This is a genomic window from Pantoea sp. PA1 (assembly GCF_056856975.1).
In genome coordinates, this window is the sequence record NZ_JBXGEE010000006.1 from 1 (window position 1) to 56,696 (window position 56,696).

The 56,696-nt window shown below is 57.5% G+C and carries 53 protein-coding genes (1 of these 53 running past the window's edge); 36 read left to right on the forward strand and 17 right to left on the reverse strand.

The window, feature by feature from the left end; genetic code table 11:
• Positions 1-381: 381 nt before the first annotated feature.
• The gene (mdtD, locus tag AC1V0D_RS18690; RefSeq protein WP_009088174.1) at positions 382-1,782 is read left to right on the forward strand and encodes a multidrug transporter subunit MdtD; all 1,401 of its coding nucleotides are present in this window, start codon (positions 382-384) and stop codon (positions 1,780-1,782) included.
• Here the strand turns inward: mdtD and rbsR are convergent.
• From rbsR to AC1V0D_RS18725, 7 genes are all read right to left on the reverse strand, one after another.
• The gene (gene rbsR / locus AC1V0D_RS18695; RefSeq protein WP_009088175.1) at positions 1,779-2,771 is read right to left on the reverse strand and encodes a ribose operon transcriptional repressor RbsR; all 993 of its coding nucleotides are present in this window, start codon (positions 2,769-2,771) and stop codon (positions 1,779-1,781) included. The two genes, mdtD and rbsR, sit on opposite strands and share 4 nt — an antisense overlap.
• A gap of 4 nt (positions 2,772-2,775) precedes the next feature.
• Positions 2,776-3,705, reverse strand: a complete 930-nt coding sequence (gene rbsK / locus AC1V0D_RS18700; protein ID WP_337025897.1) for a ribokinase — start codon at positions 3,703-3,705, stop codon at positions 2,776-2,778.
• A 62-nt stretch (positions 3,706-3,767) separates the two neighbouring features.
• Positions 3,768-4,643: a ribose ABC transporter substrate-binding protein RbsB gene (gene rbsB / locus AC1V0D_RS18705; protein ID WP_009088177.1), complete on the reverse strand. Its 876-nt coding sequence runs from the start codon at positions 4,641-4,643 to the stop codon at positions 3,768-3,770.
• 25 nt (positions 4,644-4,668) lie between these two features.
• Positions 4,669-5,640 carry a ribose ABC transporter permease gene (gene rbsC / locus AC1V0D_RS18710; RefSeq protein ID WP_009088178.1) on the reverse strand — a complete coding sequence of 324 codons (972 nt, stop codon included), beginning with the start codon at positions 5,638-5,640 and terminating at the stop codon, positions 4,669-4,671.
• Complete coding sequence (gene rbsA / locus AC1V0D_RS18715; protein WP_009088179.1) at positions 5,637-7,145, reverse strand: ribose ABC transporter ATP-binding protein RbsA; 1,509 nt, start codon at positions 7,143-7,145, stop codon at positions 5,637-5,639. The genes rbsC and rbsA overlap by 4 nt, the downstream gene beginning before the upstream one ends.
• 7 nt (positions 7,146-7,152) lie before the next feature.
• Positions 7,153-7,572, reverse strand: a complete 420-nt coding sequence (rbsD, locus tag AC1V0D_RS18720) for a D-ribose pyranase (RefSeq protein WP_482907871.1) — start codon at positions 7,570-7,572, stop codon at positions 7,153-7,155.
• Between the two features lie 293 nt (positions 7,573-7,865).
• Positions 7,866-8,273, reverse strand: coding sequence for a YgiW/YdeI family stress tolerance OB fold protein (locus AC1V0D_RS18725; RefSeq protein ID WP_009088181.1), 408 nt, complete (start codon positions 8,271-8,273; stop codon positions 7,866-7,868).
• A gap of 162 nt (positions 8,274-8,435) precedes the next feature.
• On the opposite strand from AC1V0D_RS18725, the gene qseB reads away from it, so the two are divergent.
• Both qseB and qseC read left to right on the forward strand, forming a co-directional pair.
• Positions 8,436-9,107, forward strand: a complete 672-nt coding sequence (gene qseB, locus AC1V0D_RS18730; RefSeq protein WP_009088182.1) for a quorum sensing response regulator transcription factor QseB — start codon at positions 8,436-8,438, stop codon at positions 9,105-9,107.
• Complete coding sequence (gene qseC, locus AC1V0D_RS18735) at positions 9,095-10,450, forward strand: quorum sensing histidine kinase QseC (RefSeq protein WP_482907872.1); 1,356 nt, start codon at positions 9,095-9,097, stop codon at positions 10,448-10,450. The genes qseB and qseC overlap by 13 nt, the downstream gene beginning before the upstream one ends.
• Before the next feature lie 15 nt (positions 10,451-10,465).
• Here the strand turns inward: qseC and kup are convergent, their stop codons facing one another.
• Entirely contained in the window at positions 10,466-12,334 is a 1,869-nt protein-coding gene (kup, locus tag AC1V0D_RS18740) for a low affinity potassium transporter Kup (protein ID WP_009088184.1), read from the reverse strand.
• Between the two features lie 290 nt (positions 12,335-12,624).
• On the opposite strand from kup, the gene ravA reads away from it, so the two are divergent.
• The 24 genes from ravA to AC1V0D_RS18860 all read left to right on the forward strand — a co-directional run bounded on the left by ravA (position 12,625) and on the right by AC1V0D_RS18860 (position 39,394).
• Positions 12,625-14,121 carry an ATPase RavA gene (gene ravA / locus AC1V0D_RS18745; RefSeq protein WP_046100974.1) on the forward strand — a complete coding sequence of 499 codons (1,497 nt, stop codon included), beginning with the start codon at positions 12,625-12,627 and terminating at the stop codon, positions 14,119-14,121.
• On the forward strand, positions 14,118-15,578 hold the full coding sequence (viaA, locus tag AC1V0D_RS18750; protein ID WP_009088186.1) for an ATPase RavA stimulator ViaA: 1,461 nt from the start codon (positions 14,118-14,120) through the stop codon (positions 15,576-15,578). The genes ravA and viaA overlap by 4 nt, the downstream gene beginning before the upstream one ends.
• A 217-nt stretch (positions 15,579-15,795) precedes the next feature.
• The gene (ovoA, locus tag AC1V0D_RS18755; protein WP_154929064.1) at positions 15,796-17,934 is read left to right on the forward strand and encodes a 5-histidylcysteine sulfoxide synthase; all 2,139 of its coding nucleotides are present in this window, start codon (positions 15,796-15,798) and stop codon (positions 17,932-17,934) included.
• Positions 17,935-18,037: 103 nt separating this feature from the next.
• Positions 18,038-18,499 carry a transcriptional regulator AsnC gene (gene asnC, locus AC1V0D_RS18760; RefSeq protein ID WP_009088190.1) on the forward strand — a complete coding sequence of 154 codons (462 nt, stop codon included), beginning with the start codon at positions 18,038-18,040 and terminating at the stop codon, positions 18,497-18,499.
• 155 nt (positions 18,500-18,654) lie between these two features.
• Complete coding sequence (gene mioC, locus AC1V0D_RS18765; RefSeq protein WP_154929063.1) at positions 18,655-19,095, forward strand: FMN-binding protein MioC; 441 nt, start codon at positions 18,655-18,657, stop codon at positions 19,093-19,095.
• Between the two features lie 433 nt (positions 19,096-19,528).
• The gene (gene mnmG / locus AC1V0D_RS18770) at positions 19,529-21,418 is read left to right on the forward strand and encodes a tRNA uridine-5-carboxymethylaminomethyl(34) synthesis enzyme MnmG (RefSeq protein ID WP_337025893.1); all 1,890 of its coding nucleotides are present in this window, start codon (positions 19,529-19,531) and stop codon (positions 21,416-21,418) included.
• 47 nt (positions 21,419-21,465) lie between these two features.
• Positions 21,466-22,083 (forward strand): 16S rRNA (guanine(527)-N(7))-methyltransferase RsmG, encoded by a 618-nt coding sequence (gene rsmG, locus AC1V0D_RS18775; protein WP_140924019.1) that lies wholly within the window; start codon positions 21,466-21,468, stop codon positions 22,081-22,083.
• 712 nt (positions 22,084-22,795) lie between these two features.
• Positions 22,796-23,176: a F0F1 ATP synthase subunit I gene (gene atpI, locus AC1V0D_RS18780; RefSeq protein WP_009088196.1), complete on the forward strand. Its 381-nt coding sequence runs from the start codon at positions 22,796-22,798 to the stop codon at positions 23,174-23,176.
• A gap of 8 nt (positions 23,177-23,184) precedes the next feature.
• Positions 23,185-24,003, forward strand: a complete 819-nt coding sequence (atpB, locus tag AC1V0D_RS18785) for a F0F1 ATP synthase subunit A (RefSeq protein WP_009088198.1) — start codon at positions 23,185-23,187, stop codon at positions 24,001-24,003.
• Between the two features lie 105 nt (positions 24,004-24,108).
• The gene (atpE, locus tag AC1V0D_RS18790) at positions 24,109-24,348 is read left to right on the forward strand and encodes a F0F1 ATP synthase subunit C (protein WP_003849523.1); all 240 of its coding nucleotides are present in this window, start codon (positions 24,109-24,111) and stop codon (positions 24,346-24,348) included.
• A gap of 105 nt (positions 24,349-24,453) precedes the next feature.
• A complete protein-coding gene (atpF, locus tag AC1V0D_RS18795) occupies positions 24,454-24,924 on the forward strand; it encodes a F0F1 ATP synthase subunit B (protein ID WP_009088200.1) in 471 nt (156 codons plus the stop codon).
• A 14-nt stretch (positions 24,925-24,938) separates the two neighbouring features.
• Positions 24,939-25,472: a F0F1 ATP synthase subunit delta gene (gene atpH, locus AC1V0D_RS18800; RefSeq protein ID WP_009088203.1), complete on the forward strand. Its 534-nt coding sequence runs from the start codon at positions 24,939-24,941 to the stop codon at positions 25,470-25,472.
• Between the two features lie 14 nt (positions 25,473-25,486).
• The gene (gene atpA / locus AC1V0D_RS18805) at positions 25,487-27,028 is read left to right on the forward strand and encodes a F0F1 ATP synthase subunit alpha (protein ID WP_009088205.1); all 1,542 of its coding nucleotides are present in this window, start codon (positions 25,487-25,489) and stop codon (positions 27,026-27,028) included.
• A gap of 52 nt (positions 27,029-27,080) precedes the next feature.
• On the forward strand, positions 27,081-27,947 hold the full coding sequence (atpG, locus tag AC1V0D_RS18810; RefSeq protein ID WP_003849534.1) for a F0F1 ATP synthase subunit gamma: 867 nt from the start codon (positions 27,081-27,083) through the stop codon (positions 27,945-27,947).
• Between the two features lie 30 nt (positions 27,948-27,977).
• Complete coding sequence (gene atpD / locus AC1V0D_RS18815; protein ID WP_009088209.1) at positions 27,978-29,375, forward strand: F0F1 ATP synthase subunit beta; 1,398 nt, start codon at positions 27,978-27,980, stop codon at positions 29,373-29,375.
• A gap of 24 nt (positions 29,376-29,399) precedes the next feature.
• A complete protein-coding gene (locus AC1V0D_RS18820; protein ID WP_008926374.1) occupies positions 29,400-29,819 on the forward strand; it encodes a F0F1 ATP synthase subunit epsilon in 420 nt (139 codons plus the stop codon).
• Positions 29,820-29,979: 160 nt separating this feature from the next.
• On the forward strand, positions 29,980-31,350 hold the full coding sequence (gene glmU, locus AC1V0D_RS18825; protein ID WP_336794705.1) for a bifunctional UDP-N-acetylglucosamine diphosphorylase/glucosamine-1-phosphate N-acetyltransferase GlmU: 1,371 nt from the start codon (positions 29,980-29,982) through the stop codon (positions 31,348-31,350).
• A gap of 153 nt (positions 31,351-31,503) precedes the next feature.
• Positions 31,504-33,333, forward strand: a complete 1,830-nt coding sequence (glmS, locus tag AC1V0D_RS18830; protein WP_009088215.1) for a glutamine--fructose-6-phosphate transaminase (isomerizing) — start codon at positions 31,504-31,506, stop codon at positions 33,331-33,333.
• 165 nt (positions 33,334-33,498) lie between these two features.
• The gene (gene pstS, locus AC1V0D_RS18835) at positions 33,499-34,542 is read left to right on the forward strand and encodes a phosphate ABC transporter substrate-binding protein PstS (RefSeq protein ID WP_140924012.1); all 1,044 of its coding nucleotides are present in this window, start codon (positions 33,499-33,501) and stop codon (positions 34,540-34,542) included.
• Positions 34,543-34,629: 87 nt separating this feature from the next.
• Positions 34,630-35,592: a phosphate ABC transporter permease PstC gene (gene pstC / locus AC1V0D_RS18840; RefSeq protein ID WP_009088219.1), complete on the forward strand. Its 963-nt coding sequence runs from the start codon at positions 34,630-34,632 to the stop codon at positions 35,590-35,592.
• Positions 35,589-36,479: a phosphate ABC transporter permease PstA gene (gene pstA / locus AC1V0D_RS18845; protein WP_009088221.1), complete on the forward strand. Its 891-nt coding sequence runs from the start codon at positions 35,589-35,591 to the stop codon at positions 36,477-36,479. Before pstC ends, pstA begins: the two co-directional genes overlap by 4 nt.
• A 44-nt stretch (positions 36,480-36,523) precedes the next feature.
• Entirely contained in the window at positions 36,524-37,297 is a 774-nt protein-coding gene (gene pstB / locus AC1V0D_RS18850; protein WP_009088223.1) for a phosphate ABC transporter ATP-binding protein PstB, read from the forward strand.
• 17 nt (positions 37,298-37,314) lie between these two features.
• Positions 37,315-38,049 (forward strand): phosphate signaling complex protein PhoU, encoded by a 735-nt coding sequence (gene phoU, locus AC1V0D_RS18855; RefSeq protein ID WP_009088225.1) that lies wholly within the window; start codon positions 37,315-37,317, stop codon positions 38,047-38,049.
• 106 nt (positions 38,050-38,155) lie between these two features.
• The gene (locus tag AC1V0D_RS18860) at positions 38,156-39,394 is read left to right on the forward strand and encodes an MFS transporter (protein WP_140924010.1); all 1,239 of its coding nucleotides are present in this window, start codon (positions 38,156-38,158) and stop codon (positions 39,392-39,394) included.
• A 77-nt stretch (positions 39,395-39,471) separates the two neighbouring features.
• On the opposite strand, the gene xylB is transcribed toward AC1V0D_RS18860, so the two are convergent.
• The gene (gene xylB, locus AC1V0D_RS18865) at positions 39,472-40,914 is read right to left on the reverse strand and encodes a xylulokinase (protein WP_140924008.1); all 1,443 of its coding nucleotides are present in this window, start codon (positions 40,912-40,914) and stop codon (positions 39,472-39,474) included.
• A 17-nt stretch (positions 40,915-40,931) separates the two neighbouring features.
• Positions 40,932-42,254 (reverse strand): xylose isomerase, encoded by a 1,323-nt coding sequence (gene xylA, locus AC1V0D_RS18870; protein ID WP_140924006.1) that lies wholly within the window; start codon positions 42,252-42,254, stop codon positions 40,932-40,934.
• A gap of 344 nt (positions 42,255-42,598) precedes the next feature.
• On the opposite strand from xylA, the gene xylF reads away from it, so the two are divergent.
• The 4 genes from xylF to xylR all read left to right on the forward strand — a co-directional run bounded on the left by xylF (position 42,599) and on the right by xylR (position 47,589).
• Complete coding sequence (gene xylF, locus AC1V0D_RS18875) at positions 42,599-43,591, forward strand: D-xylose ABC transporter substrate-binding protein (protein WP_009088231.1); 993 nt, start codon at positions 42,599-42,601, stop codon at positions 43,589-43,591.
• Positions 43,592-43,619: 28 nt separating this feature from the next.
• Positions 43,620-45,140, forward strand: a complete 1,521-nt coding sequence (locus AC1V0D_RS18880; RefSeq protein ID WP_046100894.1) for a xylose ABC transporter ATP-binding protein — start codon at positions 43,620-43,622, stop codon at positions 45,138-45,140.
• The gene (gene xylH / locus AC1V0D_RS18885) at positions 45,133-46,317 is read left to right on the forward strand and encodes a xylose ABC transporter permease XylH (RefSeq protein ID WP_009088234.1); all 1,185 of its coding nucleotides are present in this window, start codon (positions 45,133-45,135) and stop codon (positions 46,315-46,317) included. Before AC1V0D_RS18880 ends, xylH begins: the two co-directional genes overlap by 8 nt.
• A 93-nt stretch (positions 46,318-46,410) precedes the next feature.
• Entirely contained in the window at positions 46,411-47,589 is a 1,179-nt protein-coding gene (gene xylR, locus AC1V0D_RS18890) for a D-xylose utilization transcriptional activator XylR (protein ID WP_482907873.1), read from the forward strand.
• Positions 47,590-47,607: 18 nt separating this feature from the next.
• Here xylR and AC1V0D_RS18895 read toward each other — a convergent pair whose 3' ends face one another.
• From AC1V0D_RS18895 to AC1V0D_RS18915, 5 genes are all read right to left on the reverse strand, one after another.
• Positions 47,608-48,738: an ROK family protein gene (locus tag AC1V0D_RS18895; RefSeq protein ID WP_482907874.1), complete on the reverse strand. Its 1,131-nt coding sequence runs from the start codon at positions 48,736-48,738 to the stop codon at positions 47,608-47,610.
• A gap of 236 nt (positions 48,739-48,974) precedes the next feature.
• Complete coding sequence (gene dnaC, locus AC1V0D_RS18900) at positions 48,975-49,715, reverse strand: replicative helicase loader DnaC (RefSeq protein WP_009088239.1); 741 nt, start codon at positions 49,713-49,715, stop codon at positions 48,975-48,977.
• On the reverse strand, positions 49,715-50,251 hold the full coding sequence (gene dnaT, locus AC1V0D_RS18905) for a primosomal protein DnaT (protein ID WP_009088241.1): 537 nt from the start codon (positions 50,249-50,251) through the stop codon (positions 49,715-49,717). The genes dnaC and dnaT overlap by 1 nt, the downstream gene beginning before the upstream one ends.
• A 111-nt stretch (positions 50,252-50,362) precedes the next feature.
• Positions 50,363-51,043: a hypothetical protein gene (locus AC1V0D_RS18910; protein ID WP_046100897.1), complete on the reverse strand. Its 681-nt coding sequence runs from the start codon at positions 51,041-51,043 to the stop codon at positions 50,363-50,365.
• 75 nt (positions 51,044-51,118) lie between these two features.
• Positions 51,119-51,805, reverse strand: coding sequence for an autotransporter (locus tag AC1V0D_RS18915; RefSeq protein ID WP_009088245.1), 687 nt, complete (start codon positions 51,803-51,805; stop codon positions 51,119-51,121).
• A 152-nt stretch (positions 51,806-51,957) separates the two neighbouring features.
• On the opposite strand from AC1V0D_RS18915, the gene AC1V0D_RS18920 reads away from it, so the two are divergent.
• The 4 genes from AC1V0D_RS18920 to AC1V0D_RS18935 all read left to right on the forward strand — a co-directional run bounded on the left by AC1V0D_RS18920 (position 51,958) and on the right by AC1V0D_RS18935 (position 55,504).
• Positions 51,958-52,524, forward strand: coding sequence for a DNA-3-methyladenine glycosylase I (locus AC1V0D_RS18920; protein ID WP_482907875.1), 567 nt, complete (start codon positions 51,958-51,960; stop codon positions 52,522-52,524).
• A gap of 109 nt (positions 52,525-52,633) precedes the next feature.
• Positions 52,634-53,296, forward strand: a complete 663-nt coding sequence (locus AC1V0D_RS18925) for an OmpA family lipoprotein (RefSeq protein WP_482907876.1) — start codon at positions 52,634-52,636, stop codon at positions 53,294-53,296.
• Positions 53,297-53,432: 136 nt separating this feature from the next.
• Positions 53,433-54,413 carry a LacI family DNA-binding transcriptional regulator gene (locus tag AC1V0D_RS18930; protein WP_482907877.1) on the forward strand — a complete coding sequence of 327 codons (981 nt, stop codon included), beginning with the start codon at positions 53,433-53,435 and terminating at the stop codon, positions 54,411-54,413.
• Positions 54,414-54,478: 65 nt separating this feature from the next.
• The gene (locus tag AC1V0D_RS18935; RefSeq protein ID WP_482907878.1) at positions 54,479-55,504 is read left to right on the forward strand and encodes a LacI family DNA-binding transcriptional regulator; all 1,026 of its coding nucleotides are present in this window, start codon (positions 54,479-54,481) and stop codon (positions 55,502-55,504) included.
• Between the two features lie 110 nt (positions 55,505-55,614).
• On the opposite strand, the gene AC1V0D_RS18940 is transcribed toward AC1V0D_RS18935, so the two are convergent.
• Together AC1V0D_RS18940 and mchS3 are read right to left on the reverse strand one after the other, a co-directional pair.
• The gene (locus AC1V0D_RS18940) at positions 55,615-55,818 is read right to left on the reverse strand and encodes a hypothetical protein (RefSeq protein WP_111208014.1); all 204 of its coding nucleotides are present in this window, start codon (positions 55,816-55,818) and stop codon (positions 55,615-55,617) included.
• The gene (mchS3, locus tag AC1V0D_RS18945) at positions 55,815-56,231 is read right to left on the reverse strand and encodes an MchS3 family protein (protein ID WP_482907879.1); all 417 of its coding nucleotides are present in this window, start codon (positions 56,229-56,231) and stop codon (positions 55,815-55,817) included. Before mchS3 ends, AC1V0D_RS18940 begins: the two co-directional genes overlap by 4 nt.
• 398 nt (positions 56,232-56,629) lie before the next feature.
• On the opposite strand from mchS3, the gene AC1V0D_RS18950 reads away from it, so the two are divergent.
• On the forward strand, positions 56,630-56,696 hold the 5' end (the start) of the coding sequence (locus AC1V0D_RS18950; RefSeq protein WP_482907880.1) for a sugar phosphate isomerase/epimerase. It continues 683 nt past the right edge of the window; only the first 67 of its 750 coding nucleotides appear in the window; its start codon is at positions 56,630-56,632; the stop codon falls past the right edge of the window.

The following is a 56,696-nucleotide window of genomic DNA, read 5'->3' on the forward strand; positions in this document are numbered from 1 at the left end:
GTTAAAGAGCAGTGCGAACAGTGCGTTAGCGTCCTGTCGCGAGGTGGCGTATATTACGCTTTCCTCCTTCAGAGTCAACCTCTTTTTTCAGAAGTTTTTCTCCGGCGGCTCAGTCTCCTGAACCTCTCAACACCGCATTCCGTAAGCCGTTGTGCCGTGTCGATGGAGGCGCATTATAGGGAGTTTCCGCGGGCTGACAAGTGTTTCTTTGAATTAATTTGCTGAGCGCATCTTTTTTAAACGAACGGGTTAAAAACAGACGTTTCGCGCCTGAATAACGCACAAAAACCGCCATTAAACGTTGTAAAGAGACCTGCCGTGGCGGATTGCGGGTGCTATTATTTTGCTTCTTGTCGCAGGATAACCCCAGAAGGACACTCAATGATAAGATCCGCGCGCAGCATGGCCGGTTTGCCATGGATAGCTGCCATGGCCTTTTTCATGCAGTCACTCGACGCCACCATACTGAATACTGCACTGCCCGCCATCGCCTCCAGCCTCGATCGTTCTCCCCTGGCCATGCAATCCGCCGTTATCAGCTACACCCTGACTGTTGCTATGTTGATTCCGGTCAGCGGCTGGCTTGCCGATCGTTTCGGCACGCGTAAGGTGTTTATCGTTGCCGTGTCACTGTTTACCCTTGGCTCACTGGCCTGTGCGCTTTCGCCTACGCTGTCGGTGCTGGTTATGTCACGCATCGTGCAGGGCGTCGGCGGCGCCATGATGATGCCGGTTGCCCGGCTGGCGCTGTTGCGTGCCTATCCGCGCAGTGAGCTGCTGCCGGTGCTCAACTTTGTCACCATGCCGGGATTAGTGGGTCCGATACTGGGACCGATGCTGGGCGGCGTTCTGGTCACCTACGCCACCTGGCACTGGATTTTCCTGATCAACATCCCGATAGGCATTCTCGGTATTGTCTTTGCACGCAAATATATGCCGGACTTCACCACCCCCAAGCGCCGCTTCGACTTTGCAGGCTTCTTATTATTCGGGGCCGGACTGGTGATGATCTCAATCGGTATTGAGCTGTTTGGCGAGCGGATTGTCTCAGCCTGGCTGGCTGGCGGGATATTACTGGGCGGGATTGTGCTGTTGCTTCTCTATATAGTGCATGCCCGGCGTCACCCTTCACCGCTGATCAGCCTGCCGATGTTTAAAACCCGCACCTTCTCAGTCGGCATCGGTGGCAACATCGCGTCACGTCTCGGCACGGGCTGCGTGCCCTTTTTAATGCCACTGATGTTGCAGGTCGGTTTTGGCTATTCAGCGATTATCGCAGGCTGCATGATGGCTCCCACCGCGATTGGCTCTATCCTGGCGAAATCCACGGTGACCCAGCTGCTGCGCTGGCTGGGATACCGCCGCCTGCTGGTCGGCATTACCGCCATCATTGGCATTCTGATCGCCAGCTTCTCCCTGCAGTCGCCTGCTGAGAGCATTATTGTGCTGTTACTGCCGCTGTTTATTCTCGGCATGGCCATGTCGACACAGTTCACGGCCATGAACACGATCACGCTGGCCGATCTGGATGATGACAACGCCAGCGGCGGCAACAGCGTGCTGGCCGTGACCCAGCAGTTAGCGATCAGTTTTGGTGTGGCCGTCAGCGCCGCGGTACTGCGCTTCTATCAGGAGTTTGAAACCAGCACCATTTCACAGTTTCACGCCACGTTTCTGACCATGGGCGTGATAACCGTCTTCTCCGGGCTGACCTTTATGCTGCTGAAAAACGGGGATGGACGTAACCTGATCACCAATCGCGACAGGAAGAAAAAGGCTTAAGCCGACCCACGCACCACGAGTTCCGGCGTCAGCACCAGCGTCTGCTGGCTGGCGTCGGGATCGCTGAGACGATGGATCAAGGTGTCTATCGCCAGTTCGCCCAGGGCATCTTTTGGCTGATGAACGGTACTCAGTGGCGGAGAAAGATAGCGCGCCAGTTCGATATCGTCATAGCCCATGACCGCCATCTGCTGCGGAACCTGCAGTCCCGCCTGATAGAGCGCATGGTAAACGCCGACCGCCATGGCGTCGTTGCTGGTGAACACCGCATCCGGTGGCGTGTCCAGTGCCAGCAGCTCTACCATCCCGTTGTAACCGCCCTGAAATTCAAAGTCACCGCTCACCACGTAGCCTGGCAGGATCTCAAGGCCGCTTTTTGTCATGGCGTTGCGATACCCCTGCAGACGCATGCGGGCTGGAGTCTTATCCTGCGGGCCGGCGATACAGGCGATGCGGGTATAGCCGCTGTCGATAAGATGCTGAGTTGCCAGTTCGCCTCCCAGCAGGGCGTTATCCTGAATAATGTCACCACGCCCTTCAAATGGCGCCCAGTCCATCATGACGGCCGGGATAGAGGGATAGCGATTCAGAATGTCTGCGGAAGGGAGGTGACTTTCGGTGCACATAATCAGTAAGCCATCGACGCGCTTTTGCATCAGCGTCTCAAGGCTGCGGTTCATCCGCTCCTCATCCCCGGCGGTGTTACAGAGGATCAGGCTGTAGCCACGCTGATAGCAGCTCTCTTCGACGCCCCGCACCACCTCCGCATAAAACGGGTTACTACTGGTGGTCAGCAACATGCCTATCGTGTGGGTCTGGTTGATCTTCAGACTGCGCGCCAGTGCCGAGGGGGCGTAATTCAGATGACGTATCGCCTGCTCGACTTTTTCCCGCACGCCTTCACTGACAAAGCGATTGTTGTTGATGACGTGCGAGACGGTGGAGGTAGAGACGCCCGCCAGGCGAGCGACATCTTTCATGGTACTCAAGCGCTTAGCCCTGCTGCTGCAAAAATTCATCGATCTCCGCGCGCCATGGCACGGAGGGCTGTGCACCCGAGCGGGTCACGGCAATCGCGGCGGCGGCGTGGGCAAATCTTACGGCCTCACCGATCGGCTTCTGCTCCAGTCGTGCGGTAATAAACGCACCATTAAAGGTATCGCCCGCCGCGATAGTATCGATCGCCTTCACGCTGAAGCCTGCAATGCGCTGGCCCTCACCCTGTTCGCTCAGCCAGACGCCGCGGCGCCCCAGCGTAATCAACACCGTGCCGATGCCCTTTGCATGTAACACTGCCGCGGCGCGGGCAGCATCTTCATCGCTGTTGACGGCGATGCCGGTCAGGCTCTCCGCTTCGGTCTCATTCGGCGTAATAATGTCGACCAGCGCCAGCAGGTCGTCAGAGAGCGGGGTGGCCGGGGCCGGATTGAGAATCACCTGGGTCTGATGCTGTCGGGCAAACGTAGCCGCGGCCAGTACACTCTCCAGCGGTGACTCCAGCTGCATAAGAAGCGCATCGGCTGTAGCGATGACCGGCTGATGACGCGCCACACAGGCAGGCGTTAACGCCGCGTTGGCACCGGCGTAGATACCGATACTGTTTTCGCCGTCACCGTTAACGAAAATCATCGCCACGCCGGTGGACTCACCCGCAACTACTTCAACCGGGGTGGTATCAATATTGTCCTGCGCCAGTTGCTGACGAATCCGTTCACCCATGTCGTCAGCGCCCACACAGGCGATAAAGGCGATATCGGCGCCTGCGCGACCGGCGGCAACCGCCTGATTCGCACCTTTACCGCCAAACGCAATCTGATAATTCTGCCCGATCACCGTTTCACCGGGACGAGGAAAGTGCGCCAGATTAAGGATGTGGTCAGCGTTAATGCTGCCAAGAACGGCCAGTTTTGCGTTTTTGCTCATTAGGGGAGTCCGGAATAAGTGCGCCACCGGAAGGGTGGCGCGGTGCCCTGCTTTTCTTTGAGTTATTGAGTGACCAGCTTCAGGTCGACCGGATTGATCGCCTGCACTTTTTCACCCTTCAGCACTTTATCAGCGGTATCCACGCCGATCATGCCAATTTTGTCCGGCATCTGTGCCACGGTCGCGGACAGTTTGCCACTTTCTACCGCTTTCACGCCATCCGCCGTGCCGTCAAAACCGACCACGATCACACCGGTTTTACCGGCGGTCTGCAGCGCGCGCAGAGCACCCAGAGCCATTTCATCGTTCTGCGCGAAGACGGCCTGCACATCCGGGTGGGCCTGCAGCAGGTTCTGCATAACGTTCAGCCCTTTGGTGCGGTCAAAGTCAGCGGGCTGGCTGGCGAGGATCTGGAACTTATGCGCATCGGCAGCCTGTTTGAAACCTTCGCCACGTTCACGGGCCGCGGAGGTCCCGGCAATGCCCTGCAGCTCAATAATTTTCGCGTTTTCACCGACTTTCTTGGCGATGAAGTCACCGGCCATTTTACCGCCGAACCGGTTATCGGAGGCGACATGGCTGACAACTTTGCCCTGTGACGCGACGCGATCCAGTGTGATGACCGGGATGTTCGCCTGATTAGCCATCTTCACGGCATTGCCTACAGCATCCGAGTCGGTAGGGTTGATCAGCAGCAGTTTAGTGCCGCGCACCGTCAGATCCTGCACGTTTGCCAGCTCTTTCGCCGGATTGTTTTGTGAATCCAGCACCACCAGGTTGTAGCCCAGCTTATCGGCTTCTTTCTGCGCACCCTCTTTCAGCGAAACAAAGAAGGGGTTATTGAGGGTCGAAACCACCAGAGCGATGGTCTCTTTTGCCATGGCGCTGGTACTGAGAGTTGCGCCAAGGATGATGGCCAGTGCGGTTAACTTTTTCATCTTATTATCCTGTGTAAGGTCAGAGTTATTTACTGCTTTTATTATCCACCAGCACCGCCAGCAGGATGACTACCGCTTTAACGATCATCTGGTAGTAAGAAGAGACGCCCATCAGGTTCAGGCCGTTGTTCAGGAAGCCGAGGATCAGCGCACCGATCAGCGTGCCGAAAATACGCCCTTTACCGCCCGCCAGACTGGTGCCACCCAGCACCACCGCGGCAATCGCATCCAGCTCATAGCCGGTGCCCGCAGTAGGCTGTGCCGAAGAGAGACGGGCCACTTCAATCGTGCCCGCCAGCGCCGCCAGCATGCCACTCAGTGAATAGACGATGATTTTGACGCGATTTACATTGATGCCGGAGAGACGGGTAGCCGCTTCGTTACCGCCCAGCGCATAGATATAACGGCCCAGGCGGGTATGCTGCAGCATGTACCAGGCGGCGATAAAGACCAGCGCCATCAGCCAGACCGGTGCAGGCACACCCAGCGGGCGACCAATACCAAACCAGCCCAGCAAATCGGCATTGGCGCTGAATCCGGTGTTAATCGGGCTGCCGTCGGTATAGACCATGGTAACGCCGCGTAACAGCAGCATCATGACCAGCGTGGCAATAAACGCCTGTACCCTGCCGCGCGCCACGATGGTGCCGGTCAGGGCACCGATTGCCGCCCCCAGCGCCAGCGAGGCCGCCACCGCCACCAGGGCATTGACCTCCATACCCACCAGCGACGCGCCTACCGCACCGGTCAGTGCCAGCAGCGATCCCACAGAGAGGTCGATACCGGAAGTCAGGATCACCAGCGTCATCCCGACCGCCATAATGGCATTCACCGAGGTCTGCTGCAGGATGTTGAACAGGTTCGCGACGGTAAAGAAGTTCGGACTCTGACTGGCGACCACGGCGATCAGCACCATCAGCGCAATCAGCGACTTCTGCTCCAGTAACCAGCTTTTGCTAAACCAGCGGCGGCTGGCAGGTAACGTTTGGGTTGTCATACCACTAAATCCTCGCTGTGTTGCTTGCCTACGGCGGCGGCCATCAGACGTTCCTGAGTGGCGTCTTCCCGGGTAAATTCGCCGCTGATACGGCCTTCATGCATCACCAGAATCCGGTCGCTCATGCCCAGCACTTCCGGCATTTCCGAGGAAACGAGGATGATGCTCAGCCCTTCGGCCTTGAACTGGTTAATCAGTTGATAGATCTCTTTCTTCGCGCCGACATCCACACCGCGGGTCGGTTCGTCCAGAATCAGTACGTTGGGCCGGGTCATCAGTCCGCGGGCAATCGCCACTTTCTGCTGGTTACCCCCGGAAAGCAGGCCAATCGGCTGCTCCATTGAGGGCGTTTTCACATTGAACAGCCGGATAAAATCGCCGACCGCCAGCTGCTCTGCCGCGTGCTTCAGTGACCCGCTGCCGCGACTGAAATAACGTAACGCCGTCAGCGACATGTTCTCTTTTACCGACATGCCCAGCACTAGGCCGTCGCGCTTACGATCCTCGGAGATATAGACGATGCCGTTAGCCAGCCCATCCTGTGGCGAACGCGTTACCACTTCGCGGCCGCTGAGCCACAGTTTGCCTTCGTGGCGCGGCAGCGCGCCATAAAGCACCTTCATCAGTTCGGTACGGCCCGCGCCCATCAGGCCGGAGATACCCAGAATTTCGCCTTTGCGCAGGCTGAAGCTGACCTTATCCACGCCCGGTCCGCTGACGTTTTCCACTTTCAGCCGCACGTCGCCGGGCGCCTGATCCAGACGGGGATATTGATCTTCCAGTTTGCGCCCGACCATCATCTCGATCAGGCTCTCTTCGGTCAGCGCGCTGACCGGACGCTCCGCAATAAACTGCCCGTCGCGGAACACCGTGACGTCATCGCAGATCTCAAAGATCTCTTTCATGCGATGCGAGATGTAGACGATGCCGCAGCCCTGCGCTTTCAGCTCATTGATCACCCGGAACAGCGACAGCGTTTCGGTATCGGTCAGCGCGTCGGTCGGCTCATCCATGATGATCACCTGCGATTCAAAGCTCAGCACTTTGGCGATTTCGACCATTTGCTGATCGCCAATCGACAGCTCGCCCACCAGCTTGTGGCTGCTGAAGCGCAGATTGAGGCGTTTGAGCAGCGCGTCGGCTTCGGCATACATGCGTTGCCACTGAATACGGCCAAACCGGCTGACATATTCGCGACCAAGAAAAATGTTTTCCGCCACGGTTAACTGCGGGATCAGGTTCAGTTCCTGATGGATGATGCCAATGCCCGCTTCCTGCGACGCTTTCGGCCCACTGAAGCGGGTCTCTTTGCCGAGCCAGCGCAGCGTACCGGCATCATACTGGTAGATCCCGGTCAGGACTTTCATCATGGTGGACTTGCCTGCGCCGTTCTCTCCGACCAGCGCCATCACGCGACCTGCGCGGACATTCAGCGAGGCACCCTTAAGGGCTTTCACCCCCGGAAAGGATTTTTCAATGCCGTCGAGTTGCAGTAAAGGTTGCATAGCGGCCTCAGAAGGTCACACCGGCGCTGAGGATGACATTGGCAAACGGAGAGCACTCCCCGCTGCGAATGACCGCCTGGCTACGCTGCGTGTGTTGTTTGAACTGTTCATGCGAGAGGTAGCGGATGGTGATGACGTTCCCCTGCTGCTGCTGCAGGGCTTCGAGTGCGGCAATCAGCGCACGGTGAAGAGGGGGATTGTGCTGCTGAATCTCCTCCGCCATCAGGGCGCTTTCTACCTGCATCTCCAGGACAACCGCATTCACCACCTGCATAAAATCGGGCGTACCCGGCGTGAGCGCCAGATCAATACGCTGCGGACCGGCCGGAATCGGCAGGCCAGCATCCGCAATCGTCAGCGTATCCGTGTGTCCCAGGCGGGCAATCACATGAGAGAGTTCAGCGTTTAACAGGCGACCTTTTTTCATCTTTTCACTCCACAGCGAAACGTTTCGCTGACAGGAGTGTATGAAATGCCGCCATCAACTCAACCAGCAAAGAAGAAATCTGTGATCGCTATCGAAACGTTTCGCTTACGCGGGCGAGAATTTGAATTAGGGCAGGAGAGGGGCTGAAAAAAGGATCGTGAAGGCAGTCTCAGGCGGCTGGCAAACTTAACGCCGGAAAAAACGGGCAGCAAGGGTTCAGCACAAAACAGAGAGGAGATGGACAGAGGAGGAAAGCGTCCCGCGCCGGGAGAGGCGCGGGCCTGAAAAAAAGATTAAGGCAGTTTCTTAACCTGTTTGACGTCCATCTCAATGCTGTTGAAATCTTTATCCAGCTCACCCGTCAGCTCAACATTGTCTTTCGGTGAGATGGTCTGGCCGTTCCAGTGCTTGTGGTCGATTTCAACTTTCATCGTGCCGGTCTGGTCGCGGAACAGATAATCTTCATCGCCGATCTGTTTCTCCAGCTTGCCGCGCACGGTGATCCAGCTGTCATCTTTCATCTCTTCCGCCTGCTTCACCGTCACCACACTGGTCTGGTCGGCACGAAAACCGCCCTGGCCAGCGGCAGCCTTCGTCTGTGCGGCGGGCGCACTGGGATCAACAAATCCGCCCTGCTGTGCAGCAAAAACCGGCGCGGAAGCCAGCATAACGACGGTCAGAATAGCAGCGTGCTTTTTCATGGTGTACCCCTTTTTTAGTGGTCGGTCCGGGTGGAACAGGCTCAGTTGACCACAGAGTTCTTAACAGCTTCTTAAGCATTAAAAATAGACGATATTTGCCGGAATCAGCTGTACAAGCAGAAGGGGGCTTCGTATAAAACGCTATCGGAACAGGGAGACATCATGCGTATTTTACTGATTGAAGACGATCGCTTAATTGGTGACGGTATTAAGGCAGGGCTGAGCAGGCTGGGCTTCAGCGTTGACTGGTTTACCTCCGGTGAGGCGGGCTTTAACGCGCTGGACGCGGCCCCCTGGGATGCGGTGATTCTGGATCTCTCTCTGCCCGAACGCGACGGGCTCGATATTCTGCGACAGTGGCGGCAGCAGGGCAAAGATGTTCCGGTGTTAATCCTGACCGCGCGCGATGCACTCGACCAGCGGGTCGAAGGGCTGCAGCAGGGCGCCGATGACTATCTGTGTAAACCTTTTGCCCTGACCGAGGTGGCCGCGCGCCTGCAGGCGTTGATTCGCCGCCGGCACGGCCAGCTTCAGCCTGAACTTCGTCACGGCAATGTGGTGCTGATCCCCGGCGGTCACAGCGTGATGCGCGAGGGGGAAACCATTGCGCTGAAAAGCCGGGAGCTGGCGCTGCTGGAGCTGTTTATGCGAAACCCCGGCCGGGTGCTGACGCGCAGCCAGCTGGAGGAGAAGCTCTACAGCTGGGATGCCGATGTCTCCAGCAATGCGGTGGAGGTGCATATCCATCATCTGCGTAAAAAACTGGGCAGTCAGTTTATCCGCACGCTGCACGGCGTCGGCTATACCCTGGGAGCCGCCGAATGCGATCAATGAGCCTGTTTCTGCGGCTTGGCATCGGTTTTGTGCTGCTGGTCGCTCTCTGCTGGGTCAGCGCCAGCCTCAGTGCCTGGCATCAGACGCGTGAAACCCTGGATGAACTCTTCGATACCCAGCAGATGCTGCTGGCAAAGCGTCTGCTGACACTGGATTTTTCGACGCTGGAGAACACCACGCTGCCAAAAACCAAAGCGATCCTGCGCCACCATCGCGGCGAACAGGATGACGACGCCCTGGCGTTTGCCGTCTTCACGCATGACGGCAGGCAGGTGATGAACGATGGAGATAATGGTCGCTATCTGCCGTTCGACGCAGCATCTCAGGGATTCCATGAAGGTCAGCTCACGAATGATGATGACCGCTGGCGATTTGTCTGGCTCACCACTCCCGACAAGCAGTTTCGCGTGGTGGTCGGCCAGGAGCTGGAGTACCGGGATGACATGACGCAGGACGTAATGAAAGCGAGCGTGCTGCCCTGGTTGATCGCGCTGCCGTTTATGTTGCTGCTGCTGATGGGGCTGGTCTGGTCTGAACTGCGCCCGCTGAAGAGGCTGGCGAAGCAGCTGGCGCAGCGCGCGCCCGATGATGATACGCCGCTGCAGGCCGGGCGGGTGCCGAATGAGGTCCAGCCGCTGATGGTGGCGCTGAATGGCCTCTTCCGCCGCATCAGCGCCATGATGCAGCGCGAACGGCGCTTTACCGCCGACGCGGCGCACGAGCTGCGCAGTCCGCTGGCTGCACTGCAGGTGCAAAGCGAAGTCATTCAGCTGACGGCGGATGATGAGGTGATGCGCACCCATGCGCTGCAGCAGCTGGATGCGGGGATCCTGCGCGCCACGCGGCTGGTGGATCAGCTACTGACGCTCTCGCGGGTGGAAGCCGACGATGCGCGCAGTGCCTTCGGGCCGGTGGCGCTGAAGCGCACGGTTCAGGAGACGCTGGCCGCCCAGCTGCCGCTGGCGGATAAAGCGGGCGTGACGCTGCGGCTGCATGCCGACGCCGATCCGCAGATTCAGGGGCATGCGCTGCTGCTGTCACTGCTGGTGCGTAATCTGCTGGATAACGCCATTCGTTATACGCCAGCAGGCAGTGAAGTTGATGTGCGGTTACAGGCGAACAGCCTGGCGGTGGAGGATAACGGCGAGGGATTGAGTGAAGCCGACCGGCAACGTCTTGGTGAGCGTTTCTGGCGACCGCCCGGTCAGGAGAAGAGTGGCAGCGGACTGGGACTCTCGATTGTGCGTAATATTGCCCAGCTGCACGGGATGCAGGTGAGCTTCAGCCAGCGTCCCGGCAGCGGCCTGTGCGTCACGCTGCGCTGGTCCGCGCCCACCCCGTAAGGCGGGCGCGACCCGTCAAATCTCGACCTGGGTGCCCAGCTCGATAACCCGGTTTGGCGGGATCTCGAACTGGTCGGGTGCGCGCAGTGCGTTGCGCTGCAGCGCCAGGAAGAGTTTGCCGCGCAGGCGCAGATACCAGGGGCGTTTGCCGATGATCAGCGACTCGTGCGACATAAAGAACGACGTCTCCATCATGCGGCAGTTCAGCCCTTCCAGCCCGCAGCGATGGAAAATCTCCTCAACGTTAGGCGTTTCACGCCAGCCGTAACTGGCGACCACCCGCCAGAAGGTCGGTGAGAGCTGCTCAATCGTCACACGCCGCACGTTGTGAACGTAGGGCGCATCTTCCGTTCTCAGCGTCAGCAGCACCACGCGCTCATGCAATACCTTGTTGTGCTTGAGGTTATGCAGCATGGCAAACGGAATCACATTCAGCGCACGCGACATATAGACCGCGGTGCCCGGCACGCGAACCGGCGGCGATTTCTCCAGCGAGGCGATCATCGCCTCCAGGGAATTACCGTGCTCATGCATGCGACGCAGCAGGCGGAAACGCTCGCTTTTCCACGTCGTCATAATGATAAACATCACCAGACCGAGGCAGAGTGGCAGCCAGCCACCGGAGAAGATTTTCACCAGGTTGGCGGTAAACAGCGGCACGTCGATAAAGAGCAGCAGCACCAGGATGAGGCCGACGGCCAGCTTTTGCCAGTGCCAGTTTTTAATGGCCACGGTGCAGACGAGGATCGAGGTCAGGACCATGGTGCCGGTCACGGCGATACCGTAGGCCGCCGCCAGGTTACTCGAATGCTCAAAGCTGATAATCACAATCAGCACGGCGAAATAGAGCACCCAGTTGATGGCCGGAATATAGATCTGACCCGACTCGCGCTCAGAGGTGTGGATGATACGCATCCCAGGCAGATAGCCCAGTCGCACCGCCTGACGCGTCAGCGAGAAGACGCCAGAGATAACCGCCTGTGAGGCGATAACGGTGGCCAGCGTCGCCAGAATCAGCATCGGGATCAGCGCCCAGTCCGGGGCCAGCAGGAAGAAGGGGTTTTTAATCGCTTTCGGATCGCTGAGCAGCAGCGCGCCCTGACCAAAATAGTTCAGCACCAGCGACGGCAGCACCACCGAGAACCAGGCCAGCCGGATCGGCACTTTGCCGAAGTGGCCCATATCCGCATAGAGTGCCTCCACGCCGGTAATCGCCAGCACGACGGCGCCCAGCGCGAAGAACGAGACCGACTTGTAGTGCAGGAAGAACTCAATGGCATAGGCAGGATTGAGTGCGTGCAGCACTTCCGGGTTTTTCATGATGCCGCAGGCCCCCAGAACCGCCAGCACCAGGAACCAGATCAGCATCACGGGCGCGAACAGTTTGCCCACCATACCGGTGCCATGTTTCTGAATCACAAACAGCAGCGTCAGCACCGCAATCGACATCGGCACAATAAAAGGATCCAGTGACGGCGCGGCAATCTCCAGGCCCTCAATCGCGGACATCACCGAAATGGCCGGAGTGATCACCACCTCCCCATAGAAGAAGCTGCCGCCAATCAGTCCCATGATCACCAGCACCGCCGTGGCGCGCGCACCGGTGTGGCGGCCCGCCAGCGACATCAGGGTCAGAATACCGCCCTCTCCGGCGTTGTCGGCGCGCATCACATAACTGATATATTTGAGTGAGACCACCAGCACCAGCAGCCAGAAAATCAGCGACAGAAAGCCAAACACTGCTTCCCGTTCAACGCCGAAACCAAACTGTCCGGAGAGACATTCACGCAGGGTATAGAGCGGACTGGTGCCGATATCCCCGTAAACAACACCAATCGCGGCCAGCGTTAATCCGGGAAGGGACTGCTTATTATCTGAGCTCATAGAGTTATCTTTTGTTGGAGTCTGAGAGGCGCAAACACCCCTCGCTCAGGCCATCAAAAAGCGCACAGTATGCACGTATTGGTGAAAATTCCTATACCCGCTTCGCCTTGCTCGCCGGATAACGGGAGCGCTTCAGGCGGTAAAATGTCAGTGGATACCGCGTGATAGCAGGCAAACCTTCTGATACAAAAAAGCTGACAGCTATCAACGCTTTCACGCATGATGATCTATAGAGTAAGGCGCTTGCTTAAGCGCGGCGGCCCGTCGATCGTAAGGACATTGAAGTGATTATGGCTCAACCCCATCTTTTGGCAGAAAGAATTTCTCGCCTGAGCAATGCGTTAGAAAAAGGATTGTATGAGCGGCATCATGCCATTCGCCTTTGCCTGCTGGCGGCGCTGAGCGGTGAAAGCGTGTTCCTGCTGGGCCCGCCCGGCATCGCCAAGAGCCTGATAGCACGCCGCCTCAAATACGCCTTTCAGCACGCCCGCGCCTTTGAATATCTGATGACCCGTTTCTCGACGCCGGAAGAGGTGTTTGGCCCGCTCTCCATTCAGGCGCTGAAGGATGAAGGGCGCTATCAGCGCCTCACTAAAGGGTATCTGCCCGACGCAGAGATTGTTTTTCTGGATGAGATCTGGAAAGCCGGCCCGGCGATTCTGAATACCCTGCTGACCGCCATCAACGAACGCCGCTTCCGCAATGGTGACAGCGAAGAGACCATCCCGATGCGTCTGCTGGTCACCGCCTCCAATGAACTCCCGGAAGCGGACAGCGGTCTCGAGGCGCTCTATGACCGGATGCTGATCCGCCTGTGGCTGGATAACGTGCATGAGAAGCAGAACTTCCGCAGCATGCTGACTCACCAGCAGGATGAACACGCCAATCCGGTGGCGGAATCTCTGCGCATCAGTGATGAGGAGTATGCGCAGTGGCAGCTCAGCATCAGCCAAGTGGGGCTGCCGGATGCCGTTTTCGAGCTGATCTATCAGCTGCGTCAGCAGCTGGAGAGCCAGCCTGCCGCCCCCTACATTTCCGATCGTCGCTGGAAAAAAGCCATTCACCTGTTACAGGCCAGCGCCTTTTACAGCGGACGCAGCGCGATTGCGCCGATAGACCTGATCCTGCTGAAAGATTGCCTCTGGCACGACGTGGCGTCCATGCAGCTGCTGGAACGCGAAATCGACCAGCTGATGACACAACACGCCTGGCAGCAGCAGCCGATGCTGCTGAAACTGCATCAGATCAAAGCCCGTCGTCTGGCGCTGCAGCAACAGCAGAGCGTGGCGCAGGCCATCACGCTGGAGAAGCACAGCGGCATGTTCAGCCGCAAGCCGCACTACGATATGCCCGAAAGCCTCACCGATGAGCAGCTGACGCTGATGCTGCAAAAGCCGCTGATGCTGCACGATATGCAGGTTACCCATCTGGTGATCGCGCGTGATGCGCTGAACCAGTGGCTGCAGAAAGGGGGCGAGGTGCGCGGCAAGCTCAACGGCATCGGCTTTGCTCAGAGCCTGGATCTTCAGGTGGATGCGCAGCACTGCCTGGCGATCCGCGATGTCAGCCTGCAGGCATCGCGGCTGACCCTGCCCGGCGTCAGCAACAGCGAGCCGCTGCCCGGTGAGATTACCGAGGCGCTGGATGCACTGGAGAGTGAACTGCGCACCCAGCGGCATCTCTTCAGTCAGCATCAGCGCTGCCTGTTTATCAGCGACGACTGGCTGGCGCGGGTCGAAACCAGCCTGCAGGATGTGGCAGAGCAGCTGAAACAGGCGCGTAAATGATCTCCGTGGAGACGCTCAGCACCCTGCTCTCGGTGGGGGAGACCGAACTGATTGAAGAGCTGATCGTCGCCCTGCTGGCCTCCCCACAGCTTGCGCTGTTTTTTGAAAAGTTTCCCGGGCTGAAAAAAGCGCTGCTACGCGATGTGCCGCGCTGGCGGGCCGAGATCAACGCGGAACTCAAAGCCACCCCGGTTCCGGCCACGCTGGCAGAGGAGTTTCAGCTCTTTCAGCGGGTTCAGCTCCTCAGCGATCGTGAATTCATCCACCAGCTGGATGCGACGCTTCAGGCGCTGCAAAGCCTGCCTTCGCCCTTCCTGGATGAAGCGAACCGGCTGTTGCAGCACACCGATATCCACCATCTCAGCAGCGCCCAGCACCAGCTTTTTCTGCAGCGCTGGCGGCTGAGTCTGACCTTACAGACTCTTACACTGAATCAGCAGCTGCTGGAGCAGCAGCGCGAACGCCTGCTGGCGGAACTGCAGCAGCGCATGGCGCTGAGCGGTCAGCTGGCCCCAATCCTGGGCGACGATGATGAAGCGGCGGCAGGCCGGTTATGGGACATGAGCAAAGCGTCACTGCAGCCCGGCGACTATCAGCTGATGCTGCAATATGGTGATTTTCTCGCGCAGCAACCGGAGCTGCTGAAGCTGGCACAGCAGCTGGGCCGCAGTCGGGAGGCTAAATCGGTGCCGTCACAGGATGCCCCGATGGAGGCCTTTCACCATCTGGTGCAGGAGCCCGCGTCCGTGCCGGAAGAGGTGAGCGGCATTCATCAGAGCGATGACGTACTGCGTCTGCTGCCGCCGGAGTTAGCCGCGCTGAGCATCAGCGAACTGGAGCTGGAGTTTTACCGGCGCCTGGTTGAGAAACGGCTGCTGACCTATCGTCTGCAGGGCGAGGCCTGGCACGAAAAAGTGACGATGCGGCCGGCCAGCCATCAGCAGCATGAGGAGCAGCCCCGCGGGCCGTTCATCGTCTGCGTGGATACCTCCGGCTCCATGGGGGGCTTCAACGAGCGCTGCGCAAAAGCGTTTTGTCTGGCGCTGCTGAAAGTCGCGCTGGCTGACCGGCGTCGCTGCTACATCATGCTGTTTGCCCATGAAGTCATCGGCTACGAGCTGACCGGGGAAGATGGGCTGGAACAGGCGATTCGCTTTCTCAGCCAGCGCTTTCGTGGCGGCACCGATCTGGCCGCCTGCCTCTCCTCGGTGGTGAACCGGATGGAGGGCGCACTGTGGCAGGAAGCGGATGCGGTCATCGTCTCCGATTTCATCGCCCAGCGTCTGCCGGAAGAGGTGATCGGGGCGATAAAACAGCGCCAGCGACACAATCAGCAACGTTTTCACGCTGTGGCCATGTCGGCCCACGGGAAACCCGGTATTCTGCGCATCTTCGACCATATCTGGCGTTTCGATACCGGCATGAAAAGCCGCCTTCTGCGTCACTGGCGCCGTTAAGAGCCTGTCCCGACAGGCGTAATTGTTGCAGGCAGTCTGGACACGGACAGCGCGGAACAACCGGAGCGTACACGGAGTACGTGAGGATTGTGAGCACTGCCCAGGTTCAGAGTGGCAAATAAAATAGCCTGACGGGCAGGCTCTAAGTCATCTGGCAGAAAAGCTTCTTTGCTATAGTGAATTACCGTTTCACTTACTCAGCAATCTGGAGCTTCCTGTGACGCTTGCTCAACCCCACCGCGATCTGCCTGCACCTACGCGGACGTTATTGCTCTCCGGCCAGAATAGCGAACAAAAACGTGCCGATTTGCTGGCCTATTTCCATCAGACCTGGGACCAGTATGAGAGTCTGTTTACCTGTCTGGCGGATCCGCAGGCCTGGTTCACCAAAGCCATTCCGCTGCGCCACCCCCTGATTTTCTATTTCGGTCACACGGCGACCTTCTACATTAATAAGCTGATGGCCGGACGTCTCATCGACGCGCGTCTGAACGATCGCATCGAAGCGATGATGGCGATTGGGGTGGATGAAATGAGCTGGGACGATCTCAACGACAGTCACTACGACTGGCCCACCGTCGATGAAGTGCGTGAATACCGGGGACGCGTGAAAGCCCTGGTCAGCGATCTCATCCAGACCATGCCGCTGACTCTGCCGATCGACTGGGAAAGTCCGGCCTGGGTGATCCTGATGGGCATCGAGCATGAGCGCATCCATCTGGAAACCTCCAGCGTGCTGATCCGCCAGCTTCCGATTGAGTGGGTTAAGCCGCAGTCCGCATGGCCCATCTGTCCGCTGGCGCGCCACCAGCGTCAGGCTGTTCCGGCCAACGCCCTGCTGCCGATGCCCGGCGGCACGGTCACGCTGGGTAAAACTGACGACACCTACGGCTGGGATAATGAGTATGGCCGCCAGCAGATTACGCTGCAGCCGTTCCAGGCGAGCAAAATGCTGGTCAGCAACGCAGAATTTCTGGCCTTCGTCGAGGCGGGGGGATATCAGGATCGTCGCTGGTGGGATGATGAAGGCTGGGGCTGGTGTCAGTTTGCCAAAGCAGAGATGCCCACCTTCTGGGTTGGCACACCTGCGATGCCCGATCAGCTGAAACTGCGTCTGATGTGTGAAGAGGTGGCGATGCCCTGGGACTGGCCTGCCGAGGTCAATCAGCTGGAAGCCGCCGCCTTCTGCCGCTGGAAAGCAGAGCAGACGGGGCTGGCGATACAGCTTCCCTGCGAAGCGGAGTGGACTCAGCTGCGCGAACAGGTTGCCGGCGACCAGCCGCACTGGGAGCAGGCACCGGGCAACATTAACCTGGCTTACTGGGCCTCCTCGTCACCGGTCGATCTGTTCGCCCAGGGCGACTTCTTCGATATCGTCGGCAACGTCTGGCAGTGGACCACCACGCCAATTAACGGCTTCGAAGGCTTCCGGGTCCATCCGCTTTACGACGATTTCTCGACGCCGACGTTTGATGGCAAACACTCGCTGATCAAAGGGGGCAGCTGGATATCCACCGGCAACGAAGCCCTGAAATCGGCACGCTATGCGTTTCGCCGCCACTTCTTCCAGCATGCCGGTTTCCGCTATGTGGTGTCCGGGCACAGGGAGAGCATGGCGCTGAATCCGTATGAGTCTGACGCCATGGTGTCGCAGTATCTCGACTTCCAGTATGGCCCGCGCTATTTCGGCGTGGAAAACTATGCCGAAAGCCTGGTGAAGCTGGCGCTGAATTACACCCGAGCCCGGGGCGACGCCCTGGATATCGGCTGCGCGACCGGACGCGCCAGTTTTGAACTGGCCCGCCACTTTGAACGCGTCACCGGCATGGACTACTCGGCGCGCTTCATCGATGTGGCGCTGCAGCTGACCAGCGGTGAAGATTTCCGCTATCTCCTGCCTCAGGAGGGCGATCTGGTCGAGTATCGTCAGGTTCGCCTGAAAGATTTCGATCTGGAGAGCGATCTGGCGCAGCGAATCCGCTTTGTGCAGGGGGACGCCTGCAACCTGAAGCCGCAACCGGCCGGTTACGATCTGGTGCTTGCCTCCAATCTGATCGATCGTCTGCGTCAGCCCGCGCGCTTCCTGCAGGATGTGACGCCGATGCTGCGTCCGGGCGGCATTCTGCTGCTCTCATCGCCTTACACCTGGCTGGAAGATTTCACGCCGAAAGAGAACTGGCTGGGCGGCGTGCGGGAAAACGGAGAGGCCCTGACGACCCTGCAGGCGCTGCAACGGCTGCTGGCTGCCGACTTCGAGCTGATCGATGAACCGCAGGATGTGCCGTTCGTGATCCGCGAAACGGCCCGCAAGTTCCAGCATACGCTGGCGCAGGTCACCGTCTGGCGCAAACGCTAAGCAACCCGGCAGCGGCGCCCGTCGCTGCCGGGAGTTGCCTGAACCACTATTTTGCTGCACATTCACCCTTGTTCACTTAAGCAGACCCACAACGAGGATGGCCATGGCCGAACATCTGCAGCTCGACAATCTGGATCGCGGCATTCTGAATGCCCTGCTTGAGAATGCGCGCACCGCTTACGCCGAGCTGGCAAAGCAGTTTAATGTCAGTCCCGGCACCATTCATGTGCGCGTGGAGAAGATGAAGCAGGCGGGTATTATCCTCGGCACGCGGGTGGATATCGATCCGCGCCAGCTGGGGTTTGATGTCTGCTGCTTTATCGGCATTATCCTGAAGAGCGCGCGTGACTATCCGGCGGCGCTGAGCAAACTGGATGCGCTGGATGAGGTGGTTGAAGCCTGGTACACCACCGGTCACTACAGCATCTTTATTAAGGTGATGTGCCGGTCAATCGATGCCCTGCAGCAGGTGCTGATCAACAAGATCCAGACCATTGATGAAATTCAGTCAACCGAAACCCTGATCTCGCTGCAAAACCCGATCATGCGTACCATCAAGCCCTGATCGTTCCTTCCCCTGTGCATAATCTTATCCCTGACGAATGTGGCGGCTGGCAACGGCTGCGTTCGCCTTTCCCGATCCATTAACCCTGTTGTCCACAGGTGGATCACCGCTTGATCACAGCGTACAATGCTCGCCTTACTGTCCGGGAGAGCAAGATGGCCGATATTACCTTAATCAGTGGCAGTACTCTGGGAAGCGCCGAGTATGTGGCTGAACATCTGGAAGAAAAATTACAGGAAGCAGGCTTCTCCACGCAGCTGCTGCATGGCCCGGAGCTGGATGAGGTACCGCAGACCGGTATCTGGCTGGTGGTCTGCTCAACGCATGGTGCCGGCGATATTCCTGACAATCTGCTGCCACTCGCTGAAGCCATCCGCGACAGCCAGCCCGATCTTTCTCAGCTTCGCTTTGGCGCTGTCGGACTCGGCAACCATGAGTACGATCTCTTTTGCGGCGCGATCCGCCAGATTGATGCGCTGCTGACCGCACAGGGGGCGCAGCGGATAGGCGATCGTCTGGAGATTGACGTGCTGGAGCATGAGATCCCTGAAGATCCGGCAGAGGCCTGGCTGGAAACGTGGAAAAACGCGATCTGAATCGTGGACGGGGATCGCGAAATAGTGACGATCCCCAGTGGAAGATGCTGATTTTATCCTTTTCCGCTCGTTTATTTTGTGGATAACTACCCTCTTTTACTGCGTATAACCGGTAGTTATCCAAAGAACAACCGATGCATGTTTTTTGAGCTGTGTATAACCTAAAGTTTTGATCCCAGCTTATACGGATCAGGATCACCGATCACTCACAGCTAGTGATCCTGCCCATCCTGTTGTTTTTGCAATGCTTCTGGCACATATCCACAGGAGGCCGGGATCCTAATAAGAGATCTAACAGAAAGATCATATACAGATCTAAGATCCTTTCTTTTAAAACCGGACGATCCCGCGGCTTTCACCCCAGACGGAATTTGAGTAGAATCCACGCCCCAGGACGACGATCCTGCACGTTCATCAACCGAGGTACCACTTCATGTTTTATCAGGATCCTTTTGACGTCATCGTAATTGGTGGTGGTCATGCGGGCACCGAAGCCGCAATGGCGGCAGCCCGAATGGGTCAGCAAACCCTGTTACTCACCCATAACATTGATACGCTTGGACAAATGTCCTGCAACCCGGCGATCGGTGGCATTGGCAAAGGACATTTGGTGAAGGAAGTGGATGCCCTGGGGGGTCTGATGGCCCATGCGATCGACCAGGCCGGTATCCAGTTTAGGATACTAAACGCCAGCAAAGGGCCGGCGGTGCGGGCTACCCGTGCTCAGGCCGATCGCGTGCTCTATCGCCAGGCGGTGCGCACTGCCCTGGAGAACCAGCCTAACCTGATGGTCTTCCAGCAGGCGGTCGACGATCTCATCGTTGAAAACGATCGTGTGGTGGGTGCCGTGACTCAGATGGGACTGAAGTTCCGCGCGAAAACCGTGGTACTGACCGTCGGAACCTTCCTGGACGGCAAAATTCATATCGGTCTGGACAACTACAGTGGCGGTCGCGCAGGTGATCCCCCGTCCATTCCGCTGGCAAAACGACTTCGCGCGCTGCCGCTGCGGGTAAACCGCCTCAAAACCGGCACGCCGCCGCGCATTGACGCTCGCACCATCGATTTTTCAGTGCTGAGCCCGCAGCATGGGGATAACCCGATGCCGGTCTTCTCGTTTATGGGCAGTGCCGCTCAGCATCCGCAGCAGGTGCCGTGCTGGATCACTCATACCAATGAGAAAACCCACAACGTGATCCGCGAAAACCTGGATCGCAGCCCGATGTACGCCGGGATCATCGAAGGGATCGGCCCGCGCTACTGTCCGTCGATCGAAGACAAAGTCATGCGCTTTGCCGATCGTAACTCGCATCAGATCTTCCTGGAGCCGGAAGGGCTGACCAGTAATGAGATCTACCCGAACGGTATCTCTACCAGCCTGCCGTTTGACGTGCAGATGCAGATCGTCCGCTCAATGAAGGGGATGGAGAATGCGAAGATCGTGCGTCCGGGTTATGCCATTGAGTATGACTTCTTCGATCCGCGCGATCTCAAACCGACGCTGGAGAGTAAGTTTATCGACGGCCTCTTCTTTGCCGGACAGATCAACGGCACAACCGGTTATGAAGAAGCCGCTGCGCAGGGGATGCTGGCCGGTCTGAACGCCGCCCGTCAGTCTGCTGACAAAGAGGGCTGGGCACCGCGTCGCGATCAGGCTTATCTGGGCGTGCTGGTTGATGACCTCTGTACGCTCGGCACCAAAGAGCCGTACCGCATGTTTACCTCCCGTGCCGAATACCGTCTGATGCTGCGCGAAGACAATGCCGATCTGCGTCTGACCGAAACCGGCCGTGAACTGGGTCTGGTCGATGATGCACGCTGGGCGCGCTTCAATCAGAAGCTGGAAGCGATTGAGCAGGAGCGTCAGCGTCTGCGCGATATCTGGGTTCATCCAAAATCCGAACACGTTTCCGACGTCAATACGGTGCTCAGCGCGCCGCTGACCAAAGAAGCGAGTGGTGAAGATCTGCTGCGTCGTCCAGAGATGACCTATCTGAAGCTGATGGCGCTGGAGGCCTTCGGCCCGGCACTGGCTGATGAGCAGGCCGCTGAGCAGGTTGAGATTCAGGTGAAGTATGAAGGCTACATCGCGCGTCAGCAGGAAGAGATCGATCGTCAGTTGCGTAATGAGAACACGCTGCTGCCGGTTGAGCTCGACTATCGCCAGGTGAATGGACTCTCCAATGAGGTGATTGCCAAGCTGAACGATCACAAGCCGACGTCGATCGGGCAGGCGACGCGCATTTCCGGTATTACCCCGGCGGCCATCTCGATTCTGCTTATTTACCTGAAAAAACAGGGTCTGCTGCGCAAAAGCGCCTGATCTTAAACGGGGCGAGGAGACTCGCCCCCGCTGAATGGACTTATGCTGTGATTAACACACTCACGTCGCTGCTCAATGCAGCCGGTATTTCCCTCTCCGATCAACAAAAACAGCAGCTGGTTGCCTATGTCGGCCTGCTGGATAAGTGGAACAAAGCCTACAACCTGACCTCCGTCCGCGATCCGCAGCAGATGCTGGTACGTCATATCCTCGACAGTATCGTGGTGGCGCCGCATCTTCAGGGCACACGCTTTATTGATGTTGGCACCGGACCGGGTCTGCCAGGCATTCCGCTGGCTATCGTCATGCCGGATGCGCACTTTACGCTGCTCGACAGTCTGGGCAAGCGGGTCCGGTTCCTGCGTCAGGTTCAGCATGAGTTAGGACTTACTAACATCACGCCGGTCCAGAGCCGGGTAGAGACCTTCCCGGCGGAACCGCCGTTCGACGGGGTGATCAGCCGTGCTTTTGCCTCCCTGACCGATATGGTGACCTGGTGTCATCATCTGCCGGGAAGGGAAGGGCGCTTCTTTGCGCTGAAAGGGGTGCGACCAGACGATGAAATTGCCGCTTTACCGGCGGGCTTTGGGGTAGATTCCGTCATCAGACTGCAGGTGCCTCAGCTGGACGGTGACCGCCACCTGGTCATTCTGCGTCACCAGTAGCCTTATTGTCAGCAGGGTCTTAGCGCGTTTCCGCCTCAGGCCCTCTCAGGCGGCTGATTAAAAAAAACGCAGACGAGATCGGTGTGATAAAAGTTTTTGATTAAACGCGCGCGGTAAGAAGGTTAAAAAGGCCGATGGAAATTATCCGAAAAGCTCTGTTACATTTAACCTTTAATTCACATTTGGTTATCAGAAATATCACTTGTATAGCCGGGTAGCGGAATAAAAATAGTCACGTCAGAAAATATATCGCGGTAATAACCTGCCGTGCGTAATATCAGTTTCACGATTCTCAGGCACAGTTCGATGTCAATAGCCTGTTTTCCGGGAAATTACGCTTTCCGCTACAGCGATCTAATTTTAAGTGGCTGATTCACATAGGCTTAACCGATGCAGGCCGGGCGCTGAAATAGCACCCCGATAAAACTCATTCTGGCGCAGGTGCTTATTATGTGATCTAAAGCACGCTTTAAAAGCAAGACGCCAGTGAATTTTCAGTCCGATTCAGATGAATTCCGGCAGGGTAATCTTTGAAAAAATAGCCCTCCGGAAAGAAATTTAAATAATTGTTCACCTTTTCGCTACTTACCGATTGAAATCGCAGGTGCGGCCCGTATAATTTGCACGGCTTTTGCTGCTTGACTCAACTGCGCAAAGGCAGTCTTATACGACACGCGACATACCCCTGATGGGGCAGGAGAGTATCAGCGTCATGTCAGTGTCTCTTTACAGTGTGAAATTCGCCCGAACGGTGCTGATGATTCAGCTGGTGACGATAGTTATCATCGGCGCACTCTTTGCTGTTAAAGATGTCACGTGGGGTGTCTCTGCTCTTGCTGGCGGAGCGGCAGCCTGGCTGCCAAACGTATTGTTTTTGTTTTTAGCCTGGCGCCTGCAGGGGCAATCCCCCGCTTCGGGGCGAGTCGCGTGGAGCTTCGCTTTAGGTGAAATAGCCAAAGTGTTTGCGACCATCATTTTGCTCATTGTGGCGTTGGGTCTATTCGGCGCGGTCTTCTGGCCGGTCGGAATAACCTGGTTATCGGTGCTGGTGGTACACATGCTGGCACCGGCGGTAATTAACAACAAAGGGTAAGAGGCATCATGGCTGCAGGAGAAATCTCTACTCCGCAAGAGTACATTGGTCACCACCTGACTCATCTTCAGTTGGACCTGCGTACCTTCGAGTTAGTGAATCCGCACGACGCTCCCGCGACGTTCTGGGTATTAAATATCGATTCCATGTTTTTCTCTCTGGTGCTGGGAGTTATCTTCCTGGTGTTGTTCCGTAGCGTGGCGAAGTCTGTCACCAGCGGTGTGCCAGGGAAAATGCAGGCGGCTATCGAACTGGTTGTCGGCTTCGTTGATAGTAACGTGCGCGACATGTATCACGGTAAGAGTAAACTTATCGCCCCGCTGGCTCTGACAATCTTTGTCTGGGTCTTCCTGATGAACTTCATGGATCTGCTGCCAATCGACCTGCTGCCTTATATCGGCGAGCACGTATTGGGGTTACCGGCGCTGCGCGTCGTACCGTCTGCAGACGTGAACATCACGCTCTCTATGGCGTTGGGCGTATTTATTTTGATTCTGTTCTACAGCGTCAAAATGAAAGGCATTGGCGGCTTCACGAAAGAGCTGACGCTGCAGCCTTTTAACCACCCGATCTTCATCCCGATCAACCTGATTCTGGAAGGTGTAAGCCTGCTGTCTAAGCCTGTTTCACTGGGTTTACGACTGTTCGGTAACATGTATGCGGGTGAACTGATCTTTATCCTTATTGCCGGTCTGTTGCCGTGGTGGTCACAGTGGGTGCTGAATGTGCCGTGGGCCATTTTCCACATCCTGATCATTTCGCTACAGGCTTTCATTTTCATGGTCCTCACGATCGTCTATCTGTCGATGGCATCTGAAGAGCATTGATTTTTTTCTCAACACTACTTTCCCTCCTGATTCCGGGTGGCAGCGCACGCCGCTGAAGCCCGGAAGATGAAGGGAGCATTTAACTGAAACAAACTGGAGACTGTCATGGAAAACCTGAATATGGATCTGCTGTACATGGCTGCCGCTGTGATGATGGGCCTGGCGGCAATCGGTGCTGCGATCGGTATCGGCATCCTCGGAGGAAAATTCCTGGAAGGCGCTGCTCGTCAGCCTGACCTGATTCCTCTGCTGCGTACGCAGTTCTTTGTTGTAATGGGTCTGGTGGATGCAATCCCGATGATCGCTGTTGGTCTGGGTCTGTACGTGATGTTTGCTGTCGCCTAAAGCCCTGTGTTCACTCAGCGCACAATGTGCAGGGGTGAACGGATTCTGCCGCTTATCGCTGATAACGGCAGAAAAGTTAAATACTCAATCTAGAGGCATTGTGCTGTGAACATTAATGCAACAATCCTCGGCCAGGCTATCGCGTTCATCCTGTTTGTCGCGTTCTGCATGAAGTACGTATGGCCGCCGATTATGGCTGCCATCGAAAAGCGCCAGAAAGAAATTGCTGAAGGCCTTGCTTCTGCTGAACGTGCGAAGAAAGATTTGGATCTCGCGCAGGCTAATGCGACCGACCAGCTGAAAAAAGCCAAAGAAGACGCTCAGGTCATTATCGAGCAGGCGAACAAGCGTCGCACGCAGATTCTGGACGAAGCCAAAACCGAAGCTGAAAACGAACGTAATCGTATCGTGGCACAAGCGCAGGCGGAAATTGACGCCGAACGTAAACGTGCACGTGAAGAACTGCGTAAGCAAGTCGCGTTGCTGGCTATGGCTGGCGCCGAGAAGATCATCGAACGCTCCGTGGATGAAGCTGCTAACAGCGACATCGTTGATAAACTGGTCGCTGAACTGTAAGGAGGGAGGGGCTGATGTCTGATCTGATTACTGTAGCTCGCCCCTACGCCAAAGCAGCTTTTGACTTTGCTGTTGAGCATCAAAGTATTGAACGCTGGCAACAGATGCTGGCGTTCGCCGCAGAAGTGGCTCGCAATGAACAGATGGCTGATCTTCTCTCTGGTGCGTTAGCACCGGAAGCGCTGGCAGCGTCGTTTAACGCAGTCTGTGGTGATCAACTGGATGAACCCGCGCAGAACCTGATTAAGGTGATGGCGGAAAACGGACGTTTGACAGCGCTTCCGGCTGTACTGGCCCAATACATCGAACTGCGTGACGCTCATGAAGCCACCGCTGAAGTTGATGTTATCTCCGCCAGTACGCTGAGTGACGACCAGCTGAATAAAATCAGCGCCGCGATGGAAAAACGTCTGTCACGCAAAGTTAAGCTGAATTGCAAAATTGATAAGTCTGTGATGGCAGGCGTGATCATCCGTGCGGGTGATCTGGTTATTGATGGCAGCGTACGCGGCCGTCTTGACCGTCTGGCTGACGTCTTGCAGTCTTAAGGGGACTGGAGCATATGCAACTGAATTCCACCGAAATCAGCGAACTGATCAAGCAGCGCATTGCTCAGTTCAATGTCGTGAGCGAAGCTCACAACGAAGGTACGATTGTTTCTGTAAGTGACGGTATCATCCGCGTACACGGCCTGGCCGATGTCATGCAGGGTGAGATGATTGCCCTGCCGGGTAACCGTTACGCTATCGCCCTGAACCTCGAGCGTGACTCGGTTGGTGCAGTGGTGATGGGTCCTTACGCTGACCTCGCCGAAGGCATGAAGGTTAAGTGTACTGGCCGTATTCTTGAAGTACCGGTAGGCCGTGGCCTGCTGGGCCGCGTCGTGAACACCCTGGGTGCTCCTATCGACGGTAAAGGCGCAATCGACAACGACGGTTTCTCACCGGTTGAAGTGATTGCTCCTGGCGTTATCGACCGTCAGTCAGTCGACCAGCCGGTTCAGACCGGTTATAAGTCGGTCGATGCGATGATTCCAATCGGCCGTGGCCAGCGTGAGCTGATCATCGGTGACCGTCAGACCGGTAAAACCGCGATGGCGATCGATGCGATCATCAACCAGCGCGACTCAGGCATCAAGTGTGTCTACGTTGCGATTGGTCAGAAAGCCTCAACCATCTCTAACGTGGTTCGTAAGCTGGAAGAGCATGGCGCACTGCAGAACACCATCGTTGTTGTGGCGTCTGCGTCTGAATCTGCTGCACTGCAGTATCTCTCTCCGTACGCAGGTTGTGCGATGGGCGAATACTTCCGTGACCGCGGTGAAGATGCGCTGATCGTTTATGATGACCTCTCCAAGCAGGCTATCGCATACCGTCAGATCTCTCTGCTGCTGCGTCGTCCACCGGGTCGTGAAGCATTCCCTGGCGACGTGTTCTATCTCCACTCTCGTCTGCTGGAACGTGCATCACGCGTAAGCGCTGAATATGTTGAGCGTTTCACTAATGGCGCGGTGACAGGTAAAACCGGTTCACTGACTGCACTGCCGATCATCGAAACTCAGGCGGGCGACGTTTCTGCGTTCGTTCCGACCAACGTAATCTCGATTACTGACGGTCAGATCTTCCTGGAATCGAACCTGTTCAACTCCGGTATTCGTCCGGCGGTTAACCCAGGTATTTCGGTATCCCGTGTTGGTGGTGCTGCACAGACCAAGATCATCAAGAAACTGTCCGGTGGTATCCGTACCGCGCTGGCACAGTATCGTGAACTGGCGGCGTTCTCGCAGTTCGCTTCTGATCTGGATGATGCAACCCGTAAACAGCTGAGCCACGGTCAGAAAGTGACCGAGCTGCTGAAGCAGAAACAGTATGCGCCGATGTCTGTCGCGCAGCAGGGTCTGGTTCTGTTCGCTGCCGAGCGTGGCTACCTGAACGACGTTGAACTGGCAAAAATTGGTAGCTTTGAAGCTGCACTGCTGGCCTTCGCCGATCGCGACCACGCTGAGCTGATGGCTGAAATCAACCAGTCGGGCAACTTTAACAACGATATCGAAGCGAAGCTGAAAGGCCTGATCGATACGTTTAAAGCAACCCAGTCCTGGTAATGTCTGGCGGCTTGTCTGAAAAGGCAGGCCGCAAGGCTTTGAGGAGAAGCTAATGGCCGGCGCAAAAGAGATACGAAGCAAGATTGGAAGCGTGAAAAACACGCAGAAAATCACCAAAGCGATGGAAATGGTCGCCGCCTCCAAGATGCGTAAAACGCAGGAACGCATGGCGGCCAGCCGTCCGTATGCAGACACCATGCGCAAAGTGATTGGTCACCTTGCGTTGGGTAATCTGGAATACAAGCACCCTTACCTGGAACAGCGCGACGTCAAGCGCGTCGGCTACCTGGTCGTTTCAACAGACCGCGGGCTTTGTGGTGGTTTGAACATTAACCTGTTCAAAAAATTACTGGCGGATATGAAGTCCTGGTCCGATAAAGGCGTGCAGAGCGATCTGTCGATTATCGGTTCAAAAGGGGCGTCATTCTTCAGTGCTGTGGGTGGCAACATCGTGGCGCAAGTCAGCGGCATGGGCGATAAACCTGCCCTGTCTGACCTGATTGGCCCGGTAAAAGTGATGTTGCAGGCTTATGATGAAGGCCGCATCGACAAGCTGATGATCGTCAGTAACAAGTTCAATAACACCATGTCTCAGACTCCGACCATCACCCAACTGCTGCCGTTAGCGCCAGCGGAAGGTGAAGAAGAGATGAAGGCGAAGACCTGGGATTACCTGTACGAACCCGATCCGAAAGCGCTGCTGGATACCCTGCTGCGTCGTTATGTCGAATCGCAGGTTTATCAGGGTGTGGTGGAAAATCTGGCCAGTGAGCAGGCCGCACGTATGGTGGCGATGAAAGCCGCAACCGATAACGGCGGAAATCTGATCAAAGAGCTGCAGTTGGTGTACAACAAAGCTCGTCAGGCCAGCATCACCCAGGAACTTACCGAGATCGTCTCGGGGGCCTCCGCGGTTTAACCAGGTTTGGAATTAGGTAGAGGATTCAAGATGGCAACTGGAAAGATTGTCCAGATTATCGGCGCCGTTGTTGACGTCGAATTCCCTCAGGACGCGGTACCGCAAGTGTACAGCGCCCTCGAGGTGATGAATGGTGATGCACGTCTGGTGCTGGAAGTTCAGCAGCAGCTGGGCGGCGGCGTTGTGCGTACCATCGCAATGGGTACGTCTGACGGCCTGAAGCGTGGTCTGAACGTCAACGACCTGCAGAAACCGATTCAGGTTCCAGTCGGTAAAGCGACCCTGGGCCGTATCATGAACGTTCTCGGCGAGCCAATCGATATGAAAGGCGAGCTGAAAGAAGAAGATGGCAGCGCAGTAGAGATCGCCTCTATTCACCGCGCGGCACCTTCTTATGAAGATCAGTCTAACTCGCAGGAACTGCTGGAAACCGGCATCAAGGTTATCGACCTGATGTGTCCGTTTGCGAAAGGCGGTAAAGTCGGTCTGTTCGGTGGTGCGGGTGTGGGTAAAACCGTCAACATGATGGAACTGATCCGTAACATCGCGGCTGAGCACTCAGGTTACTCTGTGTTTGCCGGTGTGGGTGAGCGTACTCGTGAGGGTAACGACTTCTACCACGAAATGACCGACTCTAACGTTATCGATAAAGTTGCGCTGGTCTATGGCCAGATGAACGAGCCGCCGGGTAACCGTCTGCGCGTCGCACTGACCGGTCTGACCATGGCGGAAAAATTCCGTGATGAAGGCCGCGACGTTCTGCTGTTCATCGATAACATCTACCGTTATACCCTGGCCGGTACAGAAGTTTCTGCACTGCTGGGTCGTATGCCATCTGCGGTAGGTTACCAGCCAACGCTGGCAGAAGAGATGGGTGTGTTGCAGGAGCGTATTACCTCCACCAAGACCGGTTCAATCACCTCCGTACAGGCCGTTTACGTTCCTGCGGATGACCTGACTGACCCGTCACCAGCGACCACCTTCGCGCACCTGGACTCAACCGTTACGCTGAGCCGTCAGATTGCCTCTCTGGGTATCTACCCGGCCGTTGACCCGCTGGATTCTACCAGCCGTCAGCTGGATCCGCTGGTTGTGGGTCAGGAGCACTATGATGTTGCACGTGGCGTTCAGTCACTGCTGCAGCGTTATCAGGAGCTGAAAGACATCATCGCCATCCTCGGTATGGATGAGCTGTCTGAAGAAGATAAACTGCTGGTGGCACGTGCGCGTAAGATTCAGCGCTTCCTGTCTCAGCCGTTCTTCGTTGCGGAAGTATTCACCGGTTCACCGGGTAAATACGTTTCCCTGAAAGACACTATCCGTGGCTTTAAAGGCATCATGGAAGGTGAGTTTGACCACCTGCCAGAGCAGGCCTTCTACATGGTTGGTGCCATCGAAGAAGCCGTGGAAAAAGCGAAGAAACTGTAATAACGGTTTCCCGGGAGGAAGATTATGGCTATGACTTATCACCTGGATGTGGTCAGCGCAGAGGAGCAGTTGTTCTCTGGTCTGGTACAGAAAATTCAGGTGTCAGGTAGCGAAGGTGAACTGGGGATTTTCCCTGGCCATGCGCCGCTGCTGACTGCCATTAAGCCTGGAATGATCCGTATCGTGAAACAGCACGGCGAAGAGGAGTATATCTACCTCTCTGGCGGCGTGCTGGAAGTGCAACCGGGCAGCAGCACCGTTCTGGCCGATACCGCGATTCGCGGTACCGATCTGGATGAAGCGCGTGCTCTGGAAGCAAAACGCAAAGCAGAAGAGCACATGAACAGCAGCCACGGCGACGTGGACTATGCTCAGGCCTCTGCCGAGCTGGCGAAAGCCATTGCTAAACTGCGCGTGATCGAACTGACCAAAAAAGCGATGTAATCCAGCTTTATGCGTCACGAAATGCCAGCCCGAGGGCTGGCATTTTTTTTGTCTGCTGTGGCAAATCGGCCTCTTCGCCTAATTTCGGCCTGAGAAAAATGTAGTAATCTCCCCCCTAAACCGTTTTACTTTCACCCGTAAAAATTCACCCAGGATAGTTATGTCTAACAGTGCGATGAGTGTGGTGATCCTTGCTGCTGGCAAGGGCACCCGTATGTATTCCGATCTGCCGAAAGTTCTGCATACGCTGGCAGGCAAACCGATGGTTCAGCATGTCATTGACGCCGCCAAAGGGCTGGGCGCACAGCACATCCATCTGGTTTATGGTCACGGCGGCGACCGCCTGAAAGCAACCCTCACTGATAGTGCACTCAACTGGGTGTTGCAGGCTGAACAGCTTGGCACCGGCCACGCGATGCAGCAGGCCGCGCCTGCGTTTGCCGATGATGAAGAGATCATGATGCTGTATGGTGACGTGCCGCTGATCTCTCTGGAGACCCTGAAGCGGCTGCGCGAAGCCAGACCGCAGGGCGGTATCGGGTTACTCACCGTAGTGCTGGACGACCCCACCGGATACGGGCGCATTGTGCGTGAGAACGGCACCATCACCGGCATCATCGAACAGAAAGATGCCAGCCCTTCACAGCTTGCCATTACCGAAATCAACACCGGTATTCTTATCGCCAACGGCGGCGATTTAAAACGCTGGCTGGCGCAGCTCACCAACAATAATGCGCAGGGCGAATATTACATCACCGACATTATTGCGCTGGCGCATCAGGAAGGGCGGACGATCAATGCCGTTCATCCGGCGCGTATCAGTGAAACCGACGGAGTGAACAACCGGCTGCAGCTGGCGACCTTAGAACGCACTTATCAGGCGGAACAGGCGGAAAAACTGCTGCTGGCGGGCGTGATGCTCCGCGATCCGGCCCGTTTTGACCTGCGCGGAACGCTGACGCATGGGCGGGATGTGGAGATCGACACCAACGTCATTATTGAAGGTCAGGTGACGCTGGGCGCACGCGTGAAAATCGGTGCGGGCTGCATCATCAGAAACAGCGTAATCGGCGACGATTGCGAAATCAGCCCCTATAGCGTGATCGAGGATGCCACCCTCGCGACCGCCGTCACCGTCGGGCCGTTTGCCCGTCTGCGTCCCGGCAGCGATCTGGCGCACGCCGCCCACGTGGGTAACTTCGTCGAAATGAAAAAAGCGCGTCTGGGCAAAGGATCGAAAGCGGGTCACCTCTCCTATCTCGGCGATGCGGAGATCGGCGACAACGTGAATATCGGTGCAGGCACCATCACCTGTAACTATGACGGCGCGAACAAATTCAAAACCGTGATTGGCGATGACGTCTTTGTGGGCTCAGATACCCAGCTGGTGGCCCCGGTCAGCGTGGCGGCAGGCGCTACCATTGCGGCAGGCACCACCATCATGAAGGATGTGACCGAAGCCGGTCTGGTCTACAACCGCAAAGAGCAGAATCACAAAGCGGACTGGCAGCGTCCGGTGAAGAAAAAATAAATTTTTAACGGCCCGCTTTATGCGGGCCGGTACAGTGCAGTGCCAAAACTATAATCCCCACTCTCTACAAGGCTCGGGGAACCGGCAAAGCCGGATATCAGGTCGCATGACAACGAAAGTGGCGAAAAGCCATGTAGTCAGGAAAACATCATTATGTGTGGAATTGTTGGTGCAGTAGCACAGCGCGATATCGCAGAGATTCTGCTGGAAGGTCTGCGTCGTCTTGAATATCGCGGATATGATTCGGCCGGTCTGGCCGTGGTCGATCGTCAGGGGCACGTTACGCGCCTGCGGCGTTTAGGGAAGGTGCAGAAACTGGCGGAAGCTGCTGAACAGCAGCCGCTGATTGGGGGCACCGGCATCGCGCACACGCGCTGGGCAACCCATGGCGAGCCGTCGGAAGCGAATGCGCATCCGCACGTCTCAGAACATATCATCATCGTGCACAACGGCATTATCGAAAACCATGAGCCGCTGCGCGCGGAGCTGATCGAACGCGGCTACGTTTTTGTTTCTGAAACCGACACGGAAGTGGTGGCGCATCTGGTTCACTGGGAGCAGAAGCAGGGTGGATCGCTGCGTGACGTGGTGCTGCGCGTGATCCCGCAGCTGCGCGGTGCCTATGGCATGGTCATCATGGACAGCCGCGATCCTTCACGGCTGGTGGCGGCCCGTTCCGGCAGCCCGCTGGTCATCGGTCGCGGCGTGGGTGAAAACTTTATCGCCTCCGATCAGCTGGCGCTGCTGCCGGTTACCCGTCGCTTCATCTATCTGGAAGAGGGCGATATCGCCGAGATCAGCCGCCGCGACGTGACGGTAATCGATCGGGAAGGCAACAGCGTGACGCGCGCCGAGATTGAGTCGAACCTGCAATATGATGCCGGTGACAAAGGCATTTACCGTCACTACATGCAGAAAGAGATCTATGAACAGCCGATGGCGCTGAAAAGTACCCTGAGCGGTCGCTTCAGCCAGGGGCAGGTGGATCTCAGCGAGCTGGGTGCGGGTGCCGAGGCGCTGCTGAGCCAGGTCGAGCATATCCAGATTATCGCCTGCGGTACCTCCTATAACTCTGGCATGGTGTCACGCTACTGGTTTGAGTCGCTGGCCAACATCCCCTGTGATGTTGAGATCGCCTCGGAGTTCCGCTACCGCAAGTCAGCGGTGCGCAAAAACAGCCTGCTGATCACCCTGTCGCAGTCGGGCGAGACCGCCGACACCCTGGCGGCGCTGCGCCTCTCGAAAGAGCTGGGCTACCTGGGATCGCTGGCGGTCTGCAACGTGGCCGGTTCGTCACTGGTGCGCGAGTCGGACCTGGCGCTGATGACCAAAGCGGGCACTGAAATCGGCGTCGCGTCGACCAAGGCGTTCACCACGCAGCTCGCCGTCCTGTTGATGCTGGTGGCGAAACTGGGCCGTCTGAAAGGGATGTCCGCCGACACCGAGCATGAGATCGTGCACGCGCTGCAGGCGCTGCCCAGCCGGATTGAGCAGATGCTGGCGCAGGATAAGCTGATTGAGAATCTGGCCGAAGGCTTCTCTGACAAGCATCACGCGCTGTTCCTGGGACGTGGCGATCAGTATCCGATCGCTATGGAAGGGGCGCTGAAGCTCAAAGAGATCTCCTACATCCATGCGGAAGCTTACGCCGCTGGCGAACTGAAGCATGGCCCGCTGGCGCTGATTGATGCCGATATGCCGGTCATCGTTGTGGCACCCAACAACGAACTGCTGGAGAAGCTCAAATCCAACATCGAAGAAGTGCGCGCCCGTGGCGGCCTGCTCTATGTCTTTGCCGACCAGGATGCCGGCTTCAGCGACAGTGACGGGATGAAGATTATCCCGCTGCCGCATGTCGAAGAGGTGATTGCGCCGATCTTCTACACCGTGCCGTTGCAGTTACTCTCCTATCACGTCGCCCTGATCAAAGGCACCGACGTCGACCAGCCCCGTAACCTGGCCAAATCGGTTACCGTGGAATAATCAGGTGGGCCCCAGAGTGGGCCCACTTCATTTTTGCGCACTGTCATATAACTGTCATATTTCGTACATTTCACTGTCATCAAACTGTCCTATTTTCCCTCCTGCAGCAATCACTGACTCTTACTAAAACGGCCCCGAGCCTGACTTTTCTCCCCTGGAGGGAACATGACACTGATGCGTAGCACCGTAGCCCGAATTCTTGCCACCACCTTCGCCGTCAGCGCGGTATCTGCTTTTGCGGCCACCGATCTCACGGGCGCTGGCGGGACATTCCCGGCACCGGTTTATGCCAAGTGGGCAGCAGAATATCAGCAAGCCACCGGTAGCAAAATTAACTACCAGGGCATCGGTTCATCCGGTGGTGTCAAACAGATCATCGCCAAAACCGTGGATTTCGGTGCGTCCGATGCGCCTATGAAAGAGGAAGATCTGCAGAAAAATGGCCTGTTCCAGTTCCCGACCGTCATCGGTGGCGTGGTACTGGCGGTTAACCTGCCAGGCATCAAGTCAGGCCAGCTGACGCTGGATGGCAAAACCGTCGGTGATATCTACCTTGGCACCATCAAAAAATGGAACGACCCGGCGATTGCCAGACTTAACCCGGGCGTAAAACTGCCAGAGACCAACATCAACGTGGTACGCCGCGCGGATGGTTCAGGCACCTCGTTCGTCTTCACCAGCTATCTGGCGAAGGTGAACCCGGAGTGGAACAGCAAAATCGGTAAAGGGAACACCGTTAACTGGCCGGTCGGTCTGGGCGGGAAAGGCAACGACGGTGTCGCCGCCTTTGTTCAGCGTCTGCCGGGTTCAATCGGCTACGTGGAATATGCCTACGCCAAACAGAATAACCTGACCTACACCAAACTGATGGATGCCGATGGCAAAGCGGTCGCGCCAAGCGAAACCAGCTTCAGCAATGCTGCGAAAGGCGCTGACTGGAGCAAATCATTTGCCCAGGACCTGACCTTCCAGAAGGGCGCAGATGCCTGGCCTATCTCCTCCACCACCTTCATTCTGATCTACAAAGATCAGGCGAATGCGGCCAAAGGCGCTGAAGTGCTGAAGTTCTTCGACTGGGCTTACAAAAGCGGCGGCAAAACCGCTACCGCGCTGGATTATGCTGCGCTGCCTGCGAGCGTAACCGAACAGATCCGTGCCGCCTGGAAAGCCAATATCAAAGACAGTTCTGGTAAAGCGCTTTATCAGTAATTGACCGACCCTGACCGGACTACCGTCCGGTCAGACCCAACGGGCGGCGTCATGCCGCCCCGATAACCTCTGAAGACTGAGACTTCTATGGCTGCAACGAAGCCGGCTTTCAAAGCCCCAGGCAAACAGGGTGACAAAATTTTCGGTGCACTGGTCCGGCTGGCTGCGCTGATTGTCCTGTTACTGATGGGCGGCATTATCGTCTCCCTGATCATCTCCTCGTGGCCCAGCATCCAGAAGTTTGGTTTCGCCTTTTTGTGGACCAAAACCTGGGATGCGCCCAATGAAGAATTTGGTGCTCTGGTGCCGATCTACGGCACGCTGGTGACCTCCCTTATCGCGCTGATTATCGCCGTGCCGGTCAGTTTTGGTATCGCGCTGTTCCTGACTGAACTCGCACCCGGCTGGCTGCGTCGTCCGCTGGGCACCGCTATTGAGCTGCTGGCGGCGATTCCGAGCATCGTTTATGGCATGTGGGGCCTGTTTGTTTTCGCCCCGCTGTTTGCCGAATATTTTCAGACGCCGGTCAACGACGTCATGTCAGGCATTCCGATTGTCGGCGCGCTCTTCTCCGGCCCCGCTTTCGGTATCGGTATTCTCGCGGCGGGGGTGATTCTGGCCATCATGATCATCCCTTACATCGCCTCCGTGATGCGCGACGTCTTTGAGCAGACGCCGGTCATGATGAAAGAGTCCGCCTACGGCATCGGCTGCACCACCTGGGAAGTGATCTGGCGCATCGTCCTGCCGTTTACCAAAAATGGCGTGATTGGCGGCATCATGCTGGGACTGGGTCGTGCACTGGGTGAGACCATGGCGGTCACCTTTATTATCGGCAACACCTACCAGCTCGACAGTCCGTCGCTGTTTATGCCGGGTAACAGCATTACCTCGGCGCTGGCCAACGAGTTTGCGGAGGCGGAGTCGGGTGTGCATGTTGCCGCGCTGATGGAGCTGGGGCTGATCCTGTTTGTGATTACCTTTATCGTTCTGGCGATTTCCAAGCTGATGATTATGCGTCTGGCGAAAAGTGAAGGAGCGCGCTCATGACCACGATTGAAATTCAGGCGCGTGCCGAACTGGACGCTTCACGCCGTAAAATGCAGTCCTGGCGCAGCACCAAAAATAAGATCGCGCTGACGCTGTCGCTGCTGACCATGGCGTTTGGCCTGTTCTGGCTGGTGTGGATCCTCTTTACCACGGTTTCCCGCGGCGTGGATGGCCTCTCCTGGTCCCTGTTTACCGAATCGACCCCGCCACCGAACACCGCGGGCGGCGGGCTGGCGAATGCCCTGGCCGGGAGTGGATTACTGATTTTCTGGTCAACCTTCTTTGGCACGCCGCTGGGGATTCTGGCCGGTATCTATCTGGCGGAATATGGGCGCAAGTCGGCCCTGTCAGAGGTGATCCGCTTCATTAACGACATTCTGCTGTCGGCACCGTCGATTGTGGTCGGCCTGTTCGTCTACACCCTTGTGGTGTCGCAGATGCAGCACTTCTCCGGCTGGGCCGGGGTGATAGCGCTGGCGCTGCTGCAGGTGCCGATTGTGATCCGTACCACCGAAAACATGCTGCGTCTGGTGCCAGACAGCATGCGTGAAGCGGCTTACGCCCTGGGCACGCCGAAGTGGAAGATGATCTCGGCCATCACCCTGAAGGCGTCCGTCTCCGGCATCATCACTGGCGTGCTGCTGGCCATCGCCCGCATCGCCGGGGAAACGGCACCGCTGCTGTTTACCGCGCTCTCGAATCAGTTCTGGAGCACGGACATGATGCAGCCGCTGGCCAACCTGCCGGTCACCATCTTTAAGTTCGCCATGAGCCCGTTCGCCGAATGGCAGAGCCTGGCCTGGGCGGGCGTGCTGATTATTACCCTGTGCGTGCTGCTGCTGAACATTGTCGCGCGGGTGATTTTCGCCAAAGGCAAACACGGTTAACTTCCGGCGCGGCCCGCTGCGGCGCCGTATAAGAGAGATGAATGATGAGTATCGCGACGGCATCAGCCGATAAAATTCAGGTCCGTAATCTGAACTTCTATTACGGTAAGTTTCATGCGCTGAAGAACATCAACCTGGATATCGCTAAGAATCAGGTGACGGCATTTATCGGGCCATCGGGCTGCGGTAAATCGACCCTGCTGCGTACCTTTAACAAAATGTACTCCCTCTATCCTGAGCAGCGGGCCGAAGGGGACATTCTGCTGGATGGCGAAAATATTCTGACGGCCCAGCAGGATATTGCGCTGCTGCGCGCCCGCGTCGGCATGGTCTTTCAGAAGCCGACCCCGTTCCCGATGTCGATCTATGACAACATCGCCTTTGGCGTGCGCCTGTTTGAAAAGCTGTCACGTGCCGATATGGATGAGCGCGTGCAGTGGGCGCTGACCAAAGCGGCACTGTGGAATGAAACCAAAGACAAGCTGCATCAGAGCGGTTACAGTCTCTCCGGCGGTCAGCAGCAGCGTCTCTGCATTGCGCGCGGCATCGCGATTCGCCCGGAAGTGTTACTGCTCGATGAGCCCTGCTCGGCGCTGGACCCGATCTCGACGGGGCGTATCGAGGAGCTGATCACCGAGCTGAAACAGGACTACACCGTGGTGATCGTGACGCACAACATGCAGCAGGCGGCACGTTGCTCTGACCATACGGCCTTTATGTATCTGGGCGAGCTGATTGAGTTCAGCGACACCGACACGCTGTTTACCAAACCGGCGCAGAAGCAGACTGAAGACTACATTACCGGCCGCTACGGCTGATCTGACAGGAGATCGACATGGATAATCTGAATCTGAACAAACACATCTCCGGTCAGTTCAATGCCGAGCTGGAGCATATCCGCACTCAGGTGATGATCATGGGCGGGATGGTCGAGCAGCAGCTGACCGACGCGATTACCGCGATGCACAACCTGGACGGCGAGCTGGCGCAGCGGGTGATCGACGGTGACCAGAAGGTCAACATGATGGAGGTGGAGATTGATGAAGCCTGCGTGCGCATCATCGCCAAACGTCAGCCAACCGCAATCGATCTGCGGCTGGTGATGGCGATCATCAAAACCATCTCTGAGCTGGAGCGCATTGGTGACGTGGCAGAGAAGATCAGCCGCACGGCGCTGGAGAAGTTTGGTCAGCAGCATCTGCCGCTGCTGGTCAGCCTGGAGTCGCTGGGCCGCCACACCGTACAGATGCTGCATGATGTGCTGGACGCCTTTGCCCGCATGGATCTCAATGAGGCGATCACTATCTACCGTGAAGATAAAAAGGTGGATAAAGAGTATGAGGGCATTGTGCGTCAGCTGATGACCTACATGATGGAAGATCCCCGCACCATTCCCAGCGTGCTGACGGCGCTGTTCTGCGCCCGTGCGATTGAGCGCATCGGCGATCGCTGCCAGAACATCTGCGAAATCATCTTCTATTTCGTCAAAGGTCAGGATTTCCGCCACGTTGGCGGTGACCGACTCGACGAACTGCTGTCGGGTGACGACGGCAGCAACCGCCCTTCCTGATCCCGCTTACCCTGTGCCTGCCCGGCGCAGGGATAAGCCTTTTCAATTGGTCACACCCTGAACACTCTTTATAATTGCGGCACTTTTCTCTCTGAGGTGCGCAAAGATGTCCCCTTCTCCCCAATCTAAGCCAGGCGTCACGCCCGGCAAAGCGATGCTGGCTGCGGTCAGTGGTTATGCCATGGATGGATTCGACCTGCTGATACTCGGCTTTATGCTGCCGGCTATCTCCGTTTCGCTGGCGCTCAACCCCTCACAGGCGGGATCGCTGGTGACCTGGACGCTGATTGGCGCGGTAATCGGTGGCATCGTGTTTGGTCATCTCAGCGACCGTTTTGGCCGCATCCGTATGCTCACCGTCACGATTCTGGTCTTTTCTGTCTTCACCGGTCTGTGCGCGGTGGCGCAGGGCTACTGGGATCTGCTCGCCTGGCGCACGCTGGCGGGCGTCGGACTGGGCGGCGAGTTTGGTATCGGCATGGCGCTGATTGCCGAAGCCTGGCCGGTGGAGAAGCGCAATCGCGCGTCAGCGTGGGTCGGCATTGGCTGGCAGCTCGGCGTGCTGATGGCGGCCTTTATCACGCCGCCGCTGCTGACGCTTATCGGCTGGCGCGGCATGTTCCTGGTCGGGCTGCTGCCGGCGCTGGTCTCGTTTACTATCCGCCGCGGCATGGGCGAGCCGGAAGCGTATCAGCGTCAGGTCAAGCAGGTGCCATCGCTCTCTTTCCCGGCGCGCCTGAAGCTGCTGGTGCGCGATCGCACCACCGCCAAAGCCAGCCTCGGCATTTTTATTCTCTGTTCCGTACAGAACTTTGGCTACTACGGGCTGATGATCTGGATGCCGAGCTACCTCTCCTCCAGCTTTGGCTTCAGCCTGACCAAATCGGGTCTCTGGACGGCGGTCACCGTCGTCGGCATGACCTTTGGCATCTGGCTGTTTGGCGTGCTGGCCGACCGCTTTGCGCGCTGGAAAATCTTCCTGCTCTACCAGTTTGGTGCCGTGGTGATGGTGGTGGTCTACGCCCAGCTGCGCGATCCCACCATTATGCTGGTGACCGGCGCGATCATGGGGATGTTCGTTAACGGCATGATCGGCGGCTACGGTGCGCTGATTTCCGATACCTTCCCGCCGCAGGTGCGGGCCACCGCGCAGAATGTCCTGTTCAACCTGGGTCGTGGCGTGGGCGGCTTTGGGCCGGTGGTGATAGGGCTGCTGGCCAGTCAGTTTTCGTTCACGGCGGCGATTACCCTGCTGGCGCTGATTTATCTGCTGGATATTGTGGCGACGCTGTTCCTGCTGCCGAAGAAGCAGGGTCAGGAAGATACGCTGGGCGCGATTGGCTGACAGACGGTGGCCGGGGGATCGCTCTCCCGGCCATCAGGGCTTTCTGATGCTGCTCAGCGTGCGCCGGGCAGGCACGATCAGTTCATCAGCGGCAGGAGCTGCCGATAGAGGATTGCAAAGGTTTCCCGGCGTGAGCGGTACTCCGCCATTCTGCCGGGATCCGGCTGATGCCGCTGCACCCGCACCGGTGTCGGGACGGTGACGCCGGCATCCAGCGCCTGCTGGGCCAGCCTGGCCGCGCCCAGTGCCGGGCCAACCTCGCCGCCATGACAGTAATCCAGCGTCTGGCCGCTGATATCCGCCAGCATCTGACGCCACAGCGCACTGCGCGCCCCGCCGCCGATCAGCATAATGCTCTCCGGCTGAACGCCACACTCATGCAGCACATCCATGCCCTGCGCCAGCGCAAAGCCGACCCCCTCCAGCACCGACCGCGCCAGCTCGGGACGACCATGCTGGTGGGTAAAACCAAAGAAGGCGCCGAGGGCGTTGGGATTGTTGTGCGGCGTGCGTTCACCGGAAAGATAGGGCAGAAACCAGAGTGGCGGCACGTCATCACGCGCCCGCGCGGCTTCATCCAGCAGCTCAGGCACATCCCGGCAGCCGGTCAGCGTCGCGGCCCAGTCCAGACAGGAGGCTGCACTCAGCATCACCGACATCAGATGCCAGCGCTGCGGCAGCGCGTGACAGAAGCTGTGAACAGCCTGCTGCGGATTGCTGAGATAGCCGTCGCTCACCACAAAATAGACGCCGGAGGTGCCCAGCGACAGCATCCCCTGGCCGGGTTCGGTCATGCCGACGCCCACGGCACCGGCGGCATTGTCGCCCCCGCCAGCGGCCAGCGGCACCGCGTTCATCTTCCAGCGTATCGCCAGGTCAGCATGTAAGGTGCCGGTCAGGGCATTGCCCTCATAGAGTTGCGGCATCTGGTCACGACTGAGATCGCAGGCGTGCAGCATCACATCGCTCCAGTCACGCTGCGCCACATCCAGCCACATCGTGCCTGCGGCATCTGACATATCCGTAGCGAAGTCGCCACTCATCCGCCAGCGCAGGTAATCCTTGGGCAGCAGCACGTGCGCGATCTGACGGAAGATGGCCGGTTCATGCTGCTGCACCCACAGCATTTTGGGGGCCGTGAAGCCGGGCATCATCAGGTTACCGGTGATCGCCCGTGAATCCGGCACCTTCTGCTCCAGCTCACGGCACTGCGCCTTACTGCGTCCATCATTCCAGAGCATGGCCGGGCGTAAGACCTGGTTTGCGCTGTCGAGCAGCGTCGCTCCATGCATCTGTCCGCTCAGCCCTATGGCCTGCACGGCATCCAGATCCTGCTGTGCGCTCAGCGCCTGCATCGCCTGATCCAGCGCCTGCCACCAGCTTTCGGGATCCTGCTCGCTCCACAGGGGGTGTGGACGCGAAACCTGCAGCGGCGAGGTTTCTGTCGCCACCACGTTGCCCTGTGCATCCATCAGCACCACTTTGACGCCAGAGGTGCCTAAATCGATCCCGATATACATGCTCCGCTCCTGAAGGTTCAGAAATCAAACAGATAGTGATTCACCAGATTTTCCAGCTGCTCCTGACGCCCGCTCTGATGCTGCGGATTGAGCTGCTGCTGCTGAGCGTGCGCCGCCAGCGCGTCGAGGGAAAACTCGCCTTTCAGAATTTGCTGGCCGAACTCACTATTCCAGCCGCTGTAGCGCTGCGCCACACGCTTATCCAGCTCGCCGTCGCTGATCATGCGCGCCGCCACCTTCAGCGCCAGCGCCATTGTATCCATTGCCCCGATATGACCGTAGAAGAGATCATATTTGTCGGTGCTCTGACGACGCACTTTGGCATCAAAGTTTAAACCGCCGGTGGTAAAGCCGCCCGCTTTAAGGATTTCATACATCACCAGCGCGTTCTCTTCCACGCTGACCGGGAACTGATCGGTGTCCCAGCCACACTGCGGATCGCCACGGTTCGCATCCACCGAACCGAAAATGCCCAGCGCAATGGCGGTGGCAATTTCGTGATGGAAGGAGTGACCGGCCAGCGTGGCGTGGTTCGCCTCCACGTTCACCTTGATCTCTTTCTCCAGCCCGAACTGTTTCAGGAAGCCATAAACCGTGGCGACATCGTAGTCATACTGATGTTTGGTCGGCTCCTGCGGTTTCGGTTCGATCAGCAGCGTGCCCTGGAAGCCGATTTTATGTTTATGCTCGACGACCATCTGCATAAAGCGGCCAATCTGCTCGCGCTCCTGACGCAGATCGGTATTCAGCAGCGTTTCATACCCTTCACGTCCCCCCCACAGCACATAGTTTTCGCCACCCAGCGTTTTCGTCGCCTGCATGGCGCTGCAGACCTGCGTCGCTGCCCAGGCAAAGACAGCCGGATCGGGGTTGGTCGCCGCGCCTGCGCCATAGCGCGGATGGGTAAAGCAGTTAGCGGTGCCCCACAACAGTTTCACGCCGGTCTCCTGCTGTTTCTCCAGCAGCTTATCGGTCATGGCAGCAAAGTTTTCTTTGTAGCTTTGCAGCGAATCTCCTTCCGGTGAGACGTCCACGTCGTGGAAGCAGTACCAGGGCACATTCAGCTTGTGGAAGAACTCAAAGGCCACATCCGCCTTCTGCTTTGCCAGCTGCAATGCATCGCCGCTTTTCTGCCAGGGACGATCAAAGGCGCCGACACCAAACATATCCGCGCCGTTCCAGCAGAAGGTGTGCCAGTAGCAGGCGGCAAAGCGCAGATGTTCCGCCATGGTCTTGCCGAGGATCACCTCATCAGGATTGTAATGGCGGAAAGCGAGAGGATGCGTCGACTGGGGACCTTCATAACGAACCCGATCGATCTGATCGAAATAAGCGTGCATGGTTTGCTCCTTAGCATCAGTACCCGAATGGTCTGCGTTGAAGCCATATTTGATATGGGTGACTGACTCAGCTCAATTACGATATTTCACTCCGGGTTTCAGATAATTATTATTTGTGCGCTGGCTCGCAAAATAAGGCTATTCCACGCGGAGCGTCGCGCGCGGCATGGTTTCTCCGAAAAGGATGAAAATCCGATCGCGCTCATAAAAAAACAAATAAACCAAAAAACGTAATAGCCGGATAAAAATCAGTAATTGCTGTCATTCAGAAATAAGGGCAACAATTCATCCGCCTGGTTTATCGGCCTGAAACGAAAATAGCCTCAACCTACAGGATGATCACAATGAAGATGAAACATGCACTGTTTGCTGCCTGTGCGGCGCTGGCGCTGTTCAGCCAGACCAGCCTGGCGAAAGAAGTGAAGATCGGCATGGCAATTGATGATTTGCGCCTGGAGCGCTGGCAGAAAGATCGCGATATCTTTGTAAAACAGGCCGAGTCGCAGGGCGCTCAGGTGTTTGTTCAGTCTGCGAACGGCAATGAAGAAACCCAGATGTCGCAGATTGAAAATATGATCAATCGCGGTGTCGATGTGCTGGTGATTATTCCTTACAACGGTCAGGTGCTGAGTAACGTCGTCGCAGAAGCGAAGCGGGAAGGCATTAAAGTGCTGGCCTATGATCGCATGATAAATAATGCCGATATCGATTTTTATATCTCTTTCGATAATGAAAAAGTGGGTGAGCTGCAGGCCGAAAGCATTGTGAAACAGGTGCCTAAGGGCAACTATTTTTTAATGGGCGGATCGCCGGTGGATAATAACGCCCGCCTGTTCCGCGCCGGACAGATGAAAGTGTTAAAACCCTATATCGATAACGGCAGCATCAAAATTGTTGGCGATCAGTGGGTCGATGCCTGGCTGCCGGAAAATGCGCTGAAGATTATGGAAAATGCCCTGACCGCCAATGGTAACCATATCGATGCGGTGGTCGCCTCCAACGATGCCACCGCCGGGGGAGCGATTCAGGCGCTGAGCGCGCAGGGACTGGCCGGGAAAGTGGCCATCTCCGGCCAGGATGCCGATCTGGCGGCGATTAAGCGCATCAAAGCGGGCACCCAGACCATGACCGTTTACAAGCCGATCACCGAGCTGGCGACCGAAGCGGCGAAAATCGCGGTCGAGCTGGGCGATGGCAAAACACCCGCCAGCAACAGCACGCTGAACAACGGCCTGAAAGATGTGCCGTCGCGGCTGCTGAAGCCGATTCCGGTTAACAAAGACAATATCGAAAGCACCGTGGTGAAAGACGGTTTCCACAAACAGAGCGAACTCTGACCGCGCAAAGCGTGAGGGAGAACAGTCGATGCTGCTGGAAATGAAAAACATCACCAAGCGTTTCGGTGCCGTGAAAGCGCTGAATGATGTCAGCCTGCACCTGGAGGCGGGCGAAGTGATGTCGCTGTGCGGTGAGAACGGTTCAGGCAAATCGACCCTGATGAAAATCCTGTGCGGACTCTATCCGCACGGCGATTTCGAGGGGCAGATCCACTTCTCTGGCGACGAAATTCAGGCACAGACGATTCGCGATACCGAGCGTAAAGGCATCGTGATCATTCATCAGGAGCTGGCGCTGGTGCGGCAACTGACGGTGATGGAGAACATCTTCCTCGGTGCCGAACTGAGCCGGTTCGGCATGGTGGATGATGAAACCATGACCCTGCGCTGCCAGCAGCTGCTGGCGCGGGTCGGGCTCAACGTCTCTCCTGCCACCCGCGTGGGGGAGTTAGGTCTGGGCCAGCAGCAGCTGGTGGAGATTGCCCGCGCCCTTAACAAACAGGTCCGGCTGCTGATTCTGGATGAGCCGACCTCCTCCCTGACCGAGCAGGAGACGGAGGTGCTGCTCGGTATCATCCGCAATCTGCGTGAACACGGCATCGCCTGCATCTACATTTCGCACAAGCTGAATGAGGTGAAGGCGATCTCCGACACCATCTGCGTTATCCGCGACGGTCAGCACATTGCCACCCGTCCGGCGGCGGGCATGAGCGAAGATGACATCATCACCATGATGGTCGGCCGCGAGCTGACCGCGCTCTATCCGCATGCGCCGCATGAGATCGGCGACCCGGTGCTGAAGGTGGAAAACCTCACCGCCTGGCATCCCGTCAACCGCCATATCCGCCGCGTCAACAACGTCTCTTTTACGCTGCGACGCGGTGAAATCCTCGGCATCGCCGGGCTGGTGGGCGCGGGCCGAACCGAAACGGTGCAGTGTCTGTTTGGTGTCTGGCCGGGCCGCTGGCAGGGCGATATCTGGATCAATGGTCAACAGGTCAGCATCACCGACTGCCGCGCCGCGATTGCGCACGGCATCGCGATGGTGCCGGAAGATCGCAAAAAGGATGGCATCGTGCCGCTGATGGCGGTGGGCAAAAATATTACCCTGGCGGCGCTGGATCAGTTCAGTCACCGGCTCTCGACCCTGGATGAAGCGCAGGAGCAGCAGGCCATCAACGACGCGATCGGCCGGCTGCGGGTCAAAACCTCCTCGTCAGAACTGCCGATTGGCCGGTTAAGCGGCGGCAATCAGCAGAAAGCCATTCTGGCGAAATGCCTGCTGCTGAACCCGAAAATCCTGATTCTGGATGAGCCGACGCGCGGCATCGATGTGGGCGCGCGTCAGGAGATCTATCTGCTGATCAATGCGCTGGTTCAGCAGGGGATCGCCGTCATTGTGATTTCGTCTGAGCTGCCGGAAGTGCTGGGCCTGAGCGATCGGGTGCTGGTGATGCATGAAGGGCAGATCAAAGCCGATTTAGTTAACGATAACCTGACTCAGGAGCAGGTGATGGAAGCTGCCCTGCGGAGTGAACATTATGCTTAAAAGTGAAAGTACCCAAAGCCGCCTCTCCGGCACGCCGGGCAAACCGTCACCGGGCAGGTTCACGCTGCCTGACCTGCAGGTGCTGGTAATGCTGGGCGCGATTGTCGTGATTGCGCTGTTCTTTACCTGGACCACCGATGGCGCATGGCTCAGTGCGCGTAACGTCTCTAACCTGCTGCGTCAGACCGCCATCACCGGCATTCTGGCCGTCGGCATGGTGTTCGTGATTATCTCGGCGGAGATCGACCTGTCGGTGGGTTCGATGATGGGCCTGCTCGGCGGGGCCGCGGCGATATTCGACGTCTGGCTTGGCTGGCCGCTGCCGCTGACGATTGTGGTGACGCTGGTGATGGGGCTGCTGCTCGGCACCTGGAATGGCTGGTGGGTGGCCTACCGCAAAGTGCCGTCGTTTATCGTCACGCTGGCGGGGATGCTGGCGTTCCGCGGCATCCTGGTCGGGATTACCGACGGCACCACGGTGGCGCCGATTACGCCGGGAATGTCGCAGATTGGTCAGAGCTATCTGCCGGACGGCGTCGGTTTCGGCTTTGGTTTTGTCGGTCTGGCGCTGTTTATGCTGTGGCAGTGGCGTCTGCGGCTGCGCCGTCAGCAGCTCGGGCTGCCGCAGGGCGCGGCCAGCGGCACGGTAGGCCGTCAGGCGATCACCGCGATTCTGGTGCTGGGGGCCATCTGGTTACTCAATGACTATCGCGGCGTGCCGACGCCGGTATTGCTGCTGGTCATGCTGTTGCTGGCGGGCATGTTTATGGCTACCCGCACCGCCTTTGGCCGTCGTATCTACGCCATCGGCGGCAATATCGATGCTGCGCGCCTTTCGGGCATTAACGTGGCGCGCACCAAGCTGGCGGTGTTTGCCATCAACGGCGTGATGGTGGCGATTGCCGGGCTGATCCTCAGTTCGCGGCTGGGCGCAGGCTCGCCGTCGGCGGGTAACATCGCGGAACTCGACGCGATCGCCGCCTGTGTCATCGGCGGCACCAGTCTGGCCGGGGGCGTCGGTTCCGTGGCGGGGGCGGTGATGGGCGCCTTTATCATGGCATCGCTGGATAACGGCATGAGCATGATGGATGTGCCGACCTTCTGGCAGTACATCGTCAAAGGGGCGATTCTGCTGCTGGCGGTGTGGATGGATACGGCCACGCGGCGTCGGGTGTAATCGCGCGGACGATCACATTGTGGCGCAAACAATTTTTTTGCCCCTGTCAGCCGTGCTATGCAATGCGCTGAGCATTTAAGGGAACGCGCCACCATGCATGACAAACGCTATCGCATTACCCTGCTGTTTAACGCCAACAAAGTGTATGACCGTCAGGTTGTGGAGGGGGTCGGGGAGTATCTGCAGGCATCGCAGACTGACTGGGATATCTTCATCGAAGAAGATTTCCGCTGCCGCATCGACAACATCCGCGAATGGCTGGGAGATGGGGTGATCGCCGATTACGACGATCGCTCCATCGAAACCCTGCTGTCGAATGTCTCCGTGCCGATAGTGGGCGTCGGAGGCTCCTACCACCGGCCGCAAGATTATCCGCCGGTGCACTACATCGCCACTGACAACGCCGCGCTGGTAGAGAAAGCCTTTCTGCACCTGAAAGAGAAGGGGATCAATCGCTTTGCCTTTTATGGATTACCGGCCTCCAGCGGCAAGCGCTGGGCGCTGGAGCGGGAACAGGCGTTTCGCCAGCTGGTGGGGCGCGAACGCTATCAGGGCGTGGTCTATCAGGGAATGGAAACCGCGCCTGCCAACTGGCAGCACGCCCAGAACCGGCTCGCCGACTGGCTGCAGACGCTGCCGCCGCAAACCGGGATTATCGCCGTCACCGATTCACGGGCGCGGCACCTGCTGCAGGCGTGCGAACACCTGAAAATTCCGGTGCCGGAGAAGCTTACGGTGATCGGGATTGATAATGAGGAGCTGACCCGCTATCTGTCGCGCGTGGCGCTCTCTTCCGTGGCGCAGGGCTCGCGGCAGATGGGTTATCAGGCGGCCAAGCTGCTGCACCGGCTGCTGGATAAGCAGCCTCTGCCGCTTCAGCGTATTCTGGTGCCGCCGGTAAAAGTGATCGCCCGCCGCTCGACCGACTTCCGCTCGCTGCGCGACCCGGCGGTGATTCAGGCAATGCACTACATCCGCTTTAATGCCTGCAAGGGGATCAAGGTGGAGCAGGTGCTGGATGCGGTCGGGCTGTCACGCTCCAATCTGGAAAAACGCTTCCGGGATGAAACCGGCGACACCATTCATGCGATGATCCACCGCGAAAAGCTGGAAAAAGCGCGCGAACTGCTCGCGTCTTCCTCGCTTAACATCAATGAGATCTCACAGATGTGCGGCTATCCCTCGTTGCAGTATTTCTACTCGGTCTTCCGCAAAAGCTACGACACCACCCCGAAAGAGTACCGGCAGCATCACGGGGAGAATGTGTTGTAGGTAAGAGTCTCTGCGGCCTCACACCCGCTGCTCACTCTGCTCCAGTACCGCCAGCGCCAGCCCGTTCGCCGGATCAATCCGGGTCGCGGGGAAGTGCAGCTGGGTGTGCGTGGCGGTAAAGGCGAAGGCGTTGCCATGCGCCGTGTCACGCACCGCTTTGCAGAAAAGCTCGCTGGCGCTCCACGGGCAATCAATGATGATGGTGGCGGGGTTCAGCAGCAGCATGATCTGACTCAGCGCCGCACCGAGATAGCCCCCCGCCTGGGTCATCACCGTATCCACCACGCGTGGCGCGCTGTCGCGGTTCTGCCAGCTCAGGCCAGGCTGATGCTGCGCCAGCAGCTGATTCACGGCAGGTTTGCTGACCAGCGCCTCCAGACAGCCGCGCCGGCCACAGCTGCAGCGTGGCCCGCCAGGCTGAACGATCAGATGTCCCGCCTCACCCGCGGTCCAGCTGTGCCCGGTAAACACGTCGCCATGCTGGATCAGTGCGCCGCCGATGCCCTCGGCAATCCGCAGATAAAAATGCCCGCTCTCCACGGAGAGTCCATGCTGCTCGACGGCCAGCAGCGCCGCCGCTTTGACATTGTTCATGATGCGGATGGGCAGGCGAACGTGTCTGCGCAGCGTGCTCAGCAGGTCAACATCCTGCCATTCAAGCGGCAGGGAGAGATGCATCCAGCCACGGCGGGGATCGACGATGCCGGGAAAGCCAAGGCCGAAGCCAAGCATATCGGGATAGCGCTCTGTCAGTTCCCGGCAGAGCATCGCCAGCTCCGCCAGCAGGCGGGTCGGGTTACTGGTATCGGTGCGCAGCGTCTGTTCCGCCAGCACCTGCGAAAAGTAGTCGCAGACCCGCCAGTGGATGACGTTGCGTTCCACCATAATGCCCGCGCTCTTGAGCTTTTCCGGCCGCAGGGCGATGCCGATTTTAGGCCGTCCGGCGGCCGCCACGCTGACCGGTCCCAGCTCCTCAATCAGCCCCTGATCCAGCAGGTCATCGATGATGAGCGAGACGGTGTTCTTACTGAGTTCCAGTGCCTCCGCCAGATCCTGACGCGACGTGACGCGCAGTTTACGTAACCGGGCCATTACCCGTTTCTGATTGTTCAGTCGCAGGAGTGCAGGGCCTTTGCCGTTTGTTTTCATCACGGATCCACCCAACAGAGGAGACAGATTTCAGTGTATCAGCCCGTGAGAAACGTTGATCTGACACTTTTGTGTGCTGTTTCACACAACCTCGCTATCAGGAATAACCCTCGGCAGCAGGCGGGCGGGTAAGCGAAACGGTGCGCGTTTCGGATAAGAGGGAGGGAACGAGAGGGCAGCGGTGCGGCCCCGGGAGGAGAGCCGCACCTGCGGAGAGAGGCATCAGCGCGGTGGAATTAATATTCGTCGCCGCGCACCCGGCTGCGGTAACTTTCCCAGTCAAACCGCACCCACAGGCTGTTGCCAAGCCGCATACGATCCATCACGCGCTCGCCCAGCAGGGCATTCATACCGGCATGGTCGAGGTTCGATAACATGCCGGTCGGGCGTTTGGAGGAGGAGCGGCGATCGACGATCTGGTTGATGATCACTTTTTCATAGCGCGATTCGCTCTGCATACCGATCTCATCAATCACCAGCAGGTCAACACTGCTCAGATCCTGAATCAGCCGTTCTTCGGTAATGCCGCTGCTGCCGCTGAAGGTGCCCTTCATGCTCGACATCAGGTCGGCGACCGTCACGATCAGCACGCTTTTGCCGCGCAGGATCAGGTCATTGCCGATCGCCGCGGCCAGATGGTTCTTACCGGTGCCGGGACGTCCTGAAAAGACAAAGCTGGCGATGCTGCCGTCAAATTCTGCGGCATACTGCCGTGCCAGCTCCAGCGCCTTACGCTGGCCCTCATTCTCAACCCGGTAATTATCAAACGAGCAGTTGATATGCAGTTCGCGAATGCCGGAACGGCCCATCACGCGCTGCATTTTCATGGCGCGGTTCTCGCGTACTATCGCCTCTGAGCGCAGGCGACCCTGCTCCTGATTCCACGCCAGCAGCTCCTGGCCATTGGCAAATTTGGGGCGGGTGCCTTCAGGCATCATTTTTTTCAGACGGCTAAAGAGATCGTTTGGCGTTTTCATCATTCACCTCGGAAACCATCGGGAATGGTACGGTCAGGATCGGGCAACTGGGTGATATCACGCTTCGGTTGCCCGCCATTTGCGGCGCGGTTCATCTGGATGCTGCGCGCCAGTTTCTGCTGCCACTGGACATGATGGAACATCCGGCCTTCCGCCTGCCAGTAGGCGACAAAGGCCGCCAGCTCGCCCGGCGTGACGGCTTCAGCCAGCGCCACGCCCCAGATCGCGGCCTGGCGCGTAAAGTCGGCATCCGGCTGCCAGCCCGGATACATGGCGAACTTCCCGGCCGGTGTGTGGATCGCGGCGGGCGCATCGTCATACAGGCTGTCATCCAGCGCCACATCATTCGGTTGCCGGGCGGCAGCTTCCAGCGCCAGCAGCTCGGCCAGACGCGCCGGGGTGATGGCATACATCACCGGCGCATAGTTATCTAACACCGCCAGCGTGCCCTTTTCCGCCTGCTGCAGGGCAGTCAGCGGATCCTGTCGGAAGGCATCCAGGCCAATGAGCGTTGAAGTTAAGATTTTAGCTGACATGAAAAGACCTGAGGTTAACGAACACCTTGCGCCGGGAACCTGTCGCCGGCGCAGAAGGGGTTATTGTACCTTTTTTAACGGAGGGGATCGCTTAAAAAGCAGGAGTGCGGGTCAGTGCGAGGTCACCGGCGACGTGGCATGGCGGGCCGGTACAGATTCCGGTGCGCGCACGGTAAGGGCAGCTGCGGCGGGGCGGGTCTGCCATACATAGCGAACCGAGGCGAGCCAGCACAGGCTGTATCCCAGCAGCTCAGTCCCCTCTTCGGCCATGTTTTTCACCACCCGGTTGTAATCCCCCAGCATCAGATGCTGCCACAGCACATGCACACCAAACAGTCGGGAGAAGACCAGCACCACTAAAAAGCCGGAGGCCATTACAGGCCAGCTGCGGTGCTGCACCAGGGCAGCCAGCGCATGCACGCTTTTTTTCGGCGTGCGCAGCGCAACGGCCAGTGAGCCCGCGGTGACGGCCAGCGCAAACCAGACCCAGCTGCCATGCTGAATGGCATCAAACACGAAGTCGAGTTCACGGATCAGCATACAGGCGTAAAAACCGGCGACCAGGGTCAGCGCCCCGCGCTGATCGGGACGGCGTCGGGCCGCGATAAAAAAGAGTGCGGCGATGGTCGCCAGCATCACTTCCTGAGTGGTTTCGGTCAATGAGGTCTCATGCAGTGCGTCGTTCATCCAGGCGACGTCGATGTAGACAGGAACGATGGTGAGGGCAAGAAACAGCGCTGCCAGCAGAAAAACCGCGATTTCGCGGCCAATAAGAGTGAGATCGTTGCGCATAGTGTTACCAGTATAATGATTAGCAGGCTCATTATATTTTAAACGCCCGACCGCCTTTCTCTTTTTATGCCCCGCTCAGAAGCTGGCGCTGAAGCCGAAGCTGTAAAGTTGCTGTTCCTGATTATTCAGCGCTTCGTTTTGTGAAAATGAGGCGAAAGCCGCCAGATTGTCGTTCAGCGGCAGCTGCGCCCCGATACTCAGGTCGATGCCCTCGCTCTGATCCGGGCCGTTCGTCGCCTCGCGGCGGGGAGTCTGGGGCGTCTCCGCCAGCAGATAGCGATAGCTGAGCTGCGCCCAGGGCGATATCCATCCCTGCTGCGAATCGATGCGCCAGCCGACGCTGGCACTCTGCTCGCGACTCTGCTGATCGCTGTAGTCACATTGCAGACAGTTTATGGGTTGCGGATCGACGGCATACTGCGCCACCGGCCCGGTGGTGAGCGACGGCGCAACAGGCATATCCACGCCAGCCCGGTAGCGTTTTCCCAGCGGGGTGGTGCCTGCGCTGCCGGTTTCACTGTGCAGCGCGATGGGTGAGGCGGTGGGAGAGTTAATGGCGGCTTCAAACAGGGCGCGGTTTTCGTCACTGAAGGTGAGGGGCGTCAGCGCGATCTTCTCTGCCAGTATCGTGTCGTAGTCCGGCAGAAAGTCGGCGTGCGGCGGCGCAGAGAGGCCGCTCCGGGCAAAAGCCGGTGCCATTAAGATTAACAGCCATGCAGCACAGCAGGTTCTCAGACCTTTCCAACCGCTTTTCGGCGACATCTCTTCTCCAGGCAAGGCTGAAGTTATTATCCGGCGTCGTAATTAAAATTCGCGCTGTCTCTGTTATTTAACCGCTGATCGTTTAACTATCAACCGATTAATTTTAAGATCAAGCGGACCGCTAAAATATTCTCGTTAAAAGGAACAAAGCGATGCAACGATGTGGTTGGGTAACACAGGATCCCCTCTATCTGGCTTATCACGACAGGGAATGGGGGGTGGCGCAGAGAGACAAGCGTGCGCTGTTTGAGATGCTCTGTCTGGAAGGACAGCAGGCGGGACTCTCCTGGATCACCGTGCTGAAAAAGCGGGAAAATTATCGCGCGGCGTTTCACCAGTTCGATCCGCAGGCGATTGCGCAGATGGACGCGCCAGCGATCGACCAGTTGCTGCTGAACAGCGGCATTATCCGCCATCCCGGCAAAATCGCCGCCATTATCGCGAATGCCCGCGCTTACCTGGAAATGGAGGCGAAAGGTGAGGATTTCAGCCAGTTCGTCTGGCAATTTGTCGATAACGTGCAAATCGTTCACCATTATCCCAACTACAGCCTGGCCCCCACCACGTCAGAGCAGGCCATTGCGCTCTCAAAGGCGTTAAAGCAGCGTGGTTTTAAATTCATCGGCCCGACAATCTGCTATTCCTTTATGCAGGCCTGCGGGCTGATAAACGATCATCAGAGCAACTGTTTCTGCCATCCTGATGCCATTACCCGCTGATTCTCCATAAATCAGGATTTTTCCTCATACATCCCTGTTCCACAGGCGGCATAATCGTGCCACTTATGGGGAAGGTTTTCCCCTGTGTCTCGACTGTAAGGGAACAAAAATGCAGAAGAAATTAATCGCGATCACCCTGTTACTGAGCGGCAGCCTGGCCCTGCCTGGCTGCACCACCAATCCTTACACCGGTGAATCACAGGCGGGTAAGTCAGGCGTAGGCGCGGGCCTGGGCGCATTAGTGGGTGCCGGTGTCGGCGTGCTTTCATCGTCGAAGAAAGATCGCCGTAAAGGTGCCCTGATTGGTGCCGCAAGCGGCGCGGCACTGGGCGGTGGCGTGGGCTACTACATGGACGTGCAGGAAGCGAAACTGCGTGACAAGATGCGCGGCACCGGCGTCAGCGTGACCCGTAATGGCGATAACATCGTCCTGAACATGCCTAACAATGTCACCTTCGACTCCAGCAGCAGCAATCTGAAACCCGCAGGCGCGAACACCCTGACCGGTGTTGCAATGGTGCTGAAAGAGTATCCAAAAACGGCGGTAAACGTCGTGGGTTACACCGACAGCACCGGCACCCGTGCGCTGAATATGCGTCTCTCTCGGCAGCGTGCTGAAAGTGTCGCCAGCGCGCTGATCGTGCAGGGCGTGGCCAGCGATCGCCTGCGTACGCAGGGTGCAGGCCCGGATAACCCGGTTGCCACCAACAGCACCGAAGCCGGCAAAGCGCAAAACCGTCGCGTTGAGATCACACTCACCCCGCTGGGCTAACCGTGGTCGCCCCCTCTCGGGGGCGCCCTTTTTTCTGGAAAGTCTCACGTTAAAAGCACCAGAAAGCGTTCTGTGGATAGAGCCAGCAGAGGCTTTATGGTAGCCTGATCAAAAATTGATCAGTGGAAATTCCCCTATGTCTCTTAAAGCCATCGCGGCGGTTTTAGGTCTCTCTGTCACCACCGTCAGCCGCGCCCTCAATGGTTACCAGGATGTCGCTCAGGAGACGCGTAAACGCATCGAAGCGGAGGCGCAACGGCGCAACTACCGGCCTAATGCGGCAGCCAGACGGCTGAAAACCGGTCGCGCTAACGCGGTGGGCCTGGTCTGTCCGCCGGGGGCTTCCTCTCTGAGTGGCAGCGATTTCAGCGATATGTTACTGGCACTGGAGCATCACCTGGCCGGTTATGATATTAATCTGCTGCTGCTGACAGATAAGCAGCAGAATCCTCCGGCGCTCACCCGCCTGTTGCGCAGCGGGGCTGTCGATGCCCTGATTATCGGCCACACCCGGCCAGATGACTGTCGGCTTCATGCGCTGCTGCAGACCGATTTTCGCTTTCTGACGCTGGGTCGCAGCGATCTGCCCGCCACCTATGCCTGGTTTGATGTTGACCACCTTGCCGGTTCGCAGCTGGCGGTGGAGTGGTCGCTGGCACAGGGACGGCGGCGGATCGCCTGGCTTGGCAGTGAGGAGAACAGCAGCCGCGCGCGCGACCGGCGTCAGGGCTATCTGACGGCGCTGGGTGATCTCGCGCCTTATGCGATGGCGGCAGTGGCACCGACGCGCCGTGCCGGTTATCAGCAGACCCGGCAGTGGCTGGCAGAGGGGCCGATGCCGGAGGTGATCATCACCGACTGTGGTGCGCTGGCGGAAGGCGCGGCTGTGGCGCTGCATCAGGCCGGACGCGCAGCGGGTGAGGATGCCATCCTGCTGGCAGGCTGGGAGGGATTACCGGGGGATGCGATTCTCGATCATCCCATTGTCGCGATTCGTCAGGCAACGCCACATCAGGCCGGAGAGCAGGTGGCGGAGATGATTGTCCGGCTGATCGAGGGTGCGCCGCCGGAGACGTTACAGACCCTGTGGCAGCCCTGGCTGCAATTACCGGCGTAGCGCTTTTTGCTCCGGGCTGCGCTTGTGCTAGTCTCTGCCGAATTTATAATTTTGCAGGATATCTCATGAAAACCAGGCCGCCTCGCGCCACCATCAGCGATGTTGCTCACGCGGCTCGGACCGGTAAAACCAGCGTTTCACGTTATCTGAACGGTGAACTGCATCTGCTCTCCGCCGATCTGAAAGCGCGGATTGAACAGGCGATAGCGGACCTCAGCTATCGTCCGAGCCAGATGGCACGCGGTCTGAAACGTGGGCGTACGCGCCTGATTGGGCTGATTATCGCCGATATCACCAACCCCTATTCCGTCGATGTCATGAGTGGCATTGAAGCCGCCTGTCGTGAGCAGGGCTTTACGCTGCTGATGTGTAATACCAACAACGAAGTGGATCTGGAGCAGCACTACCTCCAGCTTCTGAGCAGTTATCAGGTTGAAGGCATCGTGGTTAATGCGGTCGGGATGCGCGAAGAGGTGCTGAATCATCTGCAGCAGTCCCTGCTGCCGATGGTGCTGATTGACCGCAAAATCCCCGATTTTCCCTGCGATGTGGTGGGCCTGAACAACGCCGAAGCCGCCGAAACCGCTACGCGCCATCTGGTCGACAATGGCTATGAGGTATTGATGTTTCTCAGTGAGCCGCTGGGCAGTGTCAATACGCGCCGCGAGCGTCTGCAGGCGTTTCGCCATCTGCTGGTGGCGCATCCGCAGGTTGAGCATCAGAATGTGGAAGTGGTGCTGCATCAGCCCGATGCGCTTGACGCGGCGCTGCTGGCATTCCATCAGCAGCATGCGGGCAAACGCTGTGCGGTAATGGTCGCCAACGGGGCGCTGACGCTGCAGGTGGCGCGATCGCTGCAGCGACTCAACCTGCAGTGGGGCCGCGATATCGGCCTGCTCGGTTTCGATGAGCTGGAGTGGGCGGCGCTGGCCGGTGTCGGGATTACCACGCTGAAACAGCCGACCTGGCAGATTGGCTTCAGTGCGCTGGAGCGACTGATTGCCCGTATTGATGGCAGTGACCTGCCGGTTGCCGAACAGGTGTTCTCCGGCGAACTGATCGTTCGCGGCTCCAGCCAGCCGCTTCCCTGAGGTGCAGGTTTGTTCTTACTTCGGGCTGTGCGGGCAAATCAGAGAGTGTGCCGTTAAGGTATTGTCGAAAGGGACGAAAGAAGCCTGCTCAGGACAGGCTTCTTACTGGCTTACAAAGGCAGGCCGGAGAGAGTTAAATTAACAGCACACACGCTGAGAGGGCCTGGGCCTGGTGTCGAGAAAACTTTTATATTATCAAACCATTCATCCGGGCTTCCCCCGAAGATAATAAAGTTTTTTTCTGGCTCGCCTGAATCACTCATATTCACGGCGCCAGCAACGCGTTCGGCTTCTGACTTATCTATGTTTCTCATTTCGATCTCCTTAATTTGCATCCGTGTAGTCGTATATTTTCGATAATCTTTTCTAAGGATTCCTGCCTGAGGATGTCGCCCGTTAATAGCGTTACAGGCAGATTATTATATTCTTTTCTTACTTTTATTTTGTCTATCTCTTTTTTCTGCCAAAGACCGCATGCCGCCCAGGCTTTACCTTCAGGCGTGGCGGTTGCAGATTCCATCACACTTTCAAATATCTTTACGGAGTTGTTATCTTTTAAAGTTTTTTCGTATGTCAGTTGTTGCGGCATTTCCTTCGTAATAAATCCATTGAAGCCCATCGAAAATAGAGTGGCAGTGGAGAGTTCCTTTTCTATGTCCTGATCGGATTGGGCTGAAACCGTTGTTAATCCTGAAGCAAGTAATCGTGTTATTAAAATCCATTTCATTTGCAAAACCTCCGTTTGCTATCTTATTACCGACTATAAATGACGCTGAGCAATAATAGGATGGAAATAAGGGAATTAAATTTAACAGCATCATAAAATGACGGTTTTGGTTTTTTCCGATCCGTTTTTGCATTAATCCCGCTAACGCTTTTCAGTAACGATGACTTCATAGCTATCCGCATCCCTCTTAAAATGATAAAAATCCTCACTTTTTTCCTTCATCGGAGCTCTCTGATATGCACTTAGCGTACAATCCTGCGTTTGTAAGCCTCAGACCTCTCTTCGTGCTCGCTTCGTGAGCACGATCATAGTTTCACAGTTTGCTGCTTTGCTTTGGAACCGGTTCCATTTAGGGTTTTTGTATCCGCTACGCGCAAAAACCTGCCATGGAGCAGAACATGAAACCTGACATCATTGTGGTGACCGCCGCTTATGGCCATGCGCAGATCGCCGCACTCGGCGGCC

What these genes read in the sequence shown, in the direction of transcription:
- mdtD (WP_009088174.1), top strand. Translation starts at nt 382, where the DNA reads ATGATAAGATCCGCGCGCAGCATGGCCGGTTTGCCATGGATAGCTGCC.
- rbsK (WP_337025897.1), bottom strand. Translation starts at nt 3,705, where the DNA reads ATGAGCAAAAACGCAAAACTGGCCGTTCTTGGCAGCATTAACGCTGAC.
- rbsB (WP_009088177.1), bottom strand. Translation starts at nt 4,643, where the DNA reads ATGAAAAAGTTAACCGCACTGGCCATCATCCTTGGCGCAACTCTCAGT.
- rbsC (WP_009088178.1), bottom strand. Translation starts at nt 5,640, where the DNA reads ATGACAACCCAAACGTTACCTGCCAGCCGCCGCTGGTTTAGCAAAAGC.
- rbsA (WP_009088179.1), bottom strand. Translation starts at nt 7,145, where the DNA reads ATGCAACCTTTACTGCAACTCGACGGCATTGAAAAATCCTTTCCGGGG.
- rbsD (WP_482907871.1), bottom strand. Translation starts at nt 7,572, where the DNA reads ATGAAAAAAGGTCGCCTGTTAAACGCTGAACTCTCTCATGTGATTGCC.
- AC1V0D_RS18725 (WP_009088181.1), bottom strand. Translation starts at nt 8,273, where the DNA reads ATGAAAAAGCACGCTGCTATTCTGACCGTCGTTATGCTGGCTTCCGCG.
- qseB (WP_009088182.1), top strand. Translation starts at nt 8,436, where the DNA reads ATGCGTATTTTACTGATTGAAGACGATCGCTTAATTGGTGACGGTATT.
- qseC (WP_482907872.1), top strand. Translation starts at nt 9,095, where the DNA reads ATGCGATCAATGAGCCTGTTTCTGCGGCTTGGCATCGGTTTTGTGCTG.
- kup (WP_009088184.1), bottom strand. Translation starts at nt 12,334, where the DNA reads ATGAGCTCAGATAATAAGCAGTCCCTTCCCGGATTAACGCTGGCCGCG.
- ravA (WP_046100974.1), top strand. Translation starts at nt 12,625, where the DNA reads ATGGCTCAACCCCATCTTTTGGCAGAAAGAATTTCTCGCCTGAGCAAT.
- viaA (WP_009088186.1), top strand. Translation starts at nt 14,118, where the DNA reads ATGATCTCCGTGGAGACGCTCAGCACCCTGCTCTCGGTGGGGGAGACC.
- asnC (WP_009088190.1), top strand. Translation starts at nt 18,038, where the DNA reads ATGGCCGAACATCTGCAGCTCGACAATCTGGATCGCGGCATTCTGAAT.
- mioC (WP_154929063.1), top strand. Translation starts at nt 18,655, where the DNA reads ATGGCCGATATTACCTTAATCAGTGGCAGTACTCTGGGAAGCGCCGAG.
- mnmG (WP_337025893.1), top strand. Translation starts at nt 19,529, where the DNA reads ATGTTTTATCAGGATCCTTTTGACGTCATCGTAATTGGTGGTGGTCAT.
- atpI (WP_009088196.1), top strand. Translation starts at nt 22,796, where the DNA reads ATGTCAGTGTCTCTTTACAGTGTGAAATTCGCCCGAACGGTGCTGATG.
- atpB (WP_009088198.1), top strand. Translation starts at nt 23,185, where the DNA reads ATGGCTGCAGGAGAAATCTCTACTCCGCAAGAGTACATTGGTCACCAC.
- atpE (WP_003849523.1), top strand. Translation starts at nt 24,109, where the DNA reads ATGGAAAACCTGAATATGGATCTGCTGTACATGGCTGCCGCTGTGATG.
- atpH (WP_009088203.1), top strand. Translation starts at nt 24,939, where the DNA reads ATGTCTGATCTGATTACTGTAGCTCGCCCCTACGCCAAAGCAGCTTTT.
- atpA (WP_009088205.1), top strand. Translation starts at nt 25,487, where the DNA reads ATGCAACTGAATTCCACCGAAATCAGCGAACTGATCAAGCAGCGCATT.
- atpG (WP_003849534.1), top strand. Translation starts at nt 27,081, where the DNA reads ATGGCCGGCGCAAAAGAGATACGAAGCAAGATTGGAAGCGTGAAAAAC.
- atpD (WP_009088209.1), top strand. Translation starts at nt 27,978, where the DNA reads ATGGCAACTGGAAAGATTGTCCAGATTATCGGCGCCGTTGTTGACGTC.
- AC1V0D_RS18820 (WP_008926374.1), top strand. Translation starts at nt 29,400, where the DNA reads ATGGCTATGACTTATCACCTGGATGTGGTCAGCGCAGAGGAGCAGTTG.
- glmU (WP_336794705.1), top strand. Translation starts at nt 29,980, where the DNA reads ATGTCTAACAGTGCGATGAGTGTGGTGATCCTTGCTGCTGGCAAGGGC.
- glmS (WP_009088215.1), top strand. Translation starts at nt 31,504, where the DNA reads ATGTGTGGAATTGTTGGTGCAGTAGCACAGCGCGATATCGCAGAGATT.
- pstS (WP_140924012.1), top strand. Translation starts at nt 33,499, where the DNA reads ATGACACTGATGCGTAGCACCGTAGCCCGAATTCTTGCCACCACCTTC.
- pstC (WP_009088219.1), top strand. Translation starts at nt 34,630, where the DNA reads ATGGCTGCAACGAAGCCGGCTTTCAAAGCCCCAGGCAAACAGGGTGAC.
- pstA (WP_009088221.1), top strand. Translation starts at nt 35,589, where the DNA reads ATGACCACGATTGAAATTCAGGCGCGTGCCGAACTGGACGCTTCACGC.
- pstB (WP_009088223.1), top strand. Translation starts at nt 36,524, where the DNA reads ATGAGTATCGCGACGGCATCAGCCGATAAAATTCAGGTCCGTAATCTG.
- phoU (WP_009088225.1), top strand. Translation starts at nt 37,315, where the DNA reads ATGGATAATCTGAATCTGAACAAACACATCTCCGGTCAGTTCAATGCC.
- AC1V0D_RS18860 (WP_140924010.1), top strand. Translation starts at nt 38,156, where the DNA reads ATGTCCCCTTCTCCCCAATCTAAGCCAGGCGTCACGCCCGGCAAAGCG.
- xylB (WP_140924008.1), bottom strand. Translation starts at nt 40,914, where the DNA reads ATGTATATCGGGATCGATTTAGGCACCTCTGGCGTCAAAGTGGTGCTG.
- xylA (WP_140924006.1), bottom strand. Translation starts at nt 42,254, where the DNA reads ATGCACGCTTATTTCGATCAGATCGATCGGGTTCGTTATGAAGGTCCC.
- xylF (WP_009088231.1), top strand. Translation starts at nt 42,599, where the DNA reads ATGAAGATGAAACATGCACTGTTTGCTGCCTGTGCGGCGCTGGCGCTG.
- AC1V0D_RS18880 (WP_046100894.1), top strand. Translation starts at nt 43,620, where the DNA reads ATGCTGCTGGAAATGAAAAACATCACCAAGCGTTTCGGTGCCGTGAAA.
- xylH (WP_009088234.1), top strand. Translation starts at nt 45,133, where the DNA reads ATGCTTAAAAGTGAAAGTACCCAAAGCCGCCTCTCCGGCACGCCGGGC.
- xylR (WP_482907873.1), top strand. Translation starts at nt 46,411, where the DNA reads ATGCATGACAAACGCTATCGCATTACCCTGCTGTTTAACGCCAACAAA.
- AC1V0D_RS18895 (WP_482907874.1), bottom strand. Translation starts at nt 48,738, where the DNA reads ATGAAAACAAACGGCAAAGGCCCTGCACTCCTGCGACTGAACAATCAG.
- dnaC (WP_009088239.1), bottom strand. Translation starts at nt 49,715, where the DNA reads ATGAAAACGCCAAACGATCTCTTTAGCCGTCTGAAAAAAATGATGCCT.
- dnaT (WP_009088241.1), bottom strand. Translation starts at nt 50,251, where the DNA reads ATGTCAGCTAAAATCTTAACTTCAACGCTCATTGGCCTGGATGCCTTC.
- AC1V0D_RS18910 (WP_046100897.1), bottom strand. Translation starts at nt 51,043, where the DNA reads ATGCGCAACGATCTCACTCTTATTGGCCGCGAAATCGCGGTTTTTCTG.
- AC1V0D_RS18915 (WP_009088245.1), bottom strand. Translation starts at nt 51,805, where the DNA reads ATGTCGCCGAAAAGCGGTTGGAAAGGTCTGAGAACCTGCTGTGCTGCA.
- AC1V0D_RS18920 (WP_482907875.1), top strand. Translation starts at nt 51,958, where the DNA reads ATGCAACGATGTGGTTGGGTAACACAGGATCCCCTCTATCTGGCTTAT.
- AC1V0D_RS18925 (WP_482907876.1), top strand. Translation starts at nt 52,634, where the DNA reads ATGCAGAAGAAATTAATCGCGATCACCCTGTTACTGAGCGGCAGCCTG.
- AC1V0D_RS18930 (WP_482907877.1), top strand. Translation starts at nt 53,433, where the DNA reads ATGTCTCTTAAAGCCATCGCGGCGGTTTTAGGTCTCTCTGTCACCACC.
- AC1V0D_RS18935 (WP_482907878.1), top strand. Translation starts at nt 54,479, where the DNA reads ATGAAAACCAGGCCGCCTCGCGCCACCATCAGCGATGTTGCTCACGCG.
- AC1V0D_RS18940 (WP_111208014.1), bottom strand. Translation starts at nt 55,818, where the DNA reads ATGAGAAACATAGATAAGTCAGAAGCCGAACGCGTTGCTGGCGCCGTG.
- mchS3 (WP_482907879.1), bottom strand. Translation starts at nt 56,231, where the DNA reads ATGAAATGGATTTTAATAACACGATTACTTGCTTCAGGATTAACAACG.